Genomic DNA, 55715 nt, shown 5'->3' on the forward strand with positions numbered 1-55715 from the left:
CACCCAGGTAGTCCGCCCCGGACACCGAGGAGCAGAGCTCGAAGCGCAGCGCCTCGTCGTCGCGCATCACCCGGCAGACCTCGGCGATCCGCTCCGGCTTGATGTGCAGGGTCAGCTCACCCCGGTCGACCACGACCTTCTCGATCGCGTCGGCGAAGGCCGGGTACGCCTCCTCAAGGGCGTCGCACACCTCGTCGAAGTAGCCGCCGTACGGCCGCTCGGTGCCGGCCACGCTGGCCCGGCGGCGGACCAGGCCGCCGAAGCCGGACGTGTCGCCGGAGCCCTGGATGCCGAACATGCCGCGGCCGGCTCCACTGGCCGGCGGGAACTCGGCCGGCGCGCCGCTGGTAGCCCCGACCGGCGGGGCGGCGGCGGGTACCCCGCCACCCGGCTGCTCACTGGGCGCGTTGGTCGGCCCGGTCACTGGATCGTCCTTTCGCTGGTCGACGCGGGAATCACTTCAGCCGCTCCCGGGCGTGCAGGTGGTTCTGGGCCTTCATCCAGTTCTCGATCCGCAACTGTTCCTCGCGGCCTTCCCGGACGGCCTGCTCCCACTCGGCCCGGCGGGCCTTGTCGGAGCGGTACGACGACGGCATCGCCCCGGGCGCGACCACCGGCACGTCACCGCGGGCCCGGCGGGCCTCCAGCATCTTGCGCCCGTTCGGGCCGAGTGGCTCGTGGCCGATCTTCTCCCGCAGCTTGAGGACCGCGTCGATGAGCATCTCCGGGCGGGGCGGGCAGCCGGGCAGGTACATGTCGACCGGCACCACGTGGTCCACGCCCTGCACGATGGCGTAGTTGTTGAACATGCCGCCGCTGGAGGCGCAGACCCCCATCGACAACACCCAGCGGGGCTCGGCCATCTGGTCGTAGATCTGCCGCAGCACCGGGGCCATCTTCTGACTGACCCGACCAGCCACGATCATCAGGTCCGCCTGCCGCGGCGAGGCCCGGAAGACCTCCATGCCCCAGCGACCCATGTCGTAGTGCGGAGCACCGGCCGCCATCATCTCGATCGCGCAGCAGGCCAGGCCGAAGGTCGCCCCCCAGACGGAGGTCTTGCGGGACCAGTTGACCAGCTTCTCCACCGAGGTGAGCAGTACGCCGGCGGGGAGTTTCTCCTCGATTCCCATGGTTCCTCCGTCAGTCCCAGTCGAGCCCGCCGCGCCGCCACTCGTACACGTAGGCGACCGAGACGGCGACGATGAACAGCGAGACCGCGACGTAGCCGAACGCGCCGAGCGGGTCCAGCGAGACCGCCCACGGGATCAGGAAGATGATCTCGATGTCGAAGATGATGAACATCATCGCGGTCAGATAGAACTTGATCGGGATCCGACCGCCGCCGACCGGCTCCGGGCTGGGCTCGATCCCACACTCGTACGCTTCGAGCTTGGCCCGGTTGTAGCGCAGCGGCCCGGCCAGCCGGGCGGCCGCCACCGAGAACAACGCGAAGGCCGAGGCGAGGGCGAACACCCCGACGATGGGTATGTAAGGCGAGAGTGACATGGGTTTCTCCTGCTCGTCCTTCCCTGCCCGCGGTCAGTTTCCAGCGATCTGTGATGTCTCCCGCCGGGACCGGGCGTCGTTGCCCCATCCTGGCGACTACTGCGGTGGGCCGACGGCCCGGGGTGCTGCCGGCGGCGTCACACGGCCGGAGCCACCTTGGTCATCGCGTTGATCATCCGGTCCATCGCGTCCCCGCCACGCGGATCGGTCAGGTTCGCCAGCAGCTTCAGCACGAACCGCATCAGTGTCGGATGCGGCATGCCGTGCTTGGTGGCGATTCGCATGATCTGTGGGTTGCCGATCATCTTCACGAAGATGTTGCCGAGCCGGTAGTAGCCCCCGTAGCGGGCCTTCAGCTCGTTCGGGTAGTGCGCCAGCGCCCGCTCCCGGTCGGCGCCGGCCGGCCGGGCCAACGCCTGCACCGCCACCTCGGCGGCGAGCTCACCGGACTCCATCGCGTACGCGATGCCTTCACCGTTGAACGGGTTGACCATACCGCCGGAGTCGCCGACCAGCAGGACTCCCCGGGTGTAGTGCGGGACCCGGTTGAAGCCCATCGGCAGTGCCGCGCCGAGGATCGGGCCGTCGGCGTTGGCCTCGTCGGCCAGCCCCCAGTCCGGTGGTGTGCTGCCCAGCCAGTCGGTGAGCATCCGCCGGTAGTTGGTCTTGCCGAAGGCGCTGGACGAGTTGAGTACGCCCAGGCCGACGTTGACCCGGCCGTCGCCCATGCCGAAGATCCAACCGTAGCCGGGCAGCAGTTTCTCGCCGCCCTCCCGGCTGCGCAGCTCCAGCCAGGACTCCAGGTACTCGTCCCGGTGCCGCACCGGCGACCGGTAGTACCGCCGGACCGCGACTCCGATCGGCCGGTCCTCGCGCTTGGCCAGCCCCATGGCGAGCGGGAACCGGCCGGAGACCCCGTCGGCGGCGACGATCAACGGGGCGTGGAAGGTGGCCGGCTGCTTGTCCGGGCCGACCTCGGCGGTCACGCCGATCGCCCGCCCGGTGGCATCCAGCACCGGGGCCACCACGTTGGTGCCGGTGTGCAGCACCGCCCCCGCCTCGACCGCCTGCCTGGCCAGCAGATCGTCGAAGTCCAGCCGGGTTCGGACCAGGCCGTAGTTGGGGAAGCTGGCCAGGTCGGGCCAGTCGAGTTCGAGCCGGATGCCGCCGCCGATCACCCGCAGGCCACGGTTGTGCAGCCAGCCGGCCTCGGGCGAGGTGTCGACACCCAGCTTGATCAACTGCTTGACAGCGCGCGGCGTGAGCCCGTCACCGCAGACCTTTTCCCGGGGAAACGTGGTCTTTTCCAGCATGAGCACCCGTGCGCCGTGCCGGGCGAGGTGGAAGGCGGTCGCGGAACCGCCGGGGCCCGCCCCGACGACGATCACATCGGCTTCGGTCTCGCTCACAGCCACCTCCCGTTCGCCTCCCAGTCGCTCGTGAAATGCTTCACAAGCCGTCTCGCAGGTGAGTCTAGAACCGTTAACAGGGCGGCAATCGGTTAGGCGACCCTAACCCTGCGAGGTAGCGACCTCGGCGGGTGACCGACGACACGAAATCACCCATCGACGGACACCAAGCAGTGGCGGACCCGTCGCTCGCGCTCCCGGATCCGGCGTACGGCAGCACGGCACCGCTCCCCGATGACGTGGCGCTACGCCCGGGTCGCATGGCGCTACCGCCGGGTGGCGCGGTGCAGCGCCACGATCCCACCGGTGAGATTGCGCCACTGCGCCGACCGCCACCCCGCCGCCGCGATCCGCCCGGCGAGCGCCGCCTGGTCCGGCCACTGCCGGATTGACTCGGCCAGATAGACGTACGCATCCGGGTTGCTCGCCACCGCGCGGGCCACCGCCGGCAGCGACCGCATCAGATAGGACAGGTAGAGCGTCTGGAAGGCGGGACTGGTCGGCTGACTGAACTCGCACACCACCATCCGCCCGCCGGGCCGGGTCACCCGGGCCAGCTCGGCCAACGCGGCATCGGTGTCGACCACGTTGCGCAGGGCGAATGAGATCGTCACCGCGTCGAAGCTGGCGTCCCGGAACGGCAACGCCAGGGCGTCCCCGGCGAGCAGTGGCACCTGTGGACGGGCCCGGCGGCCGGCCCGCAGCATGCCGAGCGAGATGTCCGAACCGACGGCCCACACCCCGCCCCGGCCGAGTTCGGCGGTGGAGACTCCGGTGCCGGCACCGACGTCGAGCACCCGGTCGCCGGGAAGCAGGTCGAGCGCAGCGCGGGTGGCCCGGCGCCACCGCCGGTCCTGGCCGAAGGAGATCACCGTGTTGGTCAGGTCGTACCGGCCGGCCACGCCGTCGAACATCGCGGCGACCTCGGCCGGCTGCTTGTCCAGGCCGGCGCGGACCGGCGGCGGGATGTCAGTCACGCCCGACCACTTTGCCAGTCGCCCGTCCCGACCTGCGGCGCGGGGCCGGCGGCGAGGGTGACCGAGGCCACATACAGTACGGGAGAGGTGGGTTGACCCACCTCGCCCGTACTGCCGTGCGTTATGTAGACGGCCCCCTCGGACCGCTGGAGTACGGCTCCGGCGACCACCGCCATCAGGGGACGTGACCTGCGACGACCAGGGGGACGGCGTCGCGGCGCGAGCGGCTGCCGGAACGTTGTTGACGAGGACGTTAGCGGCCGACGGGAAGCTTCGCGCCCCTCGTGATCAACACGTTATGGCCTCTTGGCCTAAGGTTCGCGCCGCCTCGCCGCATCGACGGCACTGTGTGCCACGACCGGCCGATCACCGGCCCACCCGCCGGCCGACTGGGGCTGACTGGTCGGCCTCACCAGCCAGCCGATCGGACGAATCCGGGCCGGTCAGCGCACGGCCCCGGCCGGGTCAGTGCGCGTCGACCAGCGGCAGATCGCGGCGGGCCCCGCCGTTGGGCAACGCGATCGAGGAAAAGTGCGACACCACCCGCTCGTCGGTCGGGTCGTCCGCCGGATCGCGGTGGACGGCGAGATGGTGGTACTCGGTGTCCCGCTGGGCGGGGATCCGGCCCGCCGAGCGGATCATCCAGATCAGCTCGTGCAGGTTCGACCGGTGCCGGGCGCCGGCCGAGGAGATCACGTTCTCCTCCAACATGATCGAACCGAGATCGTCGACCCCCATGTGCAGCGCCAACTGGCCGACGTCCTTGCCGGTGGTCAGCCAGGACGCCTGCAGGTGCGCCACCTGGTCGAAGAAGAGCCGGGAGACCGCGATCATCCGCAGGTACTCCAGGGTCGTCGCCTGGGTGCGGCCCTTGAGATGGTTGTTCTCCGGCTGGTACGTCCAGGGGATGAACGCCCGGAAACCGCCGGTGGAGTCCTGGACGTCCCGGATCATCCGCAGATGTTCGATCCGCTCCGCGTTGGTCTCCCCGGTGCCCATCATCATCGTGGCGGTCGACTCGATGCCGTGCCGGTGCGCCAGCTCCATGACCTCCAGCCAGCGCGCCCCCGACTCCTTGAGCGGGGCGATCGCCCGCCGAGGGCGGTCCGGCAGCATCTCGGCGCCGGCACCGGCGATCGAGTCCAGCCCGGCGGCCTTGATCCGGGTGATCGCCTCGTCCAGCGAGACGTCGGACACCTTCGCCATGTGCAGGATCTCGCTCGGCCCGATCGAGTGGATCACCAACCGGGGGTACGCCGCCTTGACCGCGCCGAACAGCTGCTCGTAGTACTCCACCCCGAAATCGGGATGGTGGCCACCCTGGAGCATCACCTGGGTAGCGCCCAGCTCGACCGCCTCGCCGCAACGACGCAGAATCTCCTCAATCGGGTGGGCCCAGCCCTCGGCGTGCTTGGGCGCCCGGTAGAAAGCGCAAAAACGACACGCGGTGACGCAGACATTGGTGTAATTGATGTTGCGATCGATCAGATACGTCACGACGTTGTCCGGGTACCGGCGACGGCGCACCGCGTCCGCGGCCTCGCCGAGGGCGTGGAACGGCGCTTCGGTGTAGATCAGCAGCGCCTCCTCGGCGGAGATCCGCCCACCGTCGGCGCCACGCTGCAGGATGCTGTCGATCTCCCGGCTGGTAGTCACGCATGAAGCGTACTGCCATGTCGAGGGAGGGGCAGAGCGACCGGATGACGCCACTGCGCCGCCACCTGCCTCTGGTGATCCTGCTCGCCGCCGGTCTCGGACTGCGGATCGCCTACCTGGCCGCGTATCAGCCGGCGTTCTGGTTCCACGGCGACAGCGGCGAGTACCTGCTGATGCTGCAGCAGCCGCTGGAGCCGCACCCGAACCGGCCGATCGGCTACGTTCTGCTGCTGTCCGCGCTACAGCAGACCCGGACACTCGCCGCCGTCGCGGCCGTGCAGCACCTGCTCAGCCTGCTGCTCGCCGTCGCCCTGTACGCCCTGCTGCTGCGCCGGGGCGTGGCCCGCTGGCTGGCCACCCTGGCCGCCGTACCGCTGATCTTCGACTCCCTGGTCCTCACCATGGGTCACTACCTACTGCCTGACCTGATGTTCACGGTGCTGTTCGCCGCCGCGGTCGGGGCACTGCTCTGGTCGTCCCGACCCGGTCCGGTGGCGGCCGTTGTCTCCGGCGGGCTGATCGCCGTCGCCTGGGTGACCAAACCCACCGCGCTGCCGGTCGCCCTCCTGCTCGCCGGCTACCTGGTGGTACGTCGGGTCGGCTGGCGGCCGGTGCTGGGCTACCTGCTCGCCTTCGGCGTGCCGTACGTCATGGTGATGGTCTGGATCGGCGACCGGCAGAGCGTCTACAGCGCGCAGAGCGGCACCGCCCTGTACGGCCGGGCCGCGATGATCGCCGACTGCGACCGCATCGAACTGACCGACGAGGAGCGGGTCGCCTGCCCGGACCAGCCGCCGGGCCAGCGTTGGGACCGGGCCGATGCGTTCTTCTGGCGGCGGCCGGCCCGACTCGGCGACTGGGTCTACACGCCGGAGGGTGCCCAGGTGCTGACCAGCTTCTCCCGGTCGGTGATCAGTCAGCAGCCCGGCGACTACCTCGCGACGGTCGGCCGGGAGAGCGCGGCACACTTCGTCCCCGGTCTGTACCTCGGGCCGATGAACGAGTGCCTGCGGCAGCGGCTGGTGCCGCCGGTCCGGTTCCGCTCCGCCGACGTGCGGGTCGAGCAGAGCTGTCCGCCAGCCCAGGCGTCCACCGGATACCAGGCAGCGGTCGCCGAGCCGGTCGTCGCGGACCCGGCCACCCCGCTGACCCGGACACTGCACCAGTACGGCAGCTGGACCCGGGGCATCCCGGTGGTGCTGTCGTTGGCGGTGCTGCTGACCGTCGCGGCGCTGGCCGCCGGGCGGCGGGTCGCCGGCTGGATCCGGCTCGACACCGTACTGCTGGTGGTCGCCGGCCCAGGGCTGGCCGTGTTCACCGTGGCGATCGGCATGTACGAGCCCCGGTACGCGCTGCCGGCCCTGCCGCTGGCAGCGGTGGCCGCGGCCCTGGCCGCCCAGGGGCTGATCCACCGTCGACCGCTGGCCGGTGCTCCCGCTGTCGGCGGTTCGGCCAAGCAGAGCGGAACGATCGATTGACCGGCCGACTCGCAACTCGTATGGGCCAGGCCGCATAACGTGAACAAACCCGAGAATGAGTCACGAAGAGCATTCAGAAAAGCGATCGCAACGCAGATGAACTCACGTTTGTCTTGTGATCCCAAGGCGATGATGCATCTAGCGCTTTGTCGCCGACGCAACTACTCTTGGCTGCGGCCGAACAAGGCACCGCCCGGTTACCGCCTTCGGCCGGCATCACAACAGCCAGTCGGGTCTCCGTCTTCCATACCTCAACCGGACCCCCGTCCGGACGTGCCGCCGAATACCGATCTCGGCGAACCCTCGTGCGCAAAATCCCCCTATCCGCCCGCAGCCAAGGAGACAACGTCATGTCAGGTGATTCACTGCCGCGGACCGGCGCGAACCTTGCGGTCACCCTCGGTGGTGTGGCCGGTCTCGGGCAGCTCAGCCTGCCACTGCCACTCATGATGGCGGTCACCGCAGCAGTTATGATCATCATCGGAGCGGTTCTCATCCGGTTGTCGTTCCGTCGAGGTCGCTCCGCCGCCCATCGATGACCGCGACCCTCGTCAGGGGCCGGATCCTCACCGCCGCAGCATTCCTTCTGGCGGCAGTAGCGGTATGGGCGGCCCACCATGCGTTTGCAGCAATCGGATTACTCAGCGCAGGCAACGGGCATCAGTTCGCGGCGATCTACGTCCTGATGTACGGACTGCTGGTGTGGCAGCTGGGATTTGCCTACCTCAACCAGCCCTACCAGGTTGGCCCGGCCAGACAGCGGCTCCTCGACACGCTGGACGTGGCCGCGTTGGTCCCCGCGTACAACGAGGACCCGGCCGCGCTGCGCGCATGCCTCGAGTCCATGATCGGTCAACGACGACGGCCGCAGACGATCGTCGTGGTGGATGACGGTTCCACCACCGGCGACGTCGGGTACGCCGAGACCCGCATCTGGTTTCAGCGGGCAGCCAGCGACAGCGGCATCCGTCCGGTATGGCTGCGCCAGGACAATGCCGGCAAGAGACACGCGCAGGCAGCCGGGGTCGGCCAGGCGCCAGACGCGGATGTGTACTGGACGGTCGACTCGGACACGATCAGCGACCCGGAAACGCTCAACGAGCTACTCAAACCCCTCGCTAATCAGACGGTGCAGTCCGTCGCCGGGATCGTGATGGCAGCCAACGTTCACGCATCGTTCCTGACCCGGTTCACCGACCTGTGGTTCGTCACCGGCCAGCTGACCGATCGGTCCAGCCTGTCAGTGTTCGGCACGGTCTGGGTCAACTCGGGGCCCATCGCCGTCTACCGAGGCCAGGTGATCCGCGACAATCTGGACAGCTATCTGCATGAAAGGTTCGCAGGACGTCGGGTGCCGTTCAGCGACGACTCGATGCTGACCCTGTTCGCCATGCTGCGCGGCCGAACTGTGCAACAGCCCAGCGCGTTCGCCTTCGCGCTGATGCCGGAGCAGACCGGCCACTTCCTGCGGATGTTCATCCGCTGGATGCGCGGATCGTTCATCCGGTCACTGTGGCGGATGCGATACCTGCCGTTGCGGTCGTGGGCGTACTGGCTACACCTGATTCGATGGGCGACGACGCTACTGTCCACCGCACTGTTCCTGACCATCGCGGTGGTACAACCGATCCGGGAGCCTTCGCTGGCCGCGTTACCCTGGCTCATCTGTGTGCCAATGGCGATCGGCTACGCACAGTGCCTCCGCTACCTGGCGATCCGCCGGTCCGACCAGTCGGCGGCGTACCAGTTGGGGACTTGGATGCTCGCCCCGGTCGCAGTGCTCTGGGCGATGCTGGTACTGCGCGCCGCCCGGTGGTACGGCGTGGTCACCTGCTGGAAGACCGGATGGGGCACCCGAAAGACGGTCGAGGTCACGTTGAGCGCCCCGTCGATTCCCGAGCAGCGGACCGCCCACGTCGAGCAGCCCTCCGGAGCCGGTGCCAAGGTGGTCTCCTGACGCTAGCCTGCATCCATGCGACGGGTGTCGGTCATGGGGGCACCAGGCTCAGGTAAGTCCACTCTGGCCGCCGAGTTGGCCGTACGGCTCGGTGTGCCGCACATCGAGTTGGACGCCCTGTTCCACCAGCAGGACTGGCAGCCGACACCGGAACCGGAGTTCCGGGAACGGGTGGCGGCCGCAGTCTCCGGCGACGGCTGGGTGGTGGACGGCAACTACTCGACGGTGCGCGACCTGATCTGGCGGCGAGTCGACACGGTGATCTGGTTCGACCTGCCGCGCCGGCAGGTGATGCAGCAGATCGTCCGACGTACGGTACGCCGCGCGGCGCACCGGGTGGAACTGTGGAACGGCAACCGGGAGCGCTGGTCGAACGTGTTCAGCCTTGATCCGGAAGAGTCGATCATCGTCTGGGCCTGGCAACAGCACGCCCGTTACCGGAGCCGCATCCAGGCCGCTTCGGTCGACCCCCGGTGGCGCCGGCTGCGGTTCGTCCGGCTCACCTCCCACCAGCAGGCCCGCCAACTGCTCGACCAGCTCGGTCGACGATCATCCCCGTGACGCCCGGCAGCCGTCGTGGCCAGCGCGTCAGGCGTCGTAGTCGACGGTGAGCGTCGGCGTGGTGGGCGCCGACTGGCAGGTCAGCACATAACCGTTGGCCACCTCGTCCGGCTCCAGGGCGTAGTTGCGGGCCATCGTCACCGCGCCGTCGACGACCTTCGCCCGGCAGGTCGAGCAGACCCCACCCTTGCAGGCGTACGGCAACTCGGACCGGACCCGCAGGGCCGCGTCGAGCACCCGCTCCCCCGGCCGCGTCCGCACCGTCGACGCCCGCCCGTCGAGCAGTACGGTCACCTCCGTACTGGTCACGTCCGCGCCGGTCACCTCGGTGCCGGCCGGATCGGTGCCTGGTGCCGCGTCGACATCGGTAACCGCGTCGGCGCCGGCCGGCGGCGCGTCCCCGGCGTGAAAGAGTTCGCTGTGTACGGCCTCGTCCGGCACGCCCCGCTCGGTGAGCACCTGCCGGGCCGTCATGACCAGCGCGTATGGCCCGCAGAGGAACCATTCGTCCACCTGGTGTCCCGGCACCACGGTGTCCAGCAGCCGGCCGAACCGGGCGGCGTCGATCCGCCCGGTGAGCAACTCCGCGTCCTGCGTCTCCCGGGACAGCACGTGCACCACCTGCAGCCGGTCCGGGTACCGGTCCTTCAGGTCGGCGATCTCGTCGGCGAACATCACGGTGTGCGCGGACCGGTTGCCGAAGACGAGCGTGAACCGGCTGCCCGGCTCGGTGGCCAACCCGGTGGCGAGCAGGGACAACACCGGCGTGATGCCGGAGCCGGCGGCCAGCGCGCCGTAGTACCGGCTACGGCCCGGTTCGAACTTGGTGGTGAAATGCCCGAGCGGCGGCATCACCTCCACGGTGGCCCCGGCGGCAAGCTGGCGCACCGCGTACCCGGAGAAGGCACCACCGGCGACGTGCCGCACGCCGATCCGCAGCCGGCCGTGGTCGGCGAGCTCCGCCGGGGTCGAGCAGATGGAGTACGAGCGGCGGATCTCCGGGCCGCCGGCCGGGTCGACCAGCCGTACGGTCAAGTGCTGTCCGGCCTGGAACCGGTACGCGTCGCGCAGCTCCGGTGGTACGGCGAAGGTGACCGCCACGGCGTCGGCGGTGAGCTGATCGACATCGGCGACCGGGAGGGGATGGAACACCGGGCGCCGTCGCGCCGGTCGACTGATCGTCACCGCCATCAGAACGCCTTCATCTGCTCGAACGGCTCGGTGCAGGCCAGGCACCGCCACAGCGCCTTGCAGGCCGTGGCACCGAATCGACTCAGCTGCTCGGTGCGCGGTGAGCCGCAGGCCGGGCAGCGTACGGTCACCGGCACCGGCACCGGACCGACGGTGGCCGGCGACGGTGGGGCGATCCCGGCGGCAACGAGCTTGCGTCGGCCAGCCTCGGTGATCCAGTCGGTGCTCCAGGCGGGCGCCAACTCGGTGACGACCGCGACGTCGGTGAAGCCGGACCGGTGCAGCGCCGCCCGGATCTCGCCCCGGATCAGCTCCATCGCCGGGCATCCACTGTAGGTGGGGGTGACCGTCACCCGGACAGCGCCGGTGGCCTCGGTGACCTCGACGGCGCGGAGAATGCCGAGCTCGGCGATGGTGAGTACGCGGATCTCCGGGTCGACGACGGCTTCGACCGCCGCCCGGGCGGCCGAGCCGGTCCCACCAGCGGCCGAGCTGGCCCCACCACCAGCCGAGCTGAACCCGCCGGCTGCAGCGGGGGGTCCGGTCACCATCGCGCGCCTGGGTGGGCCCGGTGCACCACCTGCATCTCGGCCAGCAGGTACGACAGGTGTTCGGTGTGCCGACCCAGCCGACCGCCGCCGGGCCGCCAGCCGCCACCGTCGCCAGCGGCGGCGGACCCGGTGCCGGCAGGCGCGGCCAGGGTGGCTTCGGCAAGGATCGGACCGATGACGGCGAGCCAGTCGGCCCGCAGGTCGGCGGGGCCACTGCCGGGCACCGGGGCGACCAGCTCATAGGTGTACGGCCAGAGTTCGTCGACCGCGTACTGCATGCGGCGGCGCGACTCCTCGGTGCCGTCGCCGAGCCGCAGGGTCCACAGCCGCGCGTGGTCGAGATGGTAGGTGGACTCCTTGGCCGCCTTGCCGGCGATCGCGGCGAGCCGCTGGTCGGCGCCGGCACTCAGCACGGCGTAGAGCCGGAGCTGGTACGCGGCGAGGAACAGCAGCTTGCCGATGGTCATCGCGTAGTCGTCGTCCGGCAGCTCCACCAGCAGGCAGTTGCGAAACTCCTGGTCGGAGCGGAGAAAGGCCAGGGTGTCCTCGGTGACCGGCTGGTCGGCCGGCGCGGCCGGCACCGCATCGGGGGTGAGCTGCTCGGCGGCGTACGACAGCAGCAGCCGGGCCACGCCGAGCTGGTCGAGCGCGATGTTGGTGAGCGCGACGTCCTCCTCCAGCTCGGGGGCACGGGCGCACCAGGCGGCCAGCCGCTGAGCGGTGATCAACGCGTCGTCGGCCCAGCAGAGCAGCTGGTCGGGGGGTGTCGTGGTCACAGGTGCTGCGCTCCGTCCGGCACCTGGTAGAAGGTCGGGTGCCGGTAGACCTTGTCGGCCGCCGGGTCGAAGAAGGCGTCCTTCTCGTCCGGGCTGGACGCGGTGATCGACTCCGCCTGTACCACCCAGATGGAGACACCTTCCTGCCGTCGGGTGTACAGGTCGCGGGCGTGCCGCAGGGCGAGCGCCGCGTCCGGCGCGTGCAGGCTACCGACGTGGGTGTGGGCGAGCCCGCGCCGGGACCGGATGAAGACCTCCCACAGCGGGGTGGGCGGGGTCCGGGCCGCTTCGCCGCTCATCCGGCCTCCGCTCCGACTGGCGGAGCGCCCACTCCGGCCGGCACGGTGCCGACCCCGGCCGGCACGGTGCTGGCTTTCCGCCGGCTGGCCTGCTTTTCGGCGTACGCCCGGGACGCCTCGCGGACCCAGCCGCCGGCGTCGTGCGCGGCCCGCCGGTGGGCAAGTCGCTGCCGGTTGCACGGCCCGTCGCCGCGGATCACCCGGAGCAGTTCGTCGTAGTCCGGCGGGGTGAAGTCGTACGCCTGACGCTGCTCGTTCCACCGTAGGCCGGGATCGGGCAGGGTGAGCCCGAGCGGGCCGACCTGCTGGACGCACATGTCCACGAAGCGTTGGCGCAGCTCGTCGTTGGAGAACCGTTTGATCTTCCATCGCATCGACTGGCCCGAATGGGTCGAGTCGGCGTCCGGCGGGCCGAACATCGCCAGCGACGGGAACCACCAGCGGTCCACCGCGTCCTGGGCCATCTGACGTTGGGCCGGTGTGCCGTGCGCGAGGGTGTGCAGGATCTCGTAGCCCTGCCGCTGATGGAACGACTCCTCCTTGCAGATGCGGATCATGGCGCGGGCGTACGGGCCGTATGAGCAACGGCACAGTGGGACCTGGTTGATGATCGCCGCACCGTCCACCAACCAACCGATCGCGCCGACGTCTGCCCAGGTGAGCGTGGGGTAGTTGAAGATGGAGCTGTACTTCTGCCGGCCGGCGAGCAGCAGGTCGAGCAACTCTTCCCGACTGACGCCCAGGGTTTCCGCCGCGGCGTACAGGTACAGCCCGTGGCCGGCCTCGTCCTGGACCTTTGCCAGCAGGATCGCCTTGCGGTGCAGGCTGGGCGCCCGGGTCAGCCAGTTGCCTTCGGGCTGCATGCCGATGATCTCGGAGTGCGCGTGCTGGGCGATCTGCCGGATCAGCGTGCGCCGGTAGCCGTCCGGCATCCAGTCGCGCGGCTCGATCTTCTGGTCGGCGTCGATCATCTCGGTGAAGTCCCGGTCGGGATCGGTCGAGCGGTCGGGATCACCCGGATCGTCCGGATCGGCCAGCTCGTCGGCGACGCGTGGACCGGGGATCCGGCCGCGTAGCGCCGCGGCGCGCAGGTCAGCTTCAGCGGCCTCGACCTCGTCGAGGATCCCGCCGCGGGCGCCACTCACCGTCTGGGCGTCGTCACCGTCCACCGACATAGTGTTACAAGAATCCCCAGTCGTAGCCAAGCCCTGTAACAGCTGTCGAAAAATCTTCACCGCCAGAGACCAAGTCGGGACAGCGAGCGATCAGCGACGCCTGGTGAATGTGATGCTTATCCACTTATCATCCTGAAAATACTCAACTAACTGGACGAACCATATCTATCCGACACCCATCCCCCGAGATCTCCGGCGCGCGAGGGCTGGCACTCCGAGATTCGCCCCGTAAACTGCCCAATGGCGCGGCGGCGACGACGTTCAAACCGGCCCACCTGACTCGCATCTGTCCGCAAAGAAACCCACAGTTACAGAAACACCTCGGTACCAGGACCTTCCCGGACCGACGCAAACCTGCCAGAGAGCACCGACGAGCTGAAATCATCGATTCACTCCCCGGAGCAGTCCCCATGAGTTCACGCGTGACACTCACTGTCGTGCTGGCAGCCCTGGTGGTCGGTGCCGTTCTGGTGGTCCCCGCCGCCTCGGCCCGGTTCCTCGGCGGGACCCGGCCGGACGCCAACCGGCCCGTCGACGAGCTGACCGATCCGCCCCTCGCCATGGCCGAGTCCCCCGGGCCTCCAGCCGTGCCGACGTTGCGGGCCGCAGCGGTCTCGGTCCCGGTCACCGGTTTCATGACCTGGGCGCTGCTGGACCGCGACAGCGGCGAGATCGGCGGCTCGGCCAACATGACCGAGACCAGCTCCACCGAATCGATGATCAAAATCTGGATCGTCGCGGACTACCTACGGCAGCTCGATGACGCCGAGCCTGATCCGGAAATTCTGCAGCTGGCCAGCCTGGCCATCCGCGACAGCGACGACCGGGCCACGGACCTGCTGTTCTACAGTGCCGGCGGCGAAGACGTGATCACCCGGATGATCAAGATGTGCGGCCTGCAGCAGACCCGGATGGTCGTGCCGCCGAAGGAGGACAACGTCTGGTGGAGCTACACCCAGATGTCCGCCCGCGATGCCGTGCTGATGGGCGAGTGCGTCAAGAACGGCACCGCCGCCGGCCCGTTGTGGACCGATTGGGTGCTCGACGAGATGTCTCAGGTGCGGGGCGGGATCGCCGCCTCCGAGCAGGAATCCACCTCCGGCGGTGGCCGCTGGGGCATCATCGATGGACTACCGGAGAGCCTGTTGCGGGAGTCGCCGGTCGGCATCAAGAACGGCTGGACGCTGATCTGGGCGGACGGCATGTGGCACCTCAACTGCCTGGCCGTGCACGACGACTGGATCCTCGCGGTGATGACTCGCTACCCGGGCCCTTACGGCCTCGAGTACGGGGCGGGCATCTGCCGCGAGGTGGCCCGGCAACTCGTCACCCCACACGCCGGCGCCGCCATCCAGCTGCCGGCCGAACTGCCGCTCCCGGCGACACCGGCCAACTGACATGCCACCCACCTCCTGGATATCGTCGACCCGCCGGCTGCGCCGGCTGTTCACCAGCGGACCGGGCCGGCTGATGGCCAGCCGACCCTCCCAGCTGGTGACCGGGCGGGCAGGCGGCGTAGCCCGGCACACCCGGGCCAGGTGGCGTACGCCGCTGATCGTGATCGGTCTGATCGCTCTGGCAGCCGCCGGCATCGCCGGGTCGCGGCTGGTTCCCGCCACGCCGTTGGCCGCCGCTGGTGAGCAGCCTGCCGACCGACAGGCCACCAACGGACGGGCCACCGACCAGCAGCCCAGCTGGCATCAACCGACGTCGAACCCGATGGCCGGCCCGAGCGAGAGCCCGACCCCGGAGCCCGACCCCACGCTGTCACCGCTGGCCGTCGCGCCGACCACGGTACAGCTGGACGGCATCGACGGCTGGTGGTCGTGGGCGATGCTCGACCAACGCACCGGCGAGATCCACGGATCGGCCAATCTGGCCGAGACCAGTACCACGGCGTCGCTGATCAAGGCGTGGATCGCCGCCGACTACCTGCGTACCTCGGCCGAAGCGGGCCGGTCGCCGAGCAACTTCCGGATGCAGCAGCTCGAGATCATGATCAGGGACAGCGACAACCAGGTCGCTGAGGAGCTGTGGCAGGAAATCGGCCGAACCGCAGCGACCGAGCGGATGATCCGGATCTGCGGGCTCACCGACAGCCGCAGCTCGACCGAGAACAGATGGAGCACCACCCGGCTCTCCCCCCGCGACGTGGCCCGGATCGGGGCGTGCATCGCCGATGGCCGGGCGGCCGGCGCCGAGTGGACCGACTGGCTGATGACCGAGATGCGCAGCGTACGCAGTCCAGGTGATTTCGGGGTGATCGAGGCATTCCCGGCAGACGAAGCCGATGGGATCGCCATCAAGAACGGCTGGGTGATCCGCGACGATGAGCAGAAGTGGCACGTCAACTGCCTGGCGATCGGCGACGGGTGGACCATCGGGGTGATGACCCGGTTCCCGGCCGACCGGCCCTTCACGTACGGCGGACAGACCTGCCGTGCGGTGGCGCAGCAGTTGCGGGCAGCGGCAACCACCTCGGCCGGCAGCTGAGCCATCCAGACGCGGTCAGGCAGGAAGAACTCAGGGCAGGAAGAACTCAGGGCCGGCAGACGGCAGTGCCGGGGCGGCACCCGACCGGGCCGCGCGGCGGGCGAACTCCCGCAGTCCGGCCACCTGCCGGTCACCGAGCGAAAAGTCCAACGCCCGGAAGTACGACGCCAGCGTCGGCGCGTCGAACGGCTCCCACCTGGCGGCGGCCCGTGCCACCGCGTCTAGCTCGGCGAGGCACAGGTCACGCGACCGCAGGAACGCCTGGTGGACCTCCTTGACCTGGCCGGGGTGGGCGGCGGCGAAGTCCCGGCGGACCGCCCAGACGGCGAAGACCATCGGCAGCCCGGTCCAGTCCCGCCACGCCTGCCCCAGATCGGTGACAGCCAGACCGCGCGCCGGCGCCTCGTGGCGGGCCCGCAATGCGACGTCGCCGATCAGCACGGCGGCGTCGGCCTCCAGCAGCATCTGGGTGACGTCCGGCGGGCAGGTGAAGTAGTTTGGTTCGACGCCGTACCGCTCGGCCAGCAGCATCCGGGCCAGCAGCACACCGGTACGCGAAGTGGAGCCGAGCGCCACCGGGCGGCCGGACAACTCGCCCAGTGGCCGGGTGGTGACGACGTTCACCGACAGCACCGGCCCGTCGCTACCTACCGCGATGTCCGGCAGCAGCAGGAACTGGTCGGCGTGCCGCAGGTACTCGACCAACGAGATCGGGCCGATGTCCAGGTCGCCAGCGACCAGGGCGGCTCCGAGCCGTTCCGGGGAGTCCTTGTGCAGGTCGACGTCGAGCAGCGCGCCGGAACGCATCAGCCCCCAGTAGATGGGCAGGCAGTTCAGGAACTGGATGTGCCCGACCCGTGGTCGGCGCAGCCCGCCGCCCTCACCCCCGTCACCGTGACTCATGATCTCCACGGTAGCCGTCGGGCAGTCGCCACGCCCGGCGGCGGCCCGGCCTGTGGCGCACCCCGCACCCCCGGGCACCCGTCGAACAGATCGCCCCGGCAACCCCGTCGCGCCGGCATAGCGGGGAAATCTGATTGACCCGCGACGGGCCAGGGGTAAAGTCGATGGCCGCTTGACGGCCGCGGTGAGTCGCACCGCAGCGGACGTCCCCCGCGCCGGGCACCGGCCGACCCGGTTCCGGACACGCGAGCGAGCACGCCGGCGATCCAGCCAGGAGTCAGCATGCCCGCACCCGACCTCGACCGCCCCGCACCCGACCGCCCCGCACTGGACCGCCCCGCACCCGACCTGGACGGCGAACTCGCCGCCGAACGCGCTCATCTGACCGCGTCCCGCGCCGCCCTCGCCCGGATGCGCAACCGGGCCGAAGCCCTGTTCAGCACCGGCGATCGGGTCGCCGGGGACGCGTACACCGCCGAAACCCTGGGCAGGCACCTGGCCCGCCGGGTCGCCGAGCTGGCCGACAACCCGGACACGCCGCTGTTCTTCGGCCGGCTCGATGTCGAAGACGATCCCGACCTCGACGACGGAATTGACGACGCCCCTGAGCCAGGCGGTGAGCCCGATCCGGGCGGGCTGCCGGCCGGCCGGCACCGAATCAGTCGCCACCACATCGGCCGCCGGCATGTCGCCGACAACACCGGCGAACCACTGGTGCTCGACTGGCGAGCGCCGCGCAGCCGGGCCTTCTACCAGGCCAGCGCCCGCGACCCGCAGCAGGTACGGGTCCGCCGCCGGTTCGGCTACGCCGGCGGCGAACTCACCAGCTTCGAGGACGAACACCTCGACCGGGGCGAAGAGCTCGGCACCGCCTCACGCATCCTGACCACGGAGATCGAGCGGCCCCGGGTCGGCCCGATGCGGGACATCGTCGCCACCATCCAGCCCGAACAGGACGAGCTGGTCCGGGCTGAGCTGGCCGAGTCGATCTGCGTGCAGGGCGCGCCCGGCACCGGCAAGACCGCGGTCGGGCTGCACCGGGCCGCCTATCTGCTGTACGCGCACCGGGAACGGCTACGCAAGGCCGGCGTGCTGATAGTCGGGCCGAACCGGGTGTTCCTGTCCTACATCGCCAACGTGCTGCCCGCCCTCGGCGAGGTCGAGGTAGCCCAGCGCACGGTCGCCGACCTGATCGACTCGGTGCCGGTGCGCGCCGACGACACCCCGGCCGCCGCCGCGCTCAAACACGACCCGAGGATGGCGCAGGTGCTGCGGCGCGCCGTCGAGGCGTACCTCGGCGAGCCGGACGAGTCGATCGTGGTGCCGGACGGCTCCTACCGCTGGCGGATCGGCGTCGAGGCGTTGCACCGGATCGTCCGGACGGTCCGCGAGGAGGATCCGCCGTACCGGATCGGTCGGGAACGGGTGCTGGCCCGGATCGTCGCGCTGCTGCAACGCCAAGCCGAGACCCGGCGTGCCGAATCACCGAGCGACGCCTGGCTGCGGCGGATGGCCCGGGTGGCCCCGGTACGCGCCCTGCTGGACCGGGTCTGGCCGGCGCTCACCCCGACCGAGGTGGTGTCCACGCTGCTCACCGATCCGCAGCGGCTGGCGGCCGCCGCCACCGGTCTGCTCGACGAGGCCGAGCAGGCGGCGCTGCTGCGACCGTTGGCCAGGTCGGTCCGCACCACCAGATGGACCGAGGCCGACCTGGTGCTCATCGACGAGGTCGCCGGGCTGCTCGACCGGCCGACCGGGTACGGGCACGTGGTGATCGACGAGGCGCAGGACCTGTCGCCGATGCAGTGCCGGGCGATCGCCCGGCGCAGCGAACACGGCTCGGTCACCCTGCTCGGCGACCTGGCGCAGGGCACCGCCCCGTGGGCGGCCACCGACTGGCACCGCACGCTGACCCACCTCGGTCGGCCCGACGCCCCGGTGGTGCCGCTGACGGTCGGCTTCCGGGTGCCGGCGGTGGTGGTCGAGCTGGCCAACCGGCTGCTGCCGGCGCTCGAAGTGGACGTACCACCGGCGGTGTCGCTGCGTCGCGACGGTTCGCTGTCGCTGCGTACGGTCGACGATCTGACCGGTGCCACGGTGGCCGAGGTACGCGCGGCGCTGACCCACGACGGCTCGGTCGGGGTGATCGCCGCCGAGTCCGCGCTGCCCGGCCTGCGCGACGCGCTGACCGCAGCCGGTATCGAGGTCACCGGAGCCGCCGGCGACCCCGGGATCCGGGTGTCGGTAGTCGCCGCGACCGAGGTGAAAGGGCTGGAGTACGACCACGTGGTGGTGGTCGAGCCGGCCGCTATCGTCGCGGCCGAGCCGCGTGGGCTGCACCGGCTGTACGTGGTGCTGACCCGGGCGGTGTCCCGGTTGACGGTGCTGCACGCCGACCCGCTTCCGACCCCGCTGGGCGACCACTGCCGGACCGACCGGCGGCACTGACAGAACCGACCGGCGGCACTAGCAGAACGGCGCGCGCCACACCGCCCGCCCCCTCCAGGTTGGCCCGGCGACAGCTGGGAAACAATCGCCAGGTGAGCGATGGAGGGACGGCCGGGCAGGACCGCGCCGGTGGCGGCGGCCGGCGGCTACTCGGTTTCCTGCTCGCTGTGCTCGCGGTCGCCGTGGTGCCGTTGACCGCCGAGGTGCTGCGGCACCGGCTGCCGGACCGGCTACCGATGCACTGGAACACGGCCGATGTCGTCGACGCGACCAGTTCGCTGACGAACAGCGTGACCGGCTACACGATCGGCGCGGCCGCCGGGGCGGTGCTCGCCGCAGTCGGGGTGCTGCCGCTCGGGCTACGGTGGCAGCTGCGGCGGTGGCTGATCACCATCGGCGCGGCGGTCGCCGGCTTCGTCGCCGGGATCTGGCTGACCACCGTGGCACTTTCGGTCGATGTACTGGACCCGACCCGGGCGCCGGCGCCGAGCTGGCACATTCCCGCGCTGATGGTCGGGGTGACGGGTTGGACGGTGCTCGCGTACGCGGCGTGCGGTCAGCCGCCGGCCGGGCCGGCGGCGGACGGCCGACCCGCCGCCGAGCTGCCCCGGGTGCCGCTGCCGGCCGACGGTGCCGGGTGGACCGAGCAGACATCGGTGTCCCGCACCGGGCTGTGGATCCTGGTCCCGTTGCTGCTGCTCGCCGGGGTCCTGGCGGTCTGGATCAACGTCTGGGTGGCCAGCCCGGTGTTGCTCACCGTGGCGTTGGTGATGCTGCTGCTGGTCAACCGGCTGACCATCGACCGGCAAGGCATCCACATCGGATTCGGTCCGTTCGGGTGGCCGCGGATCAGCGTACCGGCGCGGGAGGTCGTCGGGGCCGTCCAGACGACGGTACGGGTGTCCGAATGGGGCGGCTGGGGCTACCGCTACCACCCCGACACGCGGGGACGTGGATTGATCACCCGATCCGGTCCGGGCATCCGGGTGCAGCTGTCCGGTGGGCGCTATCTCGTGCTGACCACCCGGGAGCCGCAGACCGCAGCCGGTCTGGTGAACACCATCGCCGACCTCGCCGACCGCTGATTCCGGTCCCGGAGGCTCACAGGCCGGTCGGCCAGCCGCTCGACGACTGGCCGGACGGGTTGAACACGGTGTGCAGCTCCGCCGCCACCCGGTCCTGAGCCGCCTCCGCCACGTCCAGCACCGCGCCCATGCCGAAGAACTCGTGCGGTACGCCGTCGTAGTGGATGTGCTCGACCGGCACCCCGGCCGCCCGCAGCCGCTGCGCGAACGCCTGCCCCTGGTCGCGCAGCGGATCCCGTTCCACGGTCAGCACCACCGCCGGCGGCAGGCCGGCGAGCCGTTGCACCGGCAGGTCGAGCAACGCCACCCGAGGGTCGCCGAGCATCTCCGGCCGGGGGAAGGCGTGCCGGGCGAACCAGCTCAGCATCGGGCGGTTCAGCGGCGCCGCGTCGGCGGCGTCCACTCCGGAGCCGTCGTCGATCGTCACGCTGGTCACCGGGTAGATCAGCACCTGCAGCAGCGGCAGCCGCTGACCGGCGTCGCGCAACTGCAGACAGGTGGCCACCGCCATGTTGCCGCCGGCGGCCTCGCCGGCAATGGCGATCCGTCCCGGGTCACCGCCGATCTCCCCGGCGTTGTCCAGCAGCCAGCGGGTCGCGGCGAGCACGTCGTCGTGGGCGGCCGGGAACGGGTGTTCCGGGGCGTGCCGGTAGTCCACCGCCACCACCAGACACCGTTCCTTGTTGCACAGCGCGCGGGGGGTGGCGTCGTAGGTGTCCAGGCTGCCGACCACCCAGCCACCGGCGTACAGGTAGATCAGCACCGGCAGGCCGCCGGCTGGCGACGCCGACGTCGGCCGGTAGACCCGCAGGGTCAGTTGCCCGCCGGGACCGTCGATGGCGAAGTCGAAGACCGAGTCGACCGGCTCCCGTTCCTCCAGGTCCCCCCGGGCGGTACGGATCCGGGCCACCGCGTCGGACAGGGTCGGCTGGCGCCGCGCCTCGGCCGGTTCGAGGATCTCGGTGGGTCGGGGGCCGAGCGCGGCGAACACGTCCAGCAGCGCCTGGGACTGCGGTTCCAGCAGCCCGGACGCGTCGGTGGCGAACCAGCCACGCCGCCCCGAGGTCCGGTCGCGGAGCCGGTCGACCAGCGCCGCCGGCCCGCCCAGTAGCCGGCTGCTGCGGGAGGTGTTCGGTGTCTGCGGGTGCGGATGGGTCGGGGCACGATACTTGGCGGCGGTGAACTGCGCGCCGAGTTCGGCCATCCGCTGCGGGCCGACCGTGGCCCGCAGCGCCGGCAGCAACGTCCCCTCCTGCTCGGCGGCCTGCCGGCGGACGTCGGCGATCAAGTGGTTGAGCGCCTCCTCGAAGTCCAGGTTGCCGGGTCTGGACCGGTCGATCTCGGCGGCCGCCTCCTTGATCCGCTGACGGGTGTCCCGCCCCCGCTTGATCAGCTCGCCGACCGACCCGGCGGTCAGCCGGTCGGTCACCGCCGGCTCGTCGAAGACCGGGTCGAGGATCTGTTCCTCGGCCGCCAGGTGCATGGAGATCCGGTAGACCACCTGGTCGGCCAGGATCCGCCGGTCGCCCTGGCCGGTTTCCAGCCGCCGGAAAAGCTGGTCCAGCAGAACGTGGTCGTCGTTGATCGCCCGGTCGATGTCGCCCGGCAACACCTCGATCACCCGTACCATCGTTCTCCCCCGCTGTCCCGCGTCCCGGCCGGTGTCCGGCGTCGCCGCCCGGTGTCCGGCACCCCGCCTGGCTTCGGTCGGTGACGTCAGCCCGGTGCGCGGTTACCCTCGGCGCGGGCCATGATTCCGCGTGCCGGGCGATTGCTTCGGCGAATCTCCCCCAACCGTAGGCGACCGGGTGCCAGGATTCGGTCAGCAGGGTCCAGCCAGCCGATCCGCAGGAGGAAATCCGCCATGTCCGTCGCCGCGGCCGGGGTGCCCGCCTGGGTCGACCTCGGCACCTCCGACCTGCCCGGTGCGATCCGGTTCTACGGCGAACTGTTCGGCTGGTCCGCGCAGCCGCCCGAGGATCCGGACGCCGAGGGTTACACCCTGTTCAGCAAGGACGACAAACTGGTCGCCGGGGCCGGCTCGGTGTCCACCGGCGGGCAGCCGCCGACCTGGACCACGTACATCGGCACGCTGGACGCCCAGGCGAGCGCCAAGCTCGTCGAGTCGGCCGGCGGCACCGTGCTGATGCCGCCGTTCGACGTGCTCGACCGGGGTAGGGCGGCGGTCTTCACCGACCCGGCCGGGGCCAGCTTCGCCGTCTGGCAGCCGCTGTCCATGGCCGGCGCGGAGCTGGCGAACGTGCCCGGCTCACTGTGCTGGAACGAGCTGACCACCCGCGACCCGGAGGGCGCGAAGGAGTTCTACGGCGCGGTCTTCGACTGGGAGTGCCGGGACACCCCGTTCCCGCCGATCATGTACACGGAATGGCTGGTCGAACAGCAGCCCGTCGCCGGGATGATGCCGATGGTCGGCGACGACTGGCCGGCGGACCTGCCGGCCCACTGGATGGTGTATTTCGCGGTGAACGACTGCGACGCCACCGCCGCGCACGCCGCCGCGCTCGGCGGCACCGTCTCAGTCCCGCCCACCGACCTGCCGCACGGCCGGTTCGCCGTGCTCAACGACCCGCAGGGGGCCTTCTTCTCGGTGATCCGGATCGCCGGCGACTGACGGTTCTGGTCGGGGAACGTCCCGGTCGCGGACCGGGACGACCAGCGGGCCGTGCGCGCCGGGCAGCACCCGCACCCGGGCCCGGTAGTACCGGGCCAGGTTCTCCTCGGTGAGCACCTCGGCCGGCGGGCCGGCGGCGACCGTCCGGCCGGCGGCGAGCAGCACCAGCCGGTCGGCGTACTCGCCGGCCACCGACAGGTCGTGCATGGTGGCCAGCACGGTCAGCCCCCGGTCCCGGCGCAGCTCGTCGACCAGTTCCAGCACCTCCTGCTGATGGCCGACGTCCAGTGCGCTGGTCGGCTCGTCGAGCAGCAGCAGCGGAGCGCCCTGGGCCAGTGCCCGGGCCAGCAGCACCCGCTGGCGTTCACCACCGGACAGTGTGGCCAGCCGCCGGTGCGCGAACCCGGTCAGGTCGAGCCGGGCGAGCACGTCGTCGACCACCGCCAGGTCGGCCGCCGACTCCCGGCCCAGCAGCGGAACGTACGGGGTACGGCCGAGCAGCACGTAGTCGGCGACGGCGATCCCGGCCGGCACCACCGGCGACTGTACGACGGTGGCGACCAGCCGGGCCCGGGCCCGGCGGCCGAGCCGGGTGATCGGCGTACCGAACAGCTTCAGGCTGCCGTCGACCGGCAGCAGCCCGCCGACCGCCCGCAGCAGGGTCGACTTGCCGGCCCCGTTCGGCCCGATCACCGCCACCCACTCACCGGCGGCCACGGTCAGGTCGACACCGTCCAGTACCGGCGCGCCGCCGAGGCGTACCCGCAGGTCACGGCCGACCACCGGGGTGCTCCCAGCCGCGGCCGGCCCGGTCTCGGGCGCGGGCCCGGGCGCGGTCACAGCGCCACCGTCCGGCGGGTGGTACGCAGCACCAGCACGAAGAACGGGGCGCCGAAGAAGGCGGTGACCACACCGATCGGGATCTCGGCCGGCGCGGCCACGGTACGGGCCACCACGTCGGTGACGGTCAGGAACGCGCCACCGAGCAGCATCGACAGCGGCAGGATCACCCGGTAGCTGCTGCCTGCTACCAGTCGGACCAGGTGCGGCACGATCAACCCGACGAAGCCGATCAGCCCGGATACCGACACCGCCGCGGCGGTGCCCAGCGACGCGGCGGCGAGCAGCAGGTAGCGGGACCGCTGCGGGTGCAGGCCGAGGCTGGCCGCCTCCTCGTCACCGACCGACAGCACGTCCAGCTCGCGGCGCTGCGCCAACACCACCACGGCGGCGATCACCGCGTACGGCAGGACCAGCCGAACCTCGTGCCAGCCGTCGGTGGCCAGCCGACCCAGCAGCCACGAGTAGACCTCCCGGATGGTGTCCACGTGGCGTTGCAGCAGGTAGGTCTGCCCGGCGGCGAGGAACGCCGACACCGCCACCCCGGCCAGGATCAGCGTCGCGGTGGACCGGTCCGGCCCGGCGGCACCCGTACCGAGCAGGTAGGTCAGCGCGACCGCCCCGAGCGCGCCGACGAACGCGGCCAGCGGCACCGTCACCGGCAGCCCGGTCAGCACTCCGGTGCCGGGGCGCAGCGCGATGACCGCGGTCACCGCCAGCCCGGCCCCGGCGGCGGCGCCGAGCAGATGCGGGTCGGCCAGCGGGTTGCGGAACACCCCCTGGTAGCAGCCGCCGGCCAGGGCCAGCATGCCGCCGACCAGCAGTGCCAGCACCACCCGGGGCAGCCGCAGCTGGGTGACGATCGCCACCTGCCGGTCGTTGAGTCCACTGTCCACGTCGACGCCGGGCAGCAGGTTGAGCAGTTCGGCGGCGACCGCCAGCGGCGGCAGACTGGCCGGGCCGAACGCCAGCCCGGCCAGGGCCGACAGCACGACTGCCGTCACCGCACCAGCGAACCAGCCGGTGGTCAGCCCGGGCCGCCGCCGGACCGGCGTACGGAGCACGTCAGGACGCCGCCGCCGCGTCGACCGCGTCGACGATCGCCCGGACCAGGTCGACCACCCGGGGACCCCAGCGGGACGCGATGTCGTCGTCGAGCTCGACCACCTGACCGGTCTGTACGGCGGTGATGGTGGACCAGCCGGCCCGCTGCGCCACCGTCTGCGCGTTCTGCTGGCAGCACCTGGTGTCGGCGAGGAAGATCAGGTCCGGGTCGGCGTCGATCAGCGCCTCGGCGGACAGCTGCGGGTAGCCGCCGGCCTCCCCGGACGGGTCCGCCGGGTCGGCGATGTTGGTCAGCCCGACCATGGTGAACAGCGACCCGACGAAGGTTTCGCTGGTCACCGTGTAGAGAGTCGGGTCGAGCTCGTAGTAGTAGCTCAACGGCTCGGCCGGCTGCGCCGCGTCGGCGACCAGTTTGTCGATGTCGGACCGCATGGTGTCGACCAGGTCGGCCGCTGCCTCCGGGTGCCCGGTGAGGGCGCCCAGCTCGGTGATCTGACGGTACGTGTCGTCCAGGGTCACCGCCGCCCCGGCCAGGTAGACCGGGATCGACAGTCGGGTCAGCCCGGCCACCACCTCGTTGGTGTCGCCGGAGAGCACCACCAGGTCGGGCTCGTAGCCGGCGATCGCCTCGACGTTCGGGGTGAACCCGGACAGCTCGGTGGTCGGCGCCTCGGCCGGGTGGTTGGAGTTGTCGTCGACGGCGGCCACCTGGTCGCCGGCGCCGATCGCGAAGAGCATCTCGGTCGCGGTCGGCGACAGTGCGACGATCCGCTCCGGGCGTACCTCCAGGGTCAGGTCACCGACGGTGACCGGGTAGCTGGCGGCGGCCTCCGGGCTGACGCCGGGCTGCGCGTCGTCGGGCCCGCCGGAGCCGTCGCCGGCCTGGCCGCATCCGGTCAGGGCGAGGGTCGCGGCGGTGGCGACCGCGGCGGTACGCAGCAACGCTGCCCGCCGCGTAAGGGGTCTGCTCATCTGGTCCTCCTGTCGGTCGAGGGCTGGTGCTTCGCCGACAGGTCGGGGTGGTGACGCCGGCCCCGGCCAGGTGGCGAGGCGCCCTTCCTCGAGAGCGCGGTTCGCGACCACGCCGCAGGCGACCTGGCTAGCCCCCGGCTGTCGGCCGGGGCATCACAGTTGCGGGACAGCGCCGGGTTCGCACCGGCTTCGCTGCGGGGCGGTCGGTAGCACGGTAACCCACCGACGCCGCCGCAGCGTCATCGCAGCAGCGCAGGGCTGCCGTCCGGTGATGTTCACCGCACGGCAGCCCTGCGTGCCGTCAGTAGCCGGCAGCCCTGCCCGCCGTCAGGACCTGGTGATCCGGACGTCGTCGATGGCCGCCTCGACCAGGCTGGCGGTGGAGGCGTCCGCCGCCTCGACCAGGATCCGCACCGTCTGACCCGCGTACGGGGTCAGGTTGTAGCTGCCGGTCGACCAGGACCCGTACCGGTTGCTCCCCGCGCCGGACTGGTTCAACAGCGTCGTCGTGCCGCCACTGTGCGCCACGCTGATCCGCAGGTAGTCGGCCGACGACGAGTTGTTCAGGTGGGCCAGGTACCAGGCGAGCGACAGGGTGAGGGTGCCGCTCGACGGCAGCGTGATCGCCGGGGAGCGGGCGCTGGTGGCCCCGCTGTCGATGTCGTACGAGCCGGCCGAGGAGCCGGCCAGCCGCCCGGTGACCAGGCTGTTGCTGCCCTGGTAGGCGGTCAGCTGCAGGGCCCCGCCGGAGCTGGTGGCCTGCGCGACGCCGCGCTCCCACTGCCCGGTGGTGGCGGTGTCGGTGCCGCTCGGGTCGGTCGTCCAGCCGGTCGCGGACTCGAAGTCGTCCGCCCAGACGGTGCTGCCCGGCGGGTCGACCGGACCGCCGCCGCAGTACTGCGACTCCTTGCCGATCACCCGGTACGGGCAGTCGGCGTACTCGCTGAACATCAGCACCGCTTCCCGGTTGCGGGCGGTCTGGGTGGGGATCACCTCGTCGGGCGGGTAGAAGCCGCCGCCGCTGGACGAGCCGGGGTACAGCTCGAAGGTGTACGCCCAGATGCCGTGCACGCCCCACATCCAGTCGATGCTGCTGCCGTCGGTGATGTAGAGGTCGGACGACTGTTCCGGGGTGTAGCCGTTGGTCGCCGCCATCTGCGTACCGAGGGTGGCGAAGGTGTTGTACTGGTCGGTGGTCATCCCGGACGGGGTGTTGGCGGTGGTCCAGCCGAACGGCCAGAGCACCAGCTCCGAGTAGCTGTGGAAGTCGATGTTGGCCGTGATCTGCTGCTCACCGCCGACCACCCGGCTGTTGACGAAGTCGCGCAGCGCCTGCGTCTCCGGGGCGGAGAAGGCGTACGGGCCGCGGTAGGTCGACGACGACGGGGAGCCGGAGGATCCGCCGCAGCAGCCCCACAGGTAGTCCCAGTTGCGGTTCAGGTCGGTGCCGACGGCAAACGAGCCGCTGTTGGGCTGGCGGTTCTTGCGCCAGGACCGGTACGAGCCGGTGGCGATGTCGTACTCACTGCCGTCCGGGTTGACGGTCGGCACGATCCAGATCTCGCGGGTGTTGACGATGTTGGTGATCCGCGAGTCGCTGCCGTAGCCGTCGGTGAACAGGTTCAGCAGGTAGATCGCCATCTCGACGGTGAGGTGCTCGCGGGCGTGCTGCTGTGAGTTGAACAGGATCTCCGGCTCGTCCTCGTCGGTGCCGACGTTGTCGGAGATCTTGACCGCCATCAGGTCGCGGCCCTCGTACGAGGTCCCGATGCTGATCTTCCGGGCGATGTTCGAGTGGCTGGAGACTACCTGGTTGACCACCGTGGTCAGCTCTGCGTAGTTGTGGTACGCCGAGTCGGACGGCGGGAAGTCCAACGTGGTGACGTCGCCGGACGCGTCGGTCCTGGTGGGTGCCCGGACCGCTTCGACCTCGAAGCCGAGCGCCTGGATCGCGCTGACCTCGGCCCGGGTCGCGGTGATGTTGAGGATGCCGTGTTCGATGTAGTCGATCGCGGCGCCGGTCGCGGCCACCGCGTCGCGGTCGGCGAAGGTACGCGGTCCGAGGACCCGGTACGGGCCGGCGATCGACTCCCGGTCGGAACCGCTGGGCTTGGGATCGGCCGACACCGGGCCGGTCACGACGGCGAACAGGCCGACGACGGTCGCGATCAGCAGGACGGTGGTCCTGCGCCACGAGCCGGCGTTGGCAGTTGGTGCGCGGAATCGCATATAGACCTCCTGGGGGTGGGGAGGACTCCGCTGGTGAGCACAACTGCACCACCTGTCACATGGTCATATCAATATCTTTCGCGATCAATTCCATGCCAAGCTGATCATCACACGGCATCGATACTTCTCGTACCGGACACCGTGCGGGGAGGGACTACATTGTCCATGGCGGATCTCAGCCACTACGGACTCCTCGATCCACTGCGCCGCGAGCATCAGGCGGAGACGGCCGTCCGCGACCGACGGCGCAACCCGCAACTCATGATCATGTGAGCGCTTTGAACGTCTCGTCGCGGTTGTGAGGTCCATAACGCTCACATGATCATGAATCCCGCCCGCCGGAGCGCCGGAGACCCGCCGGTAAACCGGGTGACGCCGTTCGCCGGCCGCACGATGATGGCCAACGTGGCGCAGGTGGAAGTCGTCGTCGCCCATCACGAACGCGCGACCCTGCGCGTCGGCGAGGTGTTCCTGAAGGTCGACGCCGACCAGATGCGCGCCGACGTCGAGGTCGAGGCCATGGCGAGAGCACCGGTGCCGACTCCGCAGGTGCTGTGGCGTAGACCGCCCGTACTCGCGCTTGCTGCCGTTGCCGGGACGGCGCTCGGCCGGCTTGGCGAGCCGTCGGCGGCGTCGGCGGCGGCCTGGACAGCGACGGGTGCCGCCGTACGGATGCTGCACGACGCGCCGCTGCCACCGTGGCCCGGTCGCAGTCCCGACGAGTTGGCTTCGCAACTCGACGGCGAGTGCAGGTGGCTCATCGCGAACAGAGTGCTCCCCGCCGACCTCGTCATGCGCAACCGCCGGATCGCCGGGGCCGCGTTGCGGCCGTGGACACCGGTCTTCACGCACGGCGACCTGCAGATCGCCCACGTCTTCGTCGACGGTGATGAGGTCACCGGCATGCTCGACTGGTCCGAGGCAGGCCGAGGTGACGCCCTGTTCGACCTCGCCACCCTGACACTCGGGCACCGGGAGCGCCTTGGTGACGTCCTCGCCGGCTACGGCACCGCCGTCGACCTCGACGTGATCGGCGCGTGGTGGTCGCTACGCAGCCTGTTGGCGATCCGTTGGCTGGTCGAGCACGGCTTCGACCCGGCCTCGCCGGGCTGCGAGATCGACGTGCTGAGATCCGCGGGGACCCCGCTGACCGGCCAATGACCGACCGGATCGGTGAACTGTAGGGTCGGGCACCGTGGCGGGTCTCAGGTGGCGGGTACGGTTGGCGGGCGTGACCGCCGCCGCCGGGTTCCTCGCCGTGGCACTCGGCATCCGGGTGCTGGCCGGTGGGAACGGCGTGCTGGACAGTTCCGGCGCGCTGCAGCAGTACTCCGGCACCGCCCTGTACGCGTCGATGGTCTACGCGGGCGTGTTCGTCCTGGCTCCGCGTGCCGGGCCGATCGTGGCCGGGGCGGGTGCCGTCGCCTTCTGCTGGCTCGTCGAGTTCCTGCAGCTGACCGGCGTACCGGCGGAGCTGTCCGAGCGCAGTCTGCTGGCACGGCTGGTCCTCGGCGTCCATTTCGACCCCACCGACCTGGCCTGGTACGTGGTGGGGGTACTGCCGTTGGTCCTGCTGCACGCGGGCGTCGACCGTTGGCGGCTGCGCCACCGGGACCGGCAGCCGGCTGGCGCCGGTGCCGGTGCCGGTCGCGGGCGTGGCCGGTGAGTCACGGTGTGGCCGGGCGGCCCAGGGCCGCCTGGACGATCCGGATCGCCTCCGCGGGGTCGATGCCGCTCCGGGCGATGATCGTCGCGTAGTCGCGGGCGGCGCGGTGGGCCTGCTCGAGGGCCTGGTCGCCGGCGGCTGTGACGAACGAGCCGGCCCGCCCACGGGTCTCGATCAGCCCGGCCTCCTCCAGCTCCCGGTACGCCCGACCGACGGTGTTCACGGCCAGGCCGAGGTCGGCGGCGAGCCGGCGGACCGTCGGCAGCCGGGTGCCGACGGCCAGCGACCGGTCCTGGATCTGCCGGGCGAGCTGGGCCCGCAGCTGCTCGTACGGCGGCGTCGGCGAGGCGGCGTCGATGACGATCATCGGACGATCATGGCCTGCCGTGCGGTCGCCCCGACAGCCGTGGTCCGGGTCTGGACCAGACCGAACGCGACGACACCGGCCACGACGAGTCCGATAGCGACCGCGTTCCACCAGCCCAGCGACTCCCCGTACAGGAAGATGGCCGGCAGCATCCAGACCAGGCTGGGGGTGACGAGGGCGCGGGCGTCCTCGACCCGCATGACGACGTCCGCCGTGAGCGACGCCTCGTCCTCGGCGACGGCCGGGCTGGTCAGCACCTGACGCAGCTGCATGACCATGCCGGCACCGGCACCGGCGAGCCCGATCAGCACGACGGCGGCCCCGGCCCGCAGCACCGGGTCGGAAACCGGCAGTACGCTCACCGCGAGCACCAGCGCGCCGGTGTAGGCGGCGACCGTGAAGACGGCGTACGGCCGGCCGAGCACCGCCGGCCAGCCGAACCCGACCGGATGGGCCACCCGCCGGGGCAGTTGCGCGCCGGCCCGCCGGTCGACGCGGCGGACCCATTGACGGAGCAGCCACTGCGCCGCCAGCATGCCGACCACCAGCGCGGTGAGCACCAGCAACGGCAGCCAGGAGTACGCCGTGTCGGTGACCCGGCCCGTCGCGTGGGTGAGTGCCGCGCCGATCAGGAACCCGGCCAGCAGGATGTCGCCGACGAGCTTGGCCCGCCGTCGCACGGCCAGCCGGGTCGCCAGCAGCGGCGTCGGCTCGGCCTCGGTCAGACCGTGCCGGTCCAGCCACTGCCTGGTCTCGCTGTGCTCTGTCTGGCGCATCGCCACCACCTCCATAGTCGCAAGCTTTGTCTCACAATCATGAGACATAACATGCGACAAAGTCAAGTCAGTCAGGGGTTGACCTCGACCCCGCCCTGCGACTGGAACCCAGGGGAGGGGAGGAAACCCCTCACAGCCCTGAAACACAACCGCTGGTATTACGTAGTACAAGTAAGTGGAGGCACGGTGAAGCTGAACAGCAAGGGTCAGGTGACCATCCCTGCGTCGCTGCGCGCCAAACACGGCCTGCATGAAGGCGACGAGATCGAGGTTGTCGAGGAGGGCGGCGCGCTGCGGATCGTGCGGGTCGACGGCGCCCCCTCCAGAGGACAACGGCTTGTGCGGCATCTACGCGGGCAGGGCGCCGCACGCGAGACGGAGGGCATGACCACGGACCAGCTCATGGAGTTGCTCCGTGGCGAGTGAACGGCTTCGCGCGGTGCCCCAGAGGCATTCGGACGGGACCGTCACCCTGGTCGACTCCAACGTCCTGCTCGACATCCTCACCGAGGATCCGACGCGGTCAACTGCCCCACCCTGCGGGTTTCCTGGCAGGGAAGGCATATGTCAAGTACCGCAGCTACTTCCCCAGGCTGGCGTGGTCACCGCTGACGGGCCCGTCAGTGGCCGAGGTCTGCGGCGCCCAAGCCTTCCCACGGGCCAGCCACGATGGCATCATGAGATCGTCATGCGTCGATCTCATTATGCCTGGAGACACGCGGAAGATCGGCGAGTGCCCCGCCTATGGGAGGATGTATGCGAAGACTGACCACACTGCTGGTGGCGTTCATGATCGCCATGGCCGGCATGTTCGCGACCACCGCCGCCCCAGCCTCGGCGGACTACCCGGACCCGCCGGGCGGCACCCTGCGTAACGTCTACAGCAGCCTGAGCTTCTGTCAGTCGTACGGCAACTACGGGGTCCAGAACGGCCTGTGGAGCTCGTACCTCTGCCAGTACCGCGCGTACGGCAACCCGCCCAACGTCCTCTACTTCTTCTGGACCTTCGACTAGCAGGTGGCTCCTGGGGAGGCTCCACCGTGGGGCTACGGTCTGCTCCCAGCAACGCCCTCACCCACGTCAACCGGGCGTGCGAGACGGGGGCCGGCGAGCGGGGTCGAAGACGCGGGCCATCATCAGGGCGGCCCGGCGCCGACTCACGAATCGGCTCACGAGCACGCCGAGCCGGTTGCCACCGCCGTCAACGACGATCGGGCCCGGATCCCGGAGCTCAAGGTGGCGCAGCGCGGTCGCGACGACGTCCTCTGCAGCCCGCACCTTCCCTGCGGTCAGCACCGCCGCGTCCGGACCCATCCCGGCCGTGAAATCGGTGCCGGTGGCTCCGGGGGCGACAGCGAACACCGTCAGGCCGGTGCCTCGCAGCTCCGTCCATAGTGATTCAGCGAAGCTGAGCATGAACGCCTTGGCGGCACTGTAGACGGCCATCCGGGGAGTCGGGAAGTACGCGGACACGCTGGCGAGGTTGATGATGAAGCCGTTGCCGGCACCCGTCAGCTGCGGCATGAAGGCCGCTGTCAGCGCGACCGGTGCCATCACGTCAACGGCGACCTCGGCGGTCGACTGACTCGGATCCACATCGGCAAACAGGGCGAAAGAGCCGATCGCGGCATTGTTTATCAGGCTTGTCACCTCGACGCCCCGGTCGGCGACCACTCGGCGGATCTCGGTCGGCGCAGCGGGACTGGACAGGTCCGCGGGGACGACCTCGATTCGTACATCAGCAGTGCGGCGCAGCTCGTCCGCGATCGACGCCAACCGGTCGGCGCGCCGCGCGACCAGCACGAGGTTCGCGCCGCGTACGGCCAGCGCCCTGGCGAAGGCGGCACCGATCCCGGAGCTCGCCCCGGTGAGCAGAACGGTCTGTGAGCGGTAGTCGACAGGCATACGACCAGCCAACGTCCTGCCGGCGGCCGTGTCCAAGACCTGTTTCGCACCCCGTCATGCAACAGGCGCATGACGATCGGGACCCAGGGTCAGCCAACGAGGTGCCGCTCAGCAGAGCGGACGAACTCCGCGACCAACGGGTTGGCGTCCCCGGCGCGGGTGACCACGGCGACCTGGCAGGGCTCGACCTCGTGAATGGCAACGGTGACCAGGTCCGGACGTAGGCTGAACCGCCGGTCACCGGCCGGGACGACGGCGATGGCGCTGCCGTCGGCGATGGCTTCGAGCTTGTCGTCGTAGGTGTCGGCCAGCGTGGGACCGAGCTGGGCGGGACTGCCGTCCGGGCGGGGCTCCAGCCGCCAGAAGCCGGTCCAGTCGGCGCCCATGCCGGTGCAGCCGACCAGCGGCTCCGCGGCGATGTCCGCGGCGGTCACCGACTCCTTGCCGGCCAGCCGGTGCGCGGCGGGCACGACCAGGACCCGGGGTTCGTCGTAGAGGACCGCCACGTCGAGGTCGTCGGCCGGAACCGGCAGCGGCGTACGGATGACCAGGGCGTCGGCCTGCCGGCGCAGCAGTGCGTCGGCATCCCGGGTGTCGAGGTGGCGGGTGCGGACGTGGGCGTCGGGAAACCGGTGGCGCAGGTCGCGTACGGCGGGGGTGACGATCAGATCATCGACGTACCCGATGGTGATGGTGCGCTCCGGTGCCGCCGCTCGCGCGGCGAGCACCGCCTGTCCGGCACCGTGCAGTAGCTGCTCGGCGCGGGGCAGGAACGCCGAACCGGCGGCGGTGAGCCGGCTGCCCTGGCTGGTGCGTTCCAGCAGGCGTACGCCGAGAGCGTCCTCCAGCCGCTGGATCTGTCGGCTCAGCGACGGCTGCGCGACCCGGAGCTGCTCCGCGGCGCGCGCGAAGTTCAGCTGCTCGGCGACCACGGTGAAGTACCGGACCAGCCGCAGGTCCAGATCCGGAAGCATGCCAACAGCCTAGTCGTCATGCAGTTCCTGCATAGCGACGTGCGCAGCAGGTCGGTGGAGCGCTCAGCCCGCTGGTCCGCGACGCCATCGGCCGCTCCGGCGGCGGTGGGATGCGCCGTCGAGGCGATTCCGGGCAATGGTGAACAGCTCGCCGACCTCGGTCGGCAGTCGTCCGGAGGTCTCCCGGTGCAGGTGCCGACGGGCCGCCGCCGGGAGGCCGGTGAGCAGTAAGTCGTCCAGCCCGGTGACCAGGCAGAGCCCGGCTAGCCGGGCCTCCAGGTCGGGCAACGGCTCGCCGCGCTGCAGCCGTACGGTCAGCCGGGCCCACGCCCACCCGGCCCGGTTCGCGTCGACCGGCACATGGCGTACGGCGGTGGTCAGCAGACGGCGTACCGTCCGGGGCCGCACCACACCCGCCGCGACCAGCCGCCGCGCGACCTGCTGATGAGCGCCGGGCGCCAGCAGCGCCAACCAGGTGCCCACCCGCCGGTACCCCGGCTCGGCGGCCGTCCAACGCAGGACCCAGCCGCCGAGCGCGTCCACCGGCACGTGCCGCGCCACCAGCCAGAGCCGGCCGTCGCGCACCCGCAGCGCCCCGGCGTCGACCAGGTCCACCAGCAGCGCGGCGGCCAGACCGAACCCGACCGCCCGGTCCGGCAGCCGCAGCCGACCGGTCACCGCGTCCTGCGCCAGCAGGAAGAACTCGTCGGCCAGCAATGGTCTCCGCAGGTGCACCGCCGGCAACGGCAGCGTCATTGCGGCGTCGGCCCAAGCGGCGGTCCCGGTCCCGGCCCTGGCCCCGGTGTGGTGGACCATCGTGGCTCCCTTCGTGGTCACAGGCCGACGGCCTACGCCGGCATCCGGGCCTGGAACTGCCGCGACTGCCAGTCCCGCAGCGCCTGCTTGATCCGTACGTTCTCGTCGCGGGTCATCGCCAGCTCGGCCCGCACCGTGGCCAGCTCGTCGGCGACCAGGTGCAAGAAGGCGCGTACCTCGGCCGGGTCGAGACCGCGCCGGGTGCGGTCCAGGAACTGGCGGTCGCGGACCAGCCCCGGGCTGATCGACGGCCGGGCCGCAGCGCGGTAGTGGCGGGTGCCGGCGTTGCGGGTGTGCGGCCGGGACTGCCGCCGGGTACGCCGGGGAAACAGGACGAGGTGGAGAAGCCTGCGCACGGTGGAACCGCCTTTCGCATTTCGACGGGATCGCTGTCAGGGTGTTTCTGGTCAGGAGCGAGATTCGGGGGTACGGCCGTCACGTTCGACGACGCCGGGCCGCCGCAAGGCGTGTTTGAACACCGACAGCAGCATCATCTGGCCGGCGCGGGGGCCGCTGACGAAGGTGCCCATCACCGCGATCATGGTCACGTGTGGAATGTCGTGACCGTGCCGCAGATGTGACACCCGGATCGCCACCGGGCCGTTGCCGAATGCCCAGTCTTCGGCGCGCAGCCGCAGCACGTCGCCGACCTTGATCAACGGTTCACCGGACAATTTCACACCACCCGCCGCCGTTGCCGCTCCGGCCGTCGTCGCTGCTCTCCGGCGGGTGCGGGAACTCCGGCGGCGACAGGCCGGCGACGGTGAGGACGGTCCGGATCCGCCGTGCTCGCGGCACGTCGCGCCGGTCGAGGATCGCCAGGGCCATGGTGAACGGTGCGCAGAACGCCACCGATCCGCACGTCGGGCATTCGCCGATCCGCCTCGGCAGATGCTTCTCGGCGGTCTCCCTTGCGTGCCGCAACACCGGGTCGTCGTCCGGGTCCGCCCCGGCGGCCGCCACCTTATTGATCATCGAATCCCTCCCGATTTTCTGCTGTCAGCAGATCCACCCTGGACCCGCGACGCCAACAGTGGAAGGATTCCCACCAACAGAACCCGTTCCGAAACTTCGATCTTGAATCGGGAAGGACCGGTAATTCGTGAGCAGCAACGGGGTTCCCCGCACTCTCAAGTTCCTCCGCACCCTCAACGGAGGCATGACCCAGGAGCAGTTGGCGCAGCGGCTGAGCGTCTCCACCTCGCTTATCGCCAAGTTCGAGACGGCCCGGCAGATCCCCCTGCCGGACACCGCCGAGCAGATCGACGATGTCTTCGGCAGCGGCACCCTGGTGCAGGAGACCGCCGCAGACGCCCGCAACGCCGTGCCGCCGGACTGGTTTCAGCCGTGGCCGGAGTACGAGGCCCAGGCCGAGATGCTGCGCGGGTACGAGTCGACCTACGTCCCCGGGCTGTTGCAGACCGAGGCGTACGCCCGCGCGGTGCTCGCCGTCGGTCTGCACCCGCCGGAGGTGGCCGAGCAGCGCCTGGCCCACCGGCTGGCTCGCCAGGTGGCCGTCTTCGACCGCCGGACGCCGCCGGTCACCTCGTTCATCGTCGACGAGGCGGCGCTACGCCGGGGCGACCCGGTGATGATGAAGGAGCAGCTGCTGCACCTGGTCGACATGTCGCGGCGCGACCGGGTGCTGCTGCACGTGGTGCCGGTCGACGCCGGGCTCTACATCGGCCAGCTGGGCAATTTCGCGCTAGCCACGCTGCCGGGCGGGGCGACGGTGGCCTACGCGGAGAACCCGGTGGACGGCCGCACCTACGAGGAGCCGGCCAAGGTCGCCGCCTTCGTCAACGCCTGGGAGGCGATACGCTCGGTGGCATTACCCCAAGACATGTCCCGAGACCTGATCGCGAGGATGGCAGAGGAGCTATGACCGAGCCAGCGTGGCGCACCGCCAGCCGCAGCAACAGCAACGGCGGTAACTGCGTCGAGGTCGCCGACAACCTGCCGGGCCGGGTGCTGGTCCGCGACAGCAAGAACCGCACCGGCGGCACCCTCACCTTCACCCCCACCGCCTGGTCCACCTTCGTCGACCAGGCCGCCACCACCCGACCCTGACCAACCCGACACCGGCCTCCCTGGAGGAGGACGCAGAGCCGGCGCGCATCAGCGCTGACCTATCCGCCGGATGCATCCGCCACTCGACGTGCAGGGCGTCGGCCCTCAGCACGTCCGAGCGGCCGCACTCGCCGCCGAGATTCCGTACAACCCCGACGGGCGGCCGGCCGAGCCTCCTGGCACGCATCAGCTGTTTCCGGATCGGGCGGGCACCAGCGCGCGCTCATGCCGAGAAGCGCGCACCTCGGTCCGTCGAGTCTCGGTCCGCCGTCGAGTGGAGGGCTCAGGCACGTTACTCGCCCGAATAACGTGCCTGAGCCCTCCGCTCGAAGCAATGTCGCCGATCGCGGCGTCCGAATCTGAACCTGCCGCCACGGGCCGCCCCGGCGGTTGAAGGTGTCGGGGCGGTACAGCGAGATCCGCTCATGCCGCGAAGCCGCATCCTGCGCCGCATCTGGCCGCGAGGTGCTCCTGAGCATGAGGTGCTGCTTATGATCGATATCATGCGTGCGTGGCGAGGGTCCTGGTGACGGGTATGTCGGACCGTCGAGCCTCGTCTGCGACGCGGCGCCACGACCGAGCTCGATGGGCGTCGTGACGTGTCCGAGCTGGCCGACACCCTTGAGAAGCTTGTGAGGGCAACGAACTGATCTGCCGCGATTGAGTCGTCGCGATGCGTGCGCCCTCGGTGGGGCATGCAGCAGGTCGAGCGCCGTCCGGTCGGTCGGAGGCGGGCGCTGCGTCGGCGATCAACCTGTCGCTTCGCTCATGCCGCCGATCAGGCGTCACTTTGCGTGTACATGGCCAAAGTGTCGAGTGCGTTCGGCTGTTACCGACGTCAGCACCTCGGCGCGATGACGACGGCACCGATCCAGGGCGCGTGCACGGGGTAGAGTTTCGCGTCGTGGTAGTAGGGCTCGATCAACATGCTGAGGATGGCCGCCGTCTTGGCCAGGAAGCGATGCGGCGGCTACGGCTCAGATCCGTCTGTGCGGTCGACCCCGGGCTGACCGACTCGGAACTCGACCGGATCGAGCAAGAATTCGGGTTCCGTTTCGCCGTTGACCATCGAGCCTTTCTGTCCGCAGGACTACCGGTGAACACCCGCCCCGAGCCGCGCGAGCCGGGCGTGATCTACACACACCCGAAGCCGTGGCCGAACTGGCGTAACGGGGACCGTGACAAGCTGCGCAGCCTGCTGTACTGGCCCTGCGAAGGGGTGCTGTTCGACGTCGAGAACAACGGCTTCTGGCACAGCAGCTGGGGTTCAAGGCCAAGCGGCACCGCATCGGCATTGGCGACAGCGACGCGCTCGCTGACGCAGGTTCCGAAGATGGTACCGGTGTATGGGCACCGGTATCTCCCTGGTGAGTCCGGGGCCTTCGGCCACCCGGTGCTTTCGATGTGGCAGACCGACATCATCTACTACGGGTTGCATCTGGCAGACTACGTCGACCGGGAGTTCGGTAACGTTGGCGTAAGCGAAACTCCGTGGGAGCCGAAGGCAAGCGTCGAGTTCTGGCGCGATCTAGTCTGTTGAGCCGTAGACTTCCCGTCGTCTCGTTCGCCGGGGAATCCCCAAACCAGCGCAGGTGTGCGGCGAGCAAGGCGGCGGCGATTCCGCTGCGGAGGGCTGTCTCTACCGCCCATGACTGTATGCGCACATCTTCCGCGATCCGAGCGTCACGATGCGTCACAACGATCGGTGTGCTGTCGTGCCGATGAGCGGATGTTGCACCGCATCAAGTCCTCGTGGCCTGAGAGGTGAGCCAACCGTGCAACGTCGTGGCCAGTTGTACGGGCTGGTCAAGCTGGACCAGGTGACCCGCCCCATCGATCAGCTCGAGTTGAGCGCCCGGGATGAGTTCTGTCAGTAGGTGAGCACGGTCGACAGGGATCCACGTGTCGTTCTTGCCCCACACCACCAGAACGGGCAAGTCCAGACGCGGGTAGAGACCCTGAATCTCGTCCGTATAGGTCTGGTCCGCCTGGGCGATCTGTCGGTAGAACGCGGCTTGCCCGTCGGTGTCCAGCCAGGGAGAAACGAGGTCCTGCAACTGGCTAGGCCTCAGGCCCATGTGACTAGCTCCTGCGATGTAGGCCCGGAGCGCTCCTTCGTGGACGGCCTTCGGCAGCGCGCTGAAAGCTTCGGCGTTGTCGCGCACAAGCCGGAAGAAGTCCGACCCCCAGGGAGCCAGCGCCACCACGTCGACGAGCGCCAACGACGCGAACGAACAGCCATGCAAGAGAAGGGCCCTCAACGCGACGGCGCCGCCGTAGTCGTGAGCTACGACATGCGGGGACGGCAGCTCCCAATGCGAGACGAGGTCAGCCAGTAACTCACCCTGGACGTCCAGAGACACCCGGTGATCTGGGAACTTTGAGGACTGCCCGTAACCGGGCATGTCCCACAGGTGAACCGTGAACTGGGCGCTCAGAGCCTCGGCGTAGGAGCCCCACAACTGCGAGGACCACGGCGTCCCATGGCAGAACACGACGTCGGGCCCAGAACCCGTCCGACACCATCGGACCTCACGTCCGCGCCACTCGAACTCTTCCGTCAGATGCACCCGGCCAACATTGCCAGACGATCGCCCATCCCCTGAACATCCGCACATGCCGCGAGCCACGCGTCACGGAAAGCTGACCGGCTCGGGACGTACGCCGACTCCCGCGCCGAGCACCACGTCCTGCTCGACCAGGATTTCGACGGCGTACTCGCCGGGTGACACGGTCTGGGCGGACGCTTAGTGGGCGACTTCGCCGGCGGGGAAGCCCTCTGGCGGTTCGGCGGCCTCCAGTCGACCGCTGCCCCAGCCGTCGTTCCGGTCGGAAGTGCGGCGGCCTGGATGTCCCGCCCGATCCAATCATGCCCCACCATTCGCCGCCGAGCCCGGCGTGCGTCGGGCTGTCACGCCCGGCACGTTGTCGAGGGGGGGGTCCGGGCACGTCATCCCCGATGAATTACGTGCCTGGACCCTCCACTCGATGCGTACCGACAGGCGCGGGGAGAGGCGATGCACACGCTGCCCCGTAGCGCCCGAACAACTCGGCCCCCTTCACCGCCACTGGGCTGCCGGCGTCGAGGCTCAGCAGACAAGTTGGACGGCGACCAGCTGGACATCGTCCCCACCGGTCAGAGTTTGCGGGCGACCAGCATGCCCAGCGGCGGCCGGTCCGGCGCTGGCGCAGTCTGCTCGACGGTCACCAGGACCTGGAAACCGGCTCCGGTCAGCAACCGCGCCACCTCAGCCGGCCGCTGCCGGTGGAAGCTCAGGTCAATCCGCTTACCCTCGAACTCCTCCCGGTGCCGAACGTGGTCGCCGATCTGGAAGGCCAACATCAGGTAGCCGCCCGGCACCAGCACCCGATGGAACTCGGCGAACGCCTGCGACCGCCGCTGCCACGGCAGATGGATGATCGAGAAGAAGGCGAGCAACCCGCCGAGCCCACCGTCGGGCAGATCCAGATCGAGCATCGAGCCGACCTCGAACCGCAGCCCCGGGTACGCCCGGCGGGCGTGGTCGATCATGCGTGGGGACAGGTCGACCCCGAACGCGTCCAGTCCGTGCCCGGCCAGCAGCACGGTGACCCGGCCCGGCCCGCAGCCGACATCGGCGACCGCGGTGTTGCCCGTCGAGCGCACCAGTTCGGCGAACATGCCGAGCATGGCCCGGTCCAGCGGCGACTCGTCCAGCTCGCTCTTCACCGCCTCGGCGTACTCGCCGACGATCGCGTCGTAGGAGTCCCGGGTGGTGGTCAGGAAGTCGGCGTCGGACACCCGCAGCACGGTACGCGACCAGAGCCCGCGCGGTGGCGACGACCTCTCGTCGCAGACGCGCCGCGTACCGCGATCGGTTGCCTGATTTCCCGTCGCATCGATGTGGTGAGGTGACCGGCATGGGTGTGCTGTACGACTACTTCCGGTCCGTCGACGACGACGCGGCCATCGCGCTGATGGGCGAGCTCGACGGCGGGCCGGTCGCCCGCGCTGCCGGCAGCGGCGACATCGACGGTGCCGGCGGCGTTGCCGTGGACGCCGTCGACCTCAAGTGGATCGACCCTCCGGTCGCTCTCGGTCAGCTCGTCAGCTTCGTCCGCGACGCGCCCTGGCGGGCCAGCCTGGTGCAGAGCCGACTGATCTGGAGCCCGGAGCGGCACGGCCCGTGGCTGTTCGGCCTCGACGACGCCACCCGGGACGCCCTCGCCTCGATCACCGGCGGTCAGCTGCCGGAGCTGTCGGCGCGCTGGGGTCGGATCGACGAGTTCATCCACTCCGGCCCCCTGCCCGAGGACGAGCTCGTCCCGGTGATCGAGGCGATCGCCGGTCTCGCCCGACGGACCCGCGACGCCGGTGACCACCTCTACTGCTGGTGCTGCCTGTGACGGGCCGCGGCTGACCGGTGCCGCCGGTTCTCATCCTTCTCCCATGATGGCGTGATCTGATCAGCGGACATGGGCAACACATCGGCGCGCATCCTGGTCGTCGACGACCAGCCGAACATCGTCGACATGCTGGTCACCGTGCTCACCTTCCACGGTTTCGCCGTCGACTCCGCGACCACGGTGGCGCAGGCGGAGCAGCTCGCCGAGTCGGGTCGACCGGACCTCGTCGTACTCGACGTGATGCTGCCCGACGGCGACGGCTTCGACCTGTGCCGGCGGCTACGGCAACGCGGCCACCGGTTCGGCATCGTCTTCCTGACCGCCCGCGACGCCCGCCGCGACCTGGTCTCCGGGCTAACCCTCGGCGGTGACGACTACCTGACCAAGCCGTTCGCGGTGGAGGAACTGCTGGCCCGGGTACGGGCGGTGCTGCGCCGGGTCGGCTCCGGTCCCGCCGGGCGCGACGGTCCCGCCGGCCGGGACGGCCCCGCCGGGCCGGGCGATCCGGCTGGTACGGCCGGCCGGGCCGGCTCCGTGCTGCGCTACGCCGACCTGGAGCTGGACGAGGACACCCTGCTGGTGTCCCGGGCCGGCGCACCGGTGCAGTTGTCGCCGACCGAGTTCAAACTGCTGCGCTACCTGATGCTCAACTCCGGTCGGGTACTGTCCCGCAGTCAGATCCTGGAGGCGGTGTGGCGCTACGACTTCGGTGGTGAGTCGAATGTCGTCGACACCTACATCGGCTACCTGCGCCGCAAACTGGACCCGCTCGGTGAGCCGCTGATCGTCACCCACCGCGGCTTCGGCTACGCGCTGCGTACCGCCGTGCAGGGGTGAGCCGTGCTGCCGCGCAGCCGCACCCGGCGGGCACCGCGCTGGTCGCTGCGCGGGTCGCTGATCGCCGCCACCGTGGCGCTCACCTGCGCCGCGCTGCTGATCACCGGCGTGGTCAGCGCGGTCGCGATGCGCCAGCAGCTGATGAACCGCACCGACGAACAGCTCACCACTGCCGCCGCGCTGGTCGCCAGCGGCAGCCGGCAGATCGCCCGGGTCGGCGAGCGGGACCTGCGGGACCAGACGGTACGCGCGGTGATCGGCCCCACCGAGTTTCTGGTGGAGTTCCGCACCGGTGACGGCGAGCTGACCCGGTTCGCGTCGACCGCGCCGGTGCCGGCGACCCCGCTGCTGGACGCCGCACCGGCCCCGCCGCCCGGCGGGCGGTCCCCGCTGACCAGCATCACCACGCCGGAAGGGGGGTACCGGGTGGTGACCGTCGACGCCGGCCCCGGCGTGGTGCTGCTGGGGCTGCCGCTGGCCCCGGTCCGGGAGACCGTGGCGCGGCTGCTCGGCATCGAGGTGCTGGTGTCGGTGGCGGTCGCCGTACTGCTGGCGTTTCTGGCCCGGATGCTGATCGTGGCCCGGATGCGGCCGTTGGACGACATCGCGCGGACCGCCGACGCGATCGCCGGTGGGCAGTTGGACCGCCGGGTGCCGATCACCGACGACCCCCGACGGGTACGGCGTACCGAAGCGGGCCGGCTGACCCTGGCGGTCAACGGCATGCTGGACCGGATCCTCGCCGCGTTGGCCGTGCGGGAGCGATCCGAACAGCGGATGCGGTCGTTCGTCGCGGACGCGTCGCACGAGCTGCGCACCCCGCTGACCGTGATCCGCGGCTACACCCAGCTGCTGCGCGGCGGCATGGTCGACGAGCGGCGCCGGCCGGACGTGCTGCGCCGGCTCGACGACGAGGCCGCCCGGATGTCCAAGATGGTGTCCGATCTGCTGTTTCTGGCCCGGTTGGACGCCGAGCCGCAGTTGCAGGACGAGCCGGTCGACATCGCCGTGCTGGCCCGCGACGCGGTCGCCGACGCGCTCGCCGTCGAACCGCAACGGGTGATCGCGCTGGATTCGCCACCGCATCTGCTCGTCGCCGGCGATACTGACGCGCTGCGGCGGGTGCTGGCGAACCTGCTGGCCAACGTACGGGCGCACACGCCGGTCGAGGCGAACGCCGAGGTGTCGGTGCGCGCCGCCGCCGGCCGGGTGCGGGTGGCGGTGTCGGACACCGGGCCGGGGCTGACGCCGGAGGCCGCCGAACGGGTCTTCGACCGCTTCTACCGGGTAGGCGCGGCGGGCGGCGCCACCGAGGGCAGCGGGCTCGGGCTGGCGATCGTCGCCGACGCGGTACGGGCTCTCGGTGGCGAGGTCGGTGCCGACACCACTCCCGGCGGCGGGACCACCATCTGGTTCACCGTCCCCGCTGGACCGGCCGGTGCCGCTGGCGTCACTCGTAGTGGTAGCGGCATGAAATGACAGTGATTGCCCCCTGCTCGACCGCGTACACCAGACGGTGCTCATCGTCGATGCGCCGCGACCGCAGGCCGGCAAGGTTGTTCCGAAGAATCTCGGGCTTGCCGATGCCTGGCCCGTCAGGGTCCCGCTTGATGTCGGAAATCAGGGCGTTGATTCGCCTCAGCGTCTTGCGGTCCTGGGTCTGCCAGTACAGGTAGTCGGACCAGGCGTTGTCGGTCCAGGTGAGCTTCACTCGTCGAGACCCAGGTCACGCTCGACGGCGGTCCCGGCCCGCCACTGGTCGATGCTCTCCATCAGGTGATTCGCGTTGGCAGGCGTCCGGAGCAGGTAGTTCGTCTCCATGATCGAATCCCAGTCCTCCTTGCTCACCAGCACTGCGTTGCCCCGCTTGGAGACGATCTCGATCGGGGTGTGGTCCTCGTTGACCCGCTCGATGAGCGGGAACAGGGTCTTACGGGCCTCGCTCGCACTGATCGCCGCCGCCACGACTCCTCCTCAATCTTGTACCGGATACGGTACCACTTACCGGACTCCGCTGCCAGGATGCTCCCTCGCACCCCCGTAGCGGCTTGCGGTTGACGAGCAGCGCCGGGCGGGAGTGTCGCGGTGACGTCGGCGGGCGCAACGGGTACGGTCTCCGGCCGTGGCGACGAAACCGGCGAACCAGGCCGCCGCGCGGGCGGCGGCGCTTGAGGCCGACGCGGAGAAGTATCCGAACGAGCGGGCCGAGCTCCTGCTGGAAGCGGCCGAGGCGTGGCGGGTGGCCGGCCAACTCGACCGGGCACGCAAGCTGCTGGCCGAGCTGATCGCGGCGGGCGGCGAGGACGGCTGTTACGCGCGATGCGACCTGGCCGGCATCGAGTTCGAGGCCGGGGCGGACAGCGAGGCGTACGAGGAGCTGGCCCGGCTCGCCCGCGACCCCGACCTGGGTCAGGCGCAGTGCACCCTTGTCGCCGAGTTGCTGGCTAAACGCGGTGACCTGCCGGCGGCGCTGGTTTGGTACGACCGGGCCGTCGCTCGCCTGACGGCGGACGATCTCGAGGCGCTGCGCGGGCCGAACGGCTGGATGCAGATGTCGTCGGTGCTGGTTTGGGGCCGCCGCGAGGTCCGGCGCCGGCTCGGGTTGCCGGCCGACGCCACCGACGAGATAGCTCCGGCGGCACCGGCGCAGCGGATGGCCGAGCCGACCGGACTGCCGACGACCCTGGACGAGGCGCGTGAGCACTTCGAGTCGGGTCGGATACCTGACCAGTTGCGGCTGCTGGTGTTTCAGCGCGCCGAGCGGGCCGAGGCCCGCCGCCGGTGGCCCGACGCGTACGTCGACCCTGACGAGGTGTACTTCCCGGCGGCGGAGCGTCGCTGGCGCGGCCTGGCCGAAAGCGGGGTGCCGGCCATCCGCGTGGTGCCAGCCACGGTTGCCGGGTTGTCGGAGTTCGCCGAGCGGATCGGTGAGTCGCCGCTCGACTCAGCGGTGAAGACTCGGTACGCCAGGCTGGCCGCCGACCAGGACACGATCGTCTGGCCGCCGGCACGCAACGATCCGTGCTGGTGCGGGTCGGGCGCCAAGTACAAGAAGTGCTGCGGCCGAGCAGGCCTGGGCTAGTAACGCCGTACCCGACCCAGCGACCTAGCTGAGACCGGGGCAGGCTGTCGGTAGTCCGATCGTGCGGGCGATGTCCAGCATCCGCTTGTCGTAACTGATCAGGACCGTCAGGGCGTCGCCCAGCACCTGGGCGCTTGCGATGTGGATCGCGTCCAGGGACCGCGCACCTGATGGTATGAGCGCGGCGGCGTCCCGGACCTCGGCGGTCAGCAGGATCTCGGTGAAGTTGCGCAGCAGATCCGACATCATGTCGGGGTAGTCACCGATCGTGTCGAGGGTACGGACGGTCTCGACGAACCCGAGGGTCGACGTGGCCATCGGTGCCGCAGGTTGATCGGCAAGGTACTCGCGCAACTCGGGCGCGTACGACCGGCCAGAGACGAGGGTGACGAGAGCCGAGGAGTCAAGGTAGATCAACGGTCCTCGTCCTCACGGGCTTCGAGCAGCAGGTCCAGCGGTGACACGTCCTCTGGTACGTCGAAGTGCGGGATTTGGTCCAGGTCGCTCGTCGTGGTCGTGGCGAGTCTGATCAGGCCCTTCGCGACCAGCGGCGAGTAGCGGCTGAGGGCGGCCGAACCAGGTAGCAGCACGGCGATCACGGTGCCGTGCCGGGTGACCTCGAGCGTTTCGCCACGCTCGACCCTGGCGAACATGGCACTCGGGTTGTACGAGAATTCACGTACGGACACGGTGCTCAACCTGACCCCCTAACTGTGCCTACAACTCAACAATAGTACCTACAGCTTCAGCCGCCGCCCGGAACCACGGGACGAGCGGGTGCGGTTGCAGCGGTGCGGGCAGTTCTTAACGGGTTCTCATCGAACTCACGTCCGGCTTGCACCCCGGCCGGGTGTGATCGGGGCATGCGCATCTGGAGACCTCGCAACCGACGGGGATGGCTGCTGCTCACCGCGGCGCTGCTGATCCCCGGGAGTCTGGTCGTCGCGGACCGGATCGCCGCCGGGGTGGTCGGCGGCCGGCTCGCCGACGCCGTCGGCTGTGTCCTCGGGCTGGCCGAGCCGCCGCAGGTCGACGTAAACGGCTTCCCGTTCGTGACGCAGGCGTTGGCGGGCCGGTTCGCCGGTCTCACCGTCACCGCCGACCGCTTCGGCGAAAGCGACCTGCCGATCGCCGGGGTCACCGCCGAGGTGTCCGACGTCGAGATCGACGGCGACCTGGCGGCGGCCGGTGCCGGCTCCACCGGGTCGGGCCCCGTCGAGATCCGGATCGGTCGGCTGTACGCCGCGCTCACGGTCGACCTCACGCGACTGGACGCGCTGGCCGGCAACCGGTCCGACAGCGGGACCGAGGACCGGTCCGACGGCGAGGCCGCGGACTCCGGCGGCGGTCTGCTCTCCGGGGCCGACGTGCAGATTCGCGGCAGCGGCAACGGCCAGCTGATCGTCGACCTGATAGCGACGAGCTTCGGCCAGGCCGTGCCGGTGACCGTGTACGCCGTACCCGTGCTCGACGGCCGGATGTTGCGGATCGAGCCGGTGGAGGTCGAGGTATTCGGGCTGCGCCGCTCCGCCGACCAGCTGGCCGGTGCCGTCGGCGCCGGTGCCCTCGGCGAACGCCGGATCGAACGGGAACTGCCCGAGCTGCCGGCCGGGCTGGCGTACCAGGGGCTGACCGCGACCGCCGACGGGCTGCGCCTGGAGATCACCGGCGAGTCCGTCGCCGTCGGCGGCGACGAGCTGCGACCCGCCGGGCGGGCGACGCCGTCAGGGACCGACAAGTGCGGGGAGTCAGCGTGAACACGGTCCAGACCGGTGGCCGCCCTGATCGCCAATTTGGACCGTCGGGGACACCCAGACGGACACTTGGCGCGACGGGCTGCTACCGGCCAGCGAAGCGGGTCGACCACTCGACGCAGCAGCCGGGCTGCCGTTCAGCACCGGCGGTAACCCACCGTAGTATGCCGGGTGGACCAGATCACGGGGGGTGCGGTGGCTGGGCGGCTGGCAAACCGACTGGGAACGGCCCGCGAGGAGGCGTTCGTCGGCCGTACCGCCGAACTGGACGCCTTCCGGGCCGCGCTCGCCGGCACGCCCGACGGATGTCCGGTGTGGTTCGTGCACGGCCCCGGCGGCATCGGCAAGTCCATGTTGCTGCGTCGGTTCTCGGCCCTCGCCCGCGACGCCGGCCGGATCGTCGTCCAGGTCGACGGTGCCGGCATCGACCCGTCCCCGGCCGGATTCACCGCAGCAGCCTACGCCGCGCTCAGCGGTGCGCCGGCCGTCCTGCTCGTCGACACGTTCGAACGCTGCCAGGGCCTGGAAGGCTGGTTGCGGGACCGGTTCCTGCCGCGCATCCCGGACGGGGTCGTCGTGGTGGTCGCCAGCCGGCAGGCACCGGACTGCGAGTGGCAGGCCGACCTCGGCTGGTCCGGCGTACTGCGGGTCGAGAGCCTCAGCGGCCTGCCACCGGCCGCGGCGACCGAGCTGCTGGACCGGCGCGGCGTACCACGTGAACTCTGGGACGCGGTGCTGCGTTTCGCCGGCGGCCATCCGCTCGCGCTCAACCTCTCCGCCGCGGTCGCCGTCGGTGACCGCCGGGCCGCCGCCACCTGGACGCCGACCCCGGACGTCGTCGCGACCCTGCTGCACCATCTGGTCGGCGAGCTGCCGTCGGCGCGACACCGGCTCGCGCTGGAGACCTGCTCACACGCGCTGACCACCACCGAGGACCTGCTGCGTTCGGTGGTCGGCGAGGCGGCGGCGGAGCTGTTCGCCTGGCTGCGCCGGCTACCATTCGTCCAAAGTGACCGTGATGGGGTCGTCCCGCACGACGTGGTACGCAGTGTGCTGGACACGGATCTGCGCTGGCGGGACCCGCACGGCTACCAGGTGATGCACGCCCGGGTGGCGGCCCACCTGCTGCACCGGGCACGGGCCGCCAGCGGCGATGCCGTCCTACCGGCGGTCCGCTCGCTGTACCACATCCTGCAGGACACCGCCGTGATGGCGCCGTTCGCGCTGCGCCACGGCGGCGGCGCGGTCTACCCGGACCGGATGGCACCCGGCGACCACGCCACCCTGCGACGGATCGTGCGGGAATCCGGCGACGGCGCCGACGATCTGGTCGGCTTCTGGCTGGACCGCCAGCCGGAGGCGTTCGACGTGTACCGGCGCTCGCACGACGGGGCCATCGCCGGGTTCCAGGTGACGCTGCGGCTGACCGGTCCGGATCCGGACGAGGTCGCCGCCGACCCGGTGGTCGCGGCGGTGTGGCGGCATGCCGCAGCCGCGCAGCCACGGGCCGGCGAACACATCCTGCTCACCCGGTTCAGCTACCCGCTGGCGGCGCGGCGGCGCTCCGCGGTCCGGAATCTGATGCACGTCCGGACCCTTCAGTGGTGGATCCGCTCGGAGCGTCTCGCCTGGTCGTTCCTCACGCTGGCGGACGAGGCGGTCGGGGTGGCGGAGTTCATCGACCACCAGCCGGTCCGGCCCCGGCCGGTGGTGGACGGCCGAGCGTACGACCTGTACGCGCACGACTGGCGGGCGGTCCCGGTGGATGTGTGGGCGGCCCGGGTGACCGCGTGGCCGCTGACCGCCGCGCCGGTCCGGTCCTCGACGGCCGCGACCACCACTGTCGCGACCCCGGTCCATACGGTGCTGTCCCGGCCCGACTTCGACGCGGCGGTCCGGTCGGCGCTGCGACGGCTGCACGACGGGTCGGCGCTGCGGGCCAACCCGCTGACCGGCAGCCGGCTGGTGGTCGACCCCGGGGGTGGCTCCGACGCCGATCAGGCAAGCGTCCGGGACCCGGTGGACACGCTGCGGACGCTGTTGACCGACACGGCGGAGTCGCTGCGGCACGACCCCCGCGACGCCAAGCTGTACCGGGTGCTGTCCGCCACCTACCTCGCCGGGCCGACCACCCAGGAGGCGGCGGCGGACCGGCTCGGCCTGCCGGCCAGCACGTACAAGCGGCATCTGCGGGCCGCCATCGACCGGGTCTGTGAGCTGTTGTGGCGCCGGGAGTCGTAACCGGACCGTCGCTCAGCTACGGTCGGGCCCGTGCAGGTCCGCCGTGCAGTTCGCGGTGCCACAGGGCGTCGCTGATCCGGTCCAGTGCCCGGGTCAGGTGCCGCCGGTAGGTGCTGTACGGCAGACCGAGCCGGTCCGCTGCCGCCTCCTGCGTCGGGGTGCCGTGCACGAACGTGGTGACCAGCACCCGGTGTGACCGGACGTCGTCACGCAGGCCGTCGAGCGCGGCGCCGAGGACGCCCCGTAAAGCGTCGACCGGGTCGCCGTCCGGACGTTCGGCGACCAGCCGCGTACGGACCAGCGGGTTGGTGGCCAGTGCGTCGGGGCGGCGCCAGGCCCGCATCGCGGACCGGACCGCGGCGTCGAACTCGGGGCGGGACAGCACCAGCAGGTCGGCACCGGGCCGGGCGGGACGAGGCTGCAGCCCGTACAGCAGTTGCTGCTGGTTGTGATCGAGCCAGTGCATCAGCGGGGTGACCCGCCAGTCGTGGAAGAACAGGTGGTACGGGCGTCCGCCGACCTGCGGCACCGTCTCGACCGGATGGTCGTCGAAGTAGGCCAGGTTCGGCCCCCAGAACTCGGCGTCGTGCAGCACCAGATAGTGCAGGGCCAGACCCTTGTCATGCAGGTAGTGGGCCAGCATCCGCATCTGGATCATGTCGGTCACCGGCGACGGCCGCTGGTAGGGCGGGCGATGCACCATGAACCGGGCCAGGCCGATGTGTTCGCGGCCGCGCAGCGGGGCGCTGGCCCGGCAGTGCCGCCAGGCGGTGTCGACGACCGGATCGGTTTCCAGCTCGGCCGGCTGCGGGTCGTCCAGGTCCAGCCAGATCATGAAGCCCACCACCTCGCCGGTGGCAGAACTGCGGTAGACGTGGCAGCCCTCGGGCCGGCGGTCCAGCCAGAAGCCGACCAGCGCGGCGGACTCCGGGCCTTCGGCCTCACCTGCGAGGTCCAGCACCGTCGACCGGTCCGCCGGCTGGTACGGATCCTCGTAGGCCTCGCCCTCGCCGGCGAAGGTGAAGTAGCGGCGGATCTCCTGCGCGTGCCGTTGCAGGTACATCATCGCGCCGACCGCCGGCAGCACCGCCGGCCCGGTGGCGGCCAACGCCTGCTCGAGCAGGTAGGCGTGCAGCCGCCGGTGCATGGTCTCGTAGCCCTGCGGGTCGCGCCAGCGCAGGTCGTCGTTGAGCGCGTCGCGGACCACATCGTGCGGGCGCAGGCCGCGGGCGTCGGACTCGATGAACGGCAACTCACGCAGCCAGGCGAAGATCGGCCCGGGGTCGCAGTCCAGGGCCGCCCGCAGCAGTCCTTCAGTGGTCGTCTGGGCGTGCGCGCAGATCTCCAGCGCCTGCCGGTGCAGTGGCGACGGCGTCTCCCCGATCAGCTGGGTGAGCAGGGTCTCCACCACGTTCAGGCTGGGCCGCCAGGCGGCGGTGGCGGCGGCCTCGTGGGTGACCGCGACCTCGGCGGCGAGCCGCAGCGCCAGCGGGTGGCCGCCGGCGAACGACAACACCGAGGGGTGCAGATCCGGCGGTACGCCCCGGCGGTTGAGCAGCGCGACGGCGTGCTCCCGGGACAGGTTGCCCATCGGGATCACTTTCAGCAGGTCACGCCAGGCCGGATCGGCCCGCCACTGCGGCCCGGGGCCGCCCCGGCCGGCCAGCACCACCAGGACGGACTCCGGCAGTCGGGGCAGAAACCGGTCCCGCAGCCAGTCCTCCAGCCCCTGGCAGTGCTCGAATGAGTCGACCAGCAGCACCGCCGTCTCGTCGGCCAGCGCATCAGCGGCGGCGAGCTCGAACCGGGCCGGAGACGGACTGACCGCCCTTCCATCCACATGCACCACCCGTCGTCCGGCGGCGGCCGCCTCGTCCCCGAAGTACCGCAGCAGGGTGGACTTGCCGATGCCACCCGGCCCGTGCAGGTAGAGCACTCCGAGCGGCTCGGGGGCGCGCTCCAACGCCTGCCGCAGCAGGGCGAGCTCGGCGGCTCGGCCGACGAAGTGGCGCTCCCGGGTCTGCCGCAGCCGCCGGTCCAGACTGGTGGTCGCTTGCCCACATCCGGCCATCACAAATCGATATCTTAGTGAAGCCGGTACGCCAGCGGCCTCCCCGGCCCGGCTGCCGGGACGGCACCACCGGCCGCCCCGGGGCAGGATCGGCGGGTCACCGCGACTGCAGGGCGTCCAGCGCGACGGCCATGGCGATCACCAGCCGACGGTCCAGTTGCGGGTGATGGATGTCGACCTGGTAGTTGTCCCGCAGGCCCCACCTGCGCACCACGGAGAAGGCCGGCTGGCCGTCGATGGTGAAGTCGAAGTGGTACGGCAGCCAGGAAAGCAGGTCACTGAACCGGCGCAGCAGGGCGACCACCATGTTGCGTTCCGCGCCGGTCGCCACCCCGATGCCGGGCTGCTCCAGGTGCCAGGTGGAGCGCAGCAGCGACCGGGCGAAGTCCTTACGGAACAGTCCGATCGGGTGGCCGGCGGCATCCGTCACGTCGTAGGTCGCCCCGAGGTCGATCACCTGCCGGGCCTTGAACCCGAGTACGGGCCGCTGGCGCTGGTCGTCGGCGTAGAGGGTGACCTGTTCGCGGAAGGCCAGCCGCTTCTGCTGGGCGAAGGCGAGCAGCGGCCCGGGTGCGCCGTCCGGGCCGACGGCGCGGACCTCGTACTGGTTGACCATCAACCGGATGCGCTGTCGCACGTACAGCTGTCGGAGCGTCTGCAGTTGCTGCTGGTCCATCGGTCGGTGGCCTTCTTCCGTCGGGGTGGGCGGCCGTTCGCCACCGGCGCGGTGGGCGGCCGTTCGCCACCGGCGCGGTGGGCGGCCGTTCGCCACCGGCGCGGTGGGCGGCCGTTCGCCAGCCGATCGAAAGTTTGCCATGGATAGCCGGTACGACACTCACCGGCATCACCGACCACATATCCTTCAGTAGCCTCCACGCTACGTTCCGTCCGCCCCTGCGGCAGGCCGACGACAAAGGATTCGGACGTATGTGGCCTATTCAGCAGAAAGCTTCCGCTGCCGCGCAACCATCCGACGGCTTCCCCGACGACGGCGAGGCGCTGCCCGAACTCGCCGACGCGGACTGGATGCACCACGCCCGCGGGTTCGCCGAGACCAGCTTCTGGACGGTCGCCCGCCGGCTGCCCGGAATCCTCGCCGAGGCGGTCAAGTTGGCCTGGTCGGTGAGCCCACGCGACACGGTCGCCGCGATCGGGCTGAACGTCGTGGCCGGGGTGATGACCACCTTCGGGCTGCTGGCCACCAGCAGCGTACTGCGGGAACTGTTCGCCTCCGGGCCGACGCCGGACCGGATCCGCGCGGCCGCCCCGGCGCTCGCCGTCGCCGCGCTCGCCGTGGCGGCCCGGGGCGGACTGACCATCGCCGCCGGCTGGGCCCAGGCCCGGCTGATGCCACAGGTCACCTACCGGGCCGAGCTACGGCTGTTCGAGGCCACCACGTCGGTGGAGCTGGCCGCGTTCGACGACGCCGGCTTCGCCGAGGAGATGGACCGGGCCCGCGACCGGGGCACCGTCGAAGCGGCGTCCATTGTCGATGACGCGGTGAACCTCACCACCGGGGTCGTCGGGGTGGCCGCCACCGCCGCAGCGGTCACCGTCATCGAGCCGCTGCTGCTGCCGTGTCTGCTGCTGGCGGCGGTACCGGCCGCCGTCACCGCCATTCGGATCGCCCGCCGCGAGTACCTCGCGTTGCTGGCCCGGATCACCCGGCGGCGGCGGATGTGGATGTTGGCCCACCTGATGGCCAACCGGCACACCGCTGCGGAAATCCGCACCTACCAGATGCGGGACTTCCTGCTCGGCGAGTATCACCGCACGATGACCACCGAGACCCGGGCCCAGCTGCGGTTGGTGCGGGCGCAGACCGGCACCCGGGTCGTCGGGGGTGCGTTCAGCGGTACCGCTGCCTTCGTCGTCTACGCCGTACTCGGCGGTCTGCTCCTGGTCGGCATGATCCCGCTGGCCGCCGCCGCCACCGCGATGATCGCGCTCCAGGCGGCCCGGGCCAACCTGAACACCGCCATCCACGCCACCAACGCGCTGTACGAGGACGCGCTGTACTACCGCGACTACCGCGACTTCCTGGCCCGCGCCGACCGGCAGGTGCCACCGGCCGGCGGCCGGCGGATCGGCGGGTACGACGAAATCGAGCTGGACGGCGTCAGCCTGAGCTACCCGGACACCGACCGGCCGGCGGTCGACGGAGTCAGCCTGACCCTGCGTCGGGGTGAGGTGGTCGCGCTGGTCGGCGAGAACGGCTCTGGAAAGTCGTCGCTGGCCAAGCTGATCGCCGGGCTGTACCGGCCGAGCAGCGGCACCATCCGCTGGGACGGCGTCGACATCGACGAGATCGACCCGCAGCGGCTCGCCGGCCAGGTCGCGGTGGTGAGCCAGGACTGGTGGCGGTTCCCGTTCACCGCCGGGCAGAACATCACCATCGGCCGGCCAGGCCACGACCAGGCTGAGCCCGGTCGTCCGGACCACCACCAGGCAGCGGGCGACCGGGTACGGCCGTCCATGGTAGACGCCGCGACGGCCGCCACCGCCCACGACATGATCGAGAGCCTGCCCCGGGGGTATCGGACGCTGCTCGACCGCAACTTCCGGGAGGGCCACGACCTGTCCGGTGGCCAGTGGCAGCGGCTGGTCGCCGCCCGCGGCATCTACCGCGACGCGCCGCTGCTGATCTGCGACGAACCGTCGGCGGCGCTGGACGCCCGCGCCGAACACGCTCTGTTCCAGCAGCTCCGCCGCCGGCCGGACCGGACCGTCGTACTGATCACTCACCGGCTGGCGAACGTCCGTCAGGCCGACCGGATCTACGTGCTGCGGTCGGGTCGGCTGGTCGAGGCCGGTACGCACGACGAGCTGCTCGCCGCCGACGGGCTGTACCGGGAACTGTTCGAGCTGCAGGCGAGCGGGTACGCCGACACGCCGGTCGGATAATCGACCGGTGACCGCCACCACCGGACCCACCGCCGCCCCGGCCACGCCCTCCGCAGCGCCCCCGACCACGCCGCCAGCCACGCCCCCGGCCGCGCACCCGGCCCGACACCCGGCAGCGGTGCTGGAGGCGGTCCTGGAACGGATCACCTATGCCAACGAGGAGACCGGCTACACCATCGCCCGGGTCGCCACCGACCGGTCCGGCACCGACCTGCTGACCGTGGTCGGCTCGCTGCTCGGCGTACAGCCGGGGGAGAGCATCCGGCTGGTCGGCCGGTGGGGGTCGCACCCGAAGTACGGCCGACAGTTCGAGGTCCACTCGTACACCACGGTGCTGCCGGCCACCGTGCAGGGCATCGAGCGGTACCTCGGATCCGGCCTGATCAAGGGGATCGGGCCGAAGATGGCCGGCCGGATCGTCGCCCACTTCGGCGCCGACACGCTACGAATCATCGAGGAAGAGGCTGGCCGGCTGGTCGAAGTGCCCGGTCTCGGGCCGAAACGGACCTCCCTGATCGCCAAGGCGTGGATCGAACAGCAGGCGATCAAGGAAGTGATGATCTTCCTGCAGGGGGTCGGGGTCACCACCTCGCTCGCCGTACGGATCTACAAGAAGTACGGCGACGGGTCGATCTCGGTCGTCCGCAACGAGCCGTACCGGCTGGCCGCCGACGTCTGGGGCATCGGGTTCAAGACCGCCGACACCATCGCCCAGGCAGTCGGCATCCCGCACGACAGCCCGGAACGGATCAAGGCCGGCATCCAGTACACCCTCTCCGAGGCCGCCGACCACGGCCACTGCTACCTGCCGGAGCCCAACCTGTGCACCGACGCCGCCGGCATCCTCGGCGTCGCCGTCGAACTGGTCCGCGACGCGCTCACCGCGCTGGTCACGGAGGAAGGCGTGGTACGCGAGGCGGTGCCGAACCCGACCAGCGAGGGCGGCATCATCCCGGCCGTCTACCTGGTGCCGTTCCACCGCGCCGAATGCTCACTGGCCGGCAGCCTGCTGCGGCTGCTGCACCACCGGGCCGACCGGTTGTCGGCGTTCGCCGACGTCGACTGGGGCCGGGCGCTGGCCTGGCTGCGCGCCGGCACCGGCGCCGACCTCGCCCCCGAGCAGGAGCAGGCGGTACGCCTGGCGCTGACCTCGAAGGTGGCGGTGCTCACCGGCGGGCCGGGCTGCGGCAAGTCGTTCACCGTCAAGTCGATCATCACGCTGGCCGCCGCCAAGGGTGCCAAGATCGTGCTGGCCGCGCCGACCGGCCGGGCGGCGAAACGGATGACCGAGCTCACCGGTCACCCGGCGGCAACCGTGCACCGGCTGCTGCAACTGCGGCCGGGCGGCGATCCGACGTACGACCGGGACAACCCGATCGACGCGGACCTGATCGTCGTCGACGAGGCCTCGATGCTCGACCTGATCCTGGCCAACAAGCTGGTCAAGGCGGTGGCACCCGGTGCCCACCTGCTGCTGGTCGGCGACGTCGACCAGTTGCCGTCGGTCGGTGCCGGCGAGGTGCTGCGCGACGTGCTCGCCGCCCCGGCCGTACCGCAGGTCCGGTTGACCCGGATCTTCCGGCAGGCCCAGGAGTCCGGGGTGGTGGTCAACGCGCACCGGATCAACGCCGGCGAGCAGCCGCGCACCGACGGCATGGCC

56 protein-coding genes, 1 pseudogene and 1 riboswitch (2 of these 58 cut by a window edge) are annotated in these 55715 nt (G+C 70.7%); of the genes and pseudogenes, 24 read left to right on the forward strand and 33 right to left on the reverse strand.

The window, feature by feature from the left end:
- The 6 genes from ACXAHD_RS02065 to mqnC all read right to left on the reverse strand — a co-directional run.
- Positions 1 to 424: the 5' portion of an NADH-quinone oxidoreductase subunit C gene (locus ACXAHD_RS02065; RefSeq protein WP_281552100.1), read on the reverse strand. Its footprint begins 323 nt before the window's first position; only the first 424 of its 747 coding nucleotides appear in the window; its start codon is at positions 422 to 424; its stop codon lies off the left edge, out of view.
- A 31-nt stretch (positions 425 to 455) separates the two neighbouring features.
- Entirely contained in the window at positions 456 to 1133 is a 678-nt protein-coding gene (locus ACXAHD_RS02070; protein WP_123607119.1) for a NuoB/complex I 20 kDa subunit family protein, read from the reverse strand.
- A 10-nt stretch (positions 1134 to 1143) separates the two neighbouring features.
- Positions 1144 to 1509, reverse strand: coding sequence for an NADH-quinone oxidoreductase subunit A (locus ACXAHD_RS02075; RefSeq protein WP_123607118.1), 366 nt, complete (start codon positions 1507 to 1509; stop codon positions 1144 to 1146).
- Between the two features lie 137 nt (positions 1510 to 1646).
- Positions 1647 to 2918: a geranylgeranyl reductase family protein gene (locus ACXAHD_RS02080; protein WP_475048217.1), complete on the reverse strand. Its 1272-nt coding sequence runs from the start codon at positions 2916 to 2918 to the stop codon at positions 1647 to 1649.
- A 266-nt stretch (positions 2919 to 3184) separates the two neighbouring features.
- On the reverse strand, positions 3185 to 3886 hold the full coding sequence (locus ACXAHD_RS02085) for a demethylmenaquinone methyltransferase (RefSeq protein WP_281567500.1): 702 nt from the start codon (positions 3884 to 3886) through the stop codon (positions 3185 to 3187).
- Positions 3887 to 4360: 474 nt separating this feature from the next.
- Entirely contained in the window at positions 4361 to 5551 is a 1191-nt protein-coding gene (mqnC, locus tag ACXAHD_RS02090) for a cyclic dehypoxanthinyl futalosine synthase (RefSeq protein ID WP_281552102.1), read from the reverse strand.
- Between the two features lie 17 nt (positions 5552 to 5568).
- On the opposite strand from mqnC, the gene ACXAHD_RS02095 reads away from it, so the two are divergent.
- From ACXAHD_RS02095 to ACXAHD_RS02110, 4 genes are all read left to right on the forward strand, one after another.
- A complete protein-coding gene (locus tag ACXAHD_RS02095) occupies positions 5569 to 7029 on the forward strand; it encodes a phospholipid carrier-dependent glycosyltransferase (protein ID WP_281567196.1) in 1461 nt (486 codons plus the stop codon).
- Between the two features lie 350 nt (positions 7030 to 7379).
- On the forward strand, positions 7380 to 7568 hold the full coding sequence (locus tag ACXAHD_RS02100) for a hypothetical protein (RefSeq protein WP_475048222.1): 189 nt from the start codon (positions 7380 to 7382) through the stop codon (positions 7566 to 7568).
- A 146-nt stretch (positions 7569 to 7714) separates the two neighbouring features.
- Positions 7715 to 8986: a glycosyltransferase gene (locus ACXAHD_RS02105; RefSeq protein WP_475048224.1), complete on the forward strand. Its 1272-nt coding sequence runs from the start codon at positions 7715 to 7717 to the stop codon at positions 8984 to 8986.
- A gap of 15 nt (positions 8987 to 9001) precedes the next feature.
- Entirely contained in the window at positions 9002 to 9547 is a 546-nt protein-coding gene (locus tag ACXAHD_RS02110) for a P-loop NTPase family protein (protein ID WP_281567194.1), read from the forward strand.
- Between the two features lie 27 nt (positions 9548 to 9574).
- On the opposite strand, the gene paaE is transcribed toward ACXAHD_RS02110, so the two are convergent.
- Genes paaE through paaA form a run of 5 tightly spaced genes read right to left on the reverse strand, consistent with a single transcriptional unit; the run spans position 9575 to position 13539 of the window.
- Entirely contained in the window at positions 9575 to 10738 is a 1164-nt protein-coding gene (paaE, locus tag ACXAHD_RS02115) for a 1,2-phenylacetyl-CoA epoxidase subunit PaaE (RefSeq protein WP_281552107.1), read from the reverse strand.
- A complete protein-coding gene (gene paaD, locus ACXAHD_RS02120; protein WP_281552108.1) occupies positions 10738 to 11289 on the reverse strand; it encodes a 1,2-phenylacetyl-CoA epoxidase subunit PaaD in 552 nt (183 codons plus the stop codon). Before paaD ends, paaE begins: the two co-directional genes overlap by 1 nt.
- The gene (gene paaC / locus ACXAHD_RS02125; protein ID WP_281567192.1) at positions 11283 to 12065 is read right to left on the reverse strand and encodes a 1,2-phenylacetyl-CoA epoxidase subunit PaaC; all 783 of its coding nucleotides are present in this window, start codon (positions 12063 to 12065) and stop codon (positions 11283 to 11285) included. The genes paaD and paaC overlap by 7 nt, the downstream gene beginning before the upstream one ends.
- On the reverse strand, positions 12062 to 12364 hold the full coding sequence (paaB, locus tag ACXAHD_RS02130) for a 1,2-phenylacetyl-CoA epoxidase subunit PaaB (protein ID WP_281567191.1): 303 nt from the start codon (positions 12362 to 12364) through the stop codon (positions 12062 to 12064). The genes paaC and paaB overlap by 4 nt, the downstream gene beginning before the upstream one ends.
- Positions 12361 to 13539, reverse strand: a complete 1179-nt coding sequence (gene paaA, locus ACXAHD_RS02135; RefSeq protein ID WP_281552111.1) for a 1,2-phenylacetyl-CoA epoxidase subunit PaaA — start codon at positions 13537 to 13539, stop codon at positions 12361 to 12363. The genes paaB and paaA overlap by 4 nt, the downstream gene beginning before the upstream one ends.
- Before the next feature lie 410 nt (positions 13540 to 13949).
- Here paaA and ACXAHD_RS02140 point away from each other — a divergent pair, with 410 nt between their 5' ends.
- The gene (locus tag ACXAHD_RS02140) at positions 13950 to 14936 is read left to right on the forward strand and encodes a serine hydrolase (RefSeq protein ID WP_281567190.1); all 987 of its coding nucleotides are present in this window, start codon (positions 13950 to 13952) and stop codon (positions 14934 to 14936) included.
- Position 14937: 1 nt separating this feature from the next.
- On the forward strand, positions 14938 to 16032 hold the full coding sequence (locus ACXAHD_RS02145; RefSeq protein WP_281552113.1) for a YML083C domain-containing protein: 1095 nt from the start codon (positions 14938 to 14940) through the stop codon (positions 16030 to 16032).
- Positions 16033 to 16062: 30 nt separating this feature from the next.
- Here the strand turns inward: ACXAHD_RS02145 and ACXAHD_RS02150 are convergent, their stop codons facing one another.
- On the reverse strand, positions 16063 to 16935 hold the full coding sequence (locus ACXAHD_RS02150) for a menaquinone biosynthetic enzyme MqnA/MqnD family protein (RefSeq protein WP_289211497.1): 873 nt from the start codon (positions 16933 to 16935) through the stop codon (positions 16063 to 16065).
- 282 nt (positions 16936 to 17217) lie between these two features.
- Here ACXAHD_RS02150 and ACXAHD_RS02155 point away from each other — a divergent pair, with 282 nt between their 5' ends.
- Together ACXAHD_RS02155 and ACXAHD_RS02160 are read left to right on the forward strand one after the other, a co-directional pair.
- A complete protein-coding gene (locus ACXAHD_RS02155; protein WP_475048232.1) occupies positions 17218 to 19383 on the forward strand; it encodes a HelD family protein in 2166 nt (721 codons plus the stop codon).
- Positions 19384 to 19475: 92 nt separating this feature from the next.
- Complete coding sequence (locus ACXAHD_RS02160) at positions 19476 to 20468, forward strand: hypothetical protein (protein WP_281552116.1); 993 nt, start codon at positions 19476 to 19478, stop codon at positions 20466 to 20468.
- A gap of 16 nt (positions 20469 to 20484) precedes the next feature.
- On the opposite strand, the gene ACXAHD_RS02165 is transcribed toward ACXAHD_RS02160, so the two are convergent.
- Positions 20485 to 22089 carry an alpha/beta hydrolase fold domain-containing protein gene (locus tag ACXAHD_RS02165; RefSeq protein WP_475048235.1) on the reverse strand — a complete coding sequence of 535 codons (1605 nt, stop codon included), beginning with the start codon at positions 22087 to 22089 and terminating at the stop codon, positions 20485 to 20487.
- Positions 22090 to 22332: 243 nt separating this feature from the next.
- Here ACXAHD_RS02165 and ACXAHD_RS02170 point away from each other — a divergent pair, with 243 nt between their 5' ends.
- Positions 22333 to 23100 carry a VOC family protein gene (locus ACXAHD_RS02170; RefSeq protein WP_281552118.1) on the forward strand — a complete coding sequence of 256 codons (768 nt, stop codon included), beginning with the start codon at positions 22333 to 22335 and terminating at the stop codon, positions 23098 to 23100.
- Between the two features lie 12 nt (positions 23101 to 23112).
- On the opposite strand, the pseudogene ACXAHD_RS02175 reads toward ACXAHD_RS02170, so the two are convergent.
- From ACXAHD_RS02175 to ACXAHD_RS02190, 4 genes and pseudogenes are all read right to left on the reverse strand, one after another.
- A pseudogene (locus tag ACXAHD_RS02175) lies at positions 23113 to 23883 on the reverse strand (ABC transporter ATP-binding protein); the annotation flags it as partial.
- A 53-nt stretch (positions 23884 to 23936) separates the two neighbouring features.
- Complete coding sequence (locus tag ACXAHD_RS02180) at positions 23937 to 25004, reverse strand: FecCD family ABC transporter permease (RefSeq protein WP_348650033.1); 1068 nt, start codon at positions 25002 to 25004, stop codon at positions 23937 to 23939.
- Between the two features lies 1 nt (position 25005).
- Complete coding sequence (locus ACXAHD_RS02185; RefSeq protein ID WP_281552119.1) at positions 25006 to 25977, reverse strand: ABC transporter substrate-binding protein; 972 nt, start codon at positions 25975 to 25977, stop codon at positions 25006 to 25008.
- 122 nt (positions 25978 to 26099) lie between these two features.
- Positions 26100 to 26165: riboswitch (cobalamin riboswitch) on the reverse strand.
- Between the two features lie 139 nt (positions 26166 to 26304).
- Positions 26305 to 28206 (reverse strand): M14 family zinc carboxypeptidase, encoded by a 1902-nt coding sequence (locus ACXAHD_RS02190; RefSeq protein ID WP_475048239.1) that lies wholly within the window; start codon positions 28204 to 28206, stop codon positions 26305 to 26307.
- Positions 28207 to 28524: 318 nt separating this feature from the next.
- Between ACXAHD_RS02190 and ACXAHD_RS02195 the strand changes: the two genes are divergently transcribed.
- Both ACXAHD_RS02195 and ACXAHD_RS02200 read left to right on the forward strand, forming a co-directional pair.
- Positions 28525 to 29367, forward strand: a complete 843-nt coding sequence (locus ACXAHD_RS02195) for a phosphotransferase family protein (protein ID WP_475048242.1) — start codon at positions 28525 to 28527, stop codon at positions 29365 to 29367.
- 34 nt (positions 29368 to 29401) lie between these two features.
- Positions 29402 to 29872 carry a ribosomal maturation YjgA family protein gene (locus ACXAHD_RS02200; protein ID WP_475048244.1) on the forward strand — a complete coding sequence of 157 codons (471 nt, stop codon included), beginning with the start codon at positions 29402 to 29404 and terminating at the stop codon, positions 29870 to 29872.
- Between the two features lies 1 nt (position 29873).
- Here the strand turns inward: ACXAHD_RS02200 and ACXAHD_RS02205 are convergent, their stop codons facing one another.
- Entirely contained in the window at positions 29874 to 30239 is a 366-nt protein-coding gene (locus ACXAHD_RS02205) for a GntR family transcriptional regulator (protein WP_278173272.1), read from the reverse strand.
- A complete protein-coding gene (locus ACXAHD_RS02210; protein WP_475048247.1) occupies positions 30236 to 31015 on the reverse strand; it encodes a hypothetical protein in 780 nt (259 codons plus the stop codon). Before ACXAHD_RS02210 ends, ACXAHD_RS02205 begins: the two co-directional genes overlap by 4 nt.
- Positions 31016 to 31201: 186 nt before the next feature.
- Here ACXAHD_RS02210 and ACXAHD_RS02215 point away from each other — a divergent pair, with 186 nt between their 5' ends.
- Together ACXAHD_RS02215 and ACXAHD_RS02220 are read left to right on the forward strand one after the other, a co-directional pair.
- Entirely contained in the window at positions 31202 to 31441 is a 240-nt protein-coding gene (locus tag ACXAHD_RS02215; RefSeq protein ID WP_289211503.1) for an AbrB/MazE/SpoVT family DNA-binding domain-containing protein, read from the forward strand.
- A gap of 330 nt (positions 31442 to 31771) precedes the next feature.
- Complete coding sequence (locus ACXAHD_RS02220) at positions 31772 to 32029, forward strand: hypothetical protein (RefSeq protein ID WP_475048250.1); 258 nt, start codon at positions 31772 to 31774, stop codon at positions 32027 to 32029.
- A 66-nt stretch (positions 32030 to 32095) separates the two neighbouring features.
- On the opposite strand, the gene ACXAHD_RS02225 is transcribed toward ACXAHD_RS02220, so the two are convergent.
- From ACXAHD_RS02225 to ACXAHD_RS02250, 6 genes are all read right to left on the reverse strand, one after another.
- On the reverse strand, positions 32096 to 32920 hold the full coding sequence (locus tag ACXAHD_RS02225; protein WP_475048252.1) for an SDR family NAD(P)-dependent oxidoreductase: 825 nt from the start codon (positions 32918 to 32920) through the stop codon (positions 32096 to 32098).
- 89 nt (positions 32921 to 33009) lie between these two features.
- A complete protein-coding gene (locus tag ACXAHD_RS02230; protein ID WP_281552127.1) occupies positions 33010 to 33894 on the reverse strand; it encodes a LysR family transcriptional regulator in 885 nt (294 codons plus the stop codon).
- Between the two features lie 63 nt (positions 33895 to 33957).
- The gene (locus ACXAHD_RS02235; protein WP_475048254.1) at positions 33958 to 34710 is read right to left on the reverse strand and encodes a GOLPH3/VPS74 family protein; all 753 of its coding nucleotides are present in this window, start codon (positions 34708 to 34710) and stop codon (positions 33958 to 33960) included.
- A gap of 32 nt (positions 34711 to 34742) precedes the next feature.
- Entirely contained in the window at positions 34743 to 35066 is a 324-nt protein-coding gene (locus ACXAHD_RS02240; RefSeq protein WP_475048257.1) for a DivIVA domain-containing protein, read from the reverse strand.
- 51 nt (positions 35067 to 35117) lie between these two features.
- Entirely contained in the window at positions 35118 to 35384 is a 267-nt protein-coding gene (locus tag ACXAHD_RS02245; RefSeq protein ID WP_281552129.1) for a hypothetical protein, read from the reverse strand.
- A complete protein-coding gene (locus tag ACXAHD_RS02250; RefSeq protein WP_475048259.1) occupies positions 35374 to 35685 on the reverse strand; it encodes a hypothetical protein in 312 nt (103 codons plus the stop codon). Before ACXAHD_RS02250 ends, ACXAHD_RS02245 begins: the two co-directional genes overlap by 11 nt.
- 127 nt (positions 35686 to 35812) lie before the next feature.
- On the opposite strand from ACXAHD_RS02250, the gene ACXAHD_RS02255 reads away from it, so the two are divergent.
- From ACXAHD_RS02255 to ACXAHD_RS02265, 3 genes are all read left to right on the forward strand, one after another.
- The gene (locus tag ACXAHD_RS02255) at positions 35813 to 36595 is read left to right on the forward strand and encodes a helix-turn-helix domain-containing protein (protein WP_281552131.1); all 783 of its coding nucleotides are present in this window, start codon (positions 35813 to 35815) and stop codon (positions 36593 to 36595) included.
- The gene (locus tag ACXAHD_RS02260) at positions 36592 to 36780 is read left to right on the forward strand and encodes a DUF397 domain-containing protein (RefSeq protein WP_281552132.1); all 189 of its coding nucleotides are present in this window, start codon (positions 36592 to 36594) and stop codon (positions 36778 to 36780) included. Before ACXAHD_RS02255 ends, ACXAHD_RS02260 begins: the two co-directional genes overlap by 4 nt.
- 961 nt (positions 36781 to 37741) lie before the next feature.
- Positions 37742 to 38320, forward strand: a complete 579-nt coding sequence (locus ACXAHD_RS02265) for a hypothetical protein (protein WP_289213647.1) — start codon at positions 37742 to 37744, stop codon at positions 38318 to 38320.
- Between the two features lie 202 nt (positions 38321 to 38522).
- Here ACXAHD_RS02265 and ACXAHD_RS02270 read toward each other — a convergent pair whose 3' ends face one another.
- Both ACXAHD_RS02270 and ACXAHD_RS02275 read right to left on the reverse strand, forming a co-directional pair.
- Complete coding sequence (locus tag ACXAHD_RS02270; protein WP_281555752.1) at positions 38523 to 39275, reverse strand: alpha/beta fold hydrolase; 753 nt, start codon at positions 39273 to 39275, stop codon at positions 38523 to 38525.
- Positions 39276 to 39916: 641 nt separating this feature from the next.
- Positions 39917 to 40561, reverse strand: coding sequence for a class I SAM-dependent methyltransferase (locus tag ACXAHD_RS02275; protein ID WP_281552133.1), 645 nt, complete (start codon positions 40559 to 40561; stop codon positions 39917 to 39919).
- A gap of 119 nt (positions 40562 to 40680) precedes the next feature.
- On the opposite strand from ACXAHD_RS02275, the gene ACXAHD_RS02280 reads away from it, so the two are divergent.
- The 3 genes from ACXAHD_RS02280 (at position 40681) to ACXAHD_RS02290 (ending at position 43482) form a co-directional block, all read left to right on the forward strand.
- Positions 40681 to 41166 carry a hypothetical protein gene (locus ACXAHD_RS02280; protein ID WP_281552134.1) on the forward strand — a complete coding sequence of 162 codons (486 nt, stop codon included), beginning with the start codon at positions 40681 to 40683 and terminating at the stop codon, positions 41164 to 41166.
- Between the two features lie 69 nt (positions 41167 to 41235).
- A complete protein-coding gene (locus tag ACXAHD_RS02285) occupies positions 41236 to 42003 on the forward strand; it encodes a response regulator transcription factor (RefSeq protein ID WP_281552135.1) in 768 nt (255 codons plus the stop codon).
- A gap of 3 nt (positions 42004 to 42006) precedes the next feature.
- Complete coding sequence (locus ACXAHD_RS02290; protein WP_289211513.1) at positions 42007 to 43482, forward strand: sensor histidine kinase; 1476 nt, start codon at positions 42007 to 42009, stop codon at positions 43480 to 43482.
- Here the strand turns inward: ACXAHD_RS02290 and ACXAHD_RS02295 are convergent.
- Both ACXAHD_RS02295 and ACXAHD_RS02300 read right to left on the reverse strand, forming a co-directional pair.
- A complete protein-coding gene (locus tag ACXAHD_RS02295) occupies positions 43454 to 43714 on the reverse strand; it encodes a Txe/YoeB family addiction module toxin (protein WP_281552138.1) in 261 nt (86 codons plus the stop codon). The two genes, ACXAHD_RS02290 and ACXAHD_RS02295, sit on opposite strands and share 29 nt — an antisense overlap.
- Positions 43711 to 43968: a type II toxin-antitoxin system Phd/YefM family antitoxin gene (locus ACXAHD_RS02300; protein WP_278173223.1), complete on the reverse strand. Its 258-nt coding sequence runs from the start codon at positions 43966 to 43968 to the stop codon at positions 43711 to 43713. Before ACXAHD_RS02300 ends, ACXAHD_RS02295 begins: the two co-directional genes overlap by 4 nt.
- A gap of 157 nt (positions 43969 to 44125) precedes the next feature.
- On the opposite strand from ACXAHD_RS02300, the gene ACXAHD_RS02305 reads away from it, so the two are divergent.
- Complete coding sequence (locus ACXAHD_RS02305) at positions 44126 to 45085, forward strand: SEC-C metal-binding domain-containing protein (protein WP_281552139.1); 960 nt, start codon at positions 44126 to 44128, stop codon at positions 45083 to 45085.
- A 24-nt stretch (positions 45086 to 45109) separates the two neighbouring features.
- Here the strand turns inward: ACXAHD_RS02305 and ACXAHD_RS02310 are convergent, their stop codons facing one another.
- Positions 45110 to 45502, reverse strand: coding sequence for a type II toxin-antitoxin system VapC family toxin (locus ACXAHD_RS02310; protein ID WP_281552140.1), 393 nt, complete (start codon positions 45500 to 45502; stop codon positions 45110 to 45112).
- Positions 45499 to 45774 carry a type II toxin-antitoxin system Phd/YefM family antitoxin gene (locus ACXAHD_RS02315; RefSeq protein ID WP_281552141.1) on the reverse strand — a complete coding sequence of 92 codons (276 nt, stop codon included), beginning with the start codon at positions 45772 to 45774 and terminating at the stop codon, positions 45499 to 45501. Before ACXAHD_RS02315 ends, ACXAHD_RS02310 begins: the two co-directional genes overlap by 4 nt.
- A gap of 174 nt (positions 45775 to 45948) precedes the next feature.
- On the opposite strand from ACXAHD_RS02315, the gene ACXAHD_RS02320 reads away from it, so the two are divergent.
- Both ACXAHD_RS02320 and ACXAHD_RS02325 read left to right on the forward strand, forming a co-directional pair.
- Entirely contained in the window at positions 45949 to 46842 is an 894-nt protein-coding gene (locus ACXAHD_RS02320; RefSeq protein ID WP_281552142.1) for an LmeA family phospholipid-binding protein, read from the forward strand.
- Positions 46843 to 47010: 168 nt separating this feature from the next.
- Positions 47011 to 49080 carry an AAA family ATPase gene (locus ACXAHD_RS02325; RefSeq protein ID WP_281552143.1) on the forward strand — a complete coding sequence of 690 codons (2070 nt, stop codon included), beginning with the start codon at positions 47011 to 47013 and terminating at the stop codon, positions 49078 to 49080.
- A 16-nt stretch (positions 49081 to 49096) separates the two neighbouring features.
- On the opposite strand, the gene ACXAHD_RS02330 is transcribed toward ACXAHD_RS02325, so the two are convergent.
- Positions 49097 to 51151 carry an AAA family ATPase gene (locus ACXAHD_RS02330; RefSeq protein WP_281552144.1) on the reverse strand — a complete coding sequence of 685 codons (2055 nt, stop codon included), beginning with the start codon at positions 51149 to 51151 and terminating at the stop codon, positions 49097 to 49099.
- Between the two features lie 97 nt (positions 51152 to 51248).
- Positions 51249 to 51827: an LURP-one-related family protein gene (locus ACXAHD_RS02335; RefSeq protein ID WP_281552145.1), complete on the reverse strand. Its 579-nt coding sequence runs from the start codon at positions 51825 to 51827 to the stop codon at positions 51249 to 51251.
- A 251-nt stretch (positions 51828 to 52078) separates the two neighbouring features.
- Between ACXAHD_RS02335 and ACXAHD_RS02340 the strand changes: the two genes are divergently transcribed.
- The gene (locus tag ACXAHD_RS02340) at positions 52079 to 54055 is read left to right on the forward strand and encodes an ABC transporter ATP-binding protein (protein ID WP_281552146.1); all 1977 of its coding nucleotides are present in this window, start codon (positions 52079 to 52081) and stop codon (positions 54053 to 54055) included.
- A gap of 118 nt (positions 54056 to 54173) precedes the next feature.
- On the forward strand, positions 54174 to 55715 hold the 5' portion of the coding sequence (gene recD2, locus ACXAHD_RS02345; RefSeq protein ID WP_281555753.1) for an SF1B family DNA helicase RecD2. The gene runs 645 nt beyond the window's last position; 1542 of the gene's 2187 nt are visible here — the first part of the coding sequence; it begins with the start codon at positions 54174 to 54176; its stop codon lies off the right edge, out of view.

The sequence above is a fragment of the Micromonospora sp. ABR4_055 genome, assembly GCF_056160425.1.

Bases quoted from the DNA above. Each gene is read 5' to 3' on its own strand.
- ACXAHD_RS02190 (WP_475048239.1), bottom strand. From the start codon at position 28,206: ATGCGATTCCGCGCACCAACTGCCAACGCCGGCTCGTGGCGCAGGACC.
- ACXAHD_RS02280 (WP_281552134.1), top strand. From the start codon at position 40,681: ATGGGTGTGCTGTACGACTACTTCCGGTCCGTCGACGACGACGCGGCC.
- ACXAHD_RS02260 (WP_281552132.1), top strand. From the start codon at position 36,592: ATGACCGAGCCAGCGTGGCGCACCGCCAGCCGCAGCAACAGCAACGGC.
- ACXAHD_RS02340 (WP_281552146.1), top strand. From the start codon at position 52,079: ATGTGGCCTATTCAGCAGAAAGCTTCCGCTGCCGCGCAACCATCCGAC.
- ACXAHD_RS02150 (WP_289211497.1), bottom strand. From the start codon at position 16,935: ATGAGTCACGGTGACGGGGGTGAGGGCGGCGGGCTGCGCCGACCACGG.
- ACXAHD_RS02285 (WP_281552135.1), top strand. From the start codon at position 41,236: ATGGGCAACACATCGGCGCGCATCCTGGTCGTCGACGACCAGCCGAAC.
- ACXAHD_RS02170 (WP_281552118.1), top strand. From the start codon at position 22,333: ATGTCCGTCGCCGCGGCCGGGGTGCCCGCCTGGGTCGACCTCGGCACC.
- ACXAHD_RS02220 (WP_475048250.1), top strand. From the start codon at position 31,772: ATGCGAAGACTGACCACACTGCTGGTGGCGTTCATGATCGCCATGGCC.
- ACXAHD_RS02330 (WP_281552144.1), bottom strand. From the start codon at position 51,151: ATGGCCGGATGTGGGCAAGCGACCACCAGTCTGGACCGGCGGCTGCGG.
- paaA (WP_281552111.1), bottom strand. From the start codon at position 13,539: ATGTCGGTGGACGGTGACGACGCCCAGACGGTGAGTGGCGCCCGCGGC.
- ACXAHD_RS02320 (WP_281552142.1), top strand. From the start codon at position 45,949: ATGCGCATCTGGAGACCTCGCAACCGACGGGGATGGCTGCTGCTCACC.
- ACXAHD_RS02095 (WP_281567196.1), top strand. From the start codon at position 5,569: ATGTCGAGGGAGGGGCAGAGCGACCGGATGACGCCACTGCGCCGCCAC.
- paaD (WP_281552108.1), bottom strand. From the start codon at position 11,289: ATGGTGACCGGACCCCCCGCTGCAGCCGGCGGGTTCAGCTCGGCTGGT.
- paaE (WP_281552107.1), bottom strand. From the start codon at position 10,738: ATGGCGGTGACGATCAGTCGACCGGCGCGACGGCGCCCGGTGTTCCAT.
- ACXAHD_RS02155 (WP_475048232.1), top strand. From the start codon at position 17,218: ATGCCCGCACCCGACCTCGACCGCCCCGCACCCGACCGCCCCGCACTG.
- ACXAHD_RS02140 (WP_281567190.1), top strand. From the start codon at position 13,950: ATGAGTTCACGCGTGACACTCACTGTCGTGCTGGCAGCCCTGGTGGTC.
- ACXAHD_RS02230 (WP_281552127.1), bottom strand. From the start codon at position 33,894: ATGCTTCCGGATCTGGACCTGCGGCTGGTCCGGTACTTCACCGTGGTC.
- ACXAHD_RS02235 (WP_475048254.1), bottom strand. From the start codon at position 34,710: ATGGTCCACCACACCGGGGCCAGGGCCGGGACCGGGACCGCCGCTTGG.
- ACXAHD_RS02075 (WP_123607118.1), bottom strand. From the start codon at position 1,509: ATGTCACTCTCGCCTTACATACCCATCGTCGGGGTGTTCGCCCTCGCC.
- ACXAHD_RS02195 (WP_475048242.1), top strand. From the start codon at position 28,525: ATGATCATGAATCCCGCCCGCCGGAGCGCCGGAGACCCGCCGGTAAAC.
- ACXAHD_RS02185 (WP_281552119.1), bottom strand. From the start codon at position 25,977: ATGAGCAGACCCCTTACGCGGCGGGCAGCGTTGCTGCGTACCGCCGCG.
- ACXAHD_RS02070 (WP_123607119.1), bottom strand. From the start codon at position 1,133: ATGGGAATCGAGGAGAAACTCCCCGCCGGCGTACTGCTCACCTCGGTG.
- paaB (WP_281567191.1), bottom strand. From the start codon at position 12,364: ATGAGCGGCGAAGCGGCCCGGACCCCGCCCACCCCGCTGTGGGAGGTC.
- ACXAHD_RS02110 (WP_281567194.1), top strand. From the start codon at position 9,002: ATGCGACGGGTGTCGGTCATGGGGGCACCAGGCTCAGGTAAGTCCACT.
- ACXAHD_RS02335 (WP_281552145.1), bottom strand. From the start codon at position 51,827: ATGGACCAGCAGCAACTGCAGACGCTCCGACAGCTGTACGTGCGACAG.
- ACXAHD_RS02250 (WP_475048259.1), bottom strand. From the start codon at position 35,685: ATGATCAATAAGGTGGCGGCCGCCGGGGCGGACCCGGACGACGACCCG.
- ACXAHD_RS02265 (WP_289213647.1), top strand. From the start codon at position 37,742: ATGCGGCGGCTACGGCTCAGATCCGTCTGTGCGGTCGACCCCGGGCTG.
- ACXAHD_RS02210 (WP_475048247.1), bottom strand. From the start codon at position 31,015: ATGCGCCAGACAGAGCACAGCGAGACCAGGCAGTGGCTGGACCGGCAC.
- ACXAHD_RS02145 (WP_281552113.1), top strand. From the start codon at position 14,938: ATGCCACCCACCTCCTGGATATCGTCGACCCGCCGGCTGCGCCGGCTG.
- ACXAHD_RS02205 (WP_278173272.1), bottom strand. From the start codon at position 30,239: ATGATCGTCATCGACGCCGCCTCGCCGACGCCGCCGTACGAGCAGCTG.
- ACXAHD_RS02225 (WP_475048252.1), bottom strand. From the start codon at position 32,920: ATGCCTGTCGACTACCGCTCACAGACCGTTCTGCTCACCGGGGCGAGC.
- ACXAHD_RS02105 (WP_475048224.1), top strand. From the start codon at position 7,715: ATGTACGGACTGCTGGTGTGGCAGCTGGGATTTGCCTACCTCAACCAG.
- ACXAHD_RS02100 (WP_475048222.1), top strand. From the start codon at position 7,380: ATGTCAGGTGATTCACTGCCGCGGACCGGCGCGAACCTTGCGGTCACC.